The organism is Niabella aquatica (genome assembly GCF_054779315.1).
This window is the reverse complement of the sequence record NZ_BAAGYM010000038.1, coordinates 175319-232989: the sequence shown is the minus strand read 5'-3', so window position 1 is coordinate 232989 and position 57671 is coordinate 175319. Positions and strand designations below refer to the sequence as shown.

Genomic DNA, 57671 nt, shown 5'->3' with positions numbered 1-57671 from the left:
ATGCAGCTCAATTCATACATTGACCATACCATTTTGAAGCCTACTGCTTTAGTAAGCGACATTGAAAAAGTTTGTGCGGAAGCCCGGCAATATGGCTTTGCATCTGCGTGTGTGCCGCCTCCATTTGTGAAGAAAACAAAAGAATTATTACAGGGCAGCCCGGTGAAAACATGTACCGTTATCGGCTTTCCGTTTGGTTACTCCGCTATAGAGGCCAAGCTGGCTGAAGTGTTGCTGGCCATTGTAGATGGGGCCGATGAGCTGGATATTGTTATTAACCTGATCGCTCTGAAAAACAACGACTGGCAATACCTGGCTAACGAGGTCAACCATTTAATTCCCCTGATAAAAGAAAAAGGAAAAACCGTTAAAATCATTATTGAAAGCGGTGTGCTTACCGATGATGAGATTATCAAATGCTGTGAGCTGTATGGTGCCGCAGGCATCGACTACCTGAAAACTTCCACCGGGTACGCAGAAAAAGGAGCCAGCGTGCATGCTGTTGAATTGTTTAAGAAACATCTGCCGCAAGGCACCGGCATTAAGGCCAGCGGCGGTATACGCGACTATACATTTGCGAGGCAACTGGTAGAAGCCGGCGCTACCCGTCTGGGATGCAGCGCCAGCGTGGCTATAGTAGAAGGTGGCAAAGGAGAAGGAAATTATTAAACTGCCGGTAAGTTATTCTTCATGAAATTGAATGCTAAAAAAATAATCAATATTCATCAAAGTAGCATTGAGCATTAACTTATTGAACATTGCGTATTGAGTATTTGTTTTTTTACTCATAACAACACAGCTACCTCCCGCTGTTCACGACATAGCCTTTCAGCTCTTCATTAAAATCTTTCTCCTTCAGCAACTGCTCCAGGGTAAGGTGCATACGGTATCGCCAGTAGTGTTGCGGATTAGCGGGGATGTTGATGCGTTCATCTTCCGGATTTTCGCGGCGTAATGTAGCACTCATGCCTAAAAGATCCTGCAGCTGGAAAATGCTCCACATAGCAGGCGAATATAAATGCTGCAGCACAATAGCCCTGTTGATCCAGGGCTCGCAGAAATAGGGTGCTGCACCGCTTTGGCCCAATTCGGTATTATAAAATTGCTGCGTAATATTCCGGTCTTCCTGCCACCAGCCGCGTATGGTACTCATATCATGTGTAGAAGGTGTTACTACCGACAGATAAGGTGCCCGGGCAGGATTAAAAAATGCAGCGCCCTGCTGTTTGGGCATTCTTTGTATTTCGAGGCTTAAAATGCCCAGTTGCTTCATCACTCCCGGCACGCTGTCCGGAACCATTCCAAGGTCTTCCCCGCATACGAGCATATTGGTTACAGCTTTCAGCCGGGGCAGTTTTTTGAGCGATTCATTTTTCCAGAAGTCATTTTGCCTGCGGTAGAAATAATCAATATAAAGATGCCACAGCTTCTCCCTGATCTGTGGTGGCAAATGATGAAAGGAGCTGGTTTGATCGAGCGCTATCCTGAAATGGAAAGCCGTTTGAGCAGATCCTTCCTGTTCAAATAAAATTACATTGCTGATCAGATCGTATAAGCCGTTACGCAGTTGTATGCTTTCTGCATCTGTTCGTTCTTTAAAATAAGCCTCTACTTTCTTTTGCGTGTCGAACCGGGAAAGCAATATATACTGATGGGGGCCATGCTTCTGCAAAAACTGCTGCTTCACCTCTTCTGCTTTTTCACGGAATAGCTCCCATAAGATCTCATCGGTAATATAAGGCATACAAAACCGCTCATAATCAAACCATATCCCCTGCTCTCCCAATTCGCTGATATGTACCGGTATGCAGGGATCAAATCTTCCCATGATTCCCTGCACTGCATGAAGGGGGATACTCCATATTCTAAAAAATCCGAGTATATGATCAATCCGGAATGCATCAAAATAGCAGCTCATTTGCTTAAAGCGCTCACGCCACCACGAAAAACCGTCCTGCTGCATTTGCTCCCAATTATATGTAGGGAATCCCCAGTTCTGCCCTTTAACAGCAAAATCGTCTGGTGGTGCACCAGCCTGCCATTGCATATTGTATAATTCCGGAGCCACCCAGGCATCGCACCCGTAACGATATACACCAATAGGTATATCGCCTTTCATCACAATGCCCTTTTTATGAGCATAGCTCACTGCATCGCTTAATTGCAGATGCAGCTGATACTGAATATAACAATAGAACTGAACCTGCTGAAGCGCAATACGCTCTTTTTTAAAGAACGCATCTACCTGATGCGCTTCATAAATAGCTTCTGTACCCCAGTCGGCAGGATTAGGAGAGGCAAACTTATCACGCAGGTAACAGAATGCGGCATAAGGCTTTAACCAATTCCGGTTTCTTTCAAAAAAGTCTTTATAATCCTGCGATTCCATACAATCGCTGCCGTTCTCATCAAACAACTCCTGTAAAGCGGTCATTTTACATTCCATAACAGCTTCGTAGTCTATATGAGCCAGTTCATTCAACTGTTTACGCCTGTTCTTTAAAGAGGCGGTCCATTCTTTACTTTTCTTGCCATCAATAGCTTCCAGGTTTATATAAACCGGGTGCAAAGCAAAGGCAGATATGGCAGCATAAGGGTACGAGTCTACCCAGGTATGCGTTGCCGTGGTATCGTTAACAGGAAGGATCTGTATCAGCTTCAACCCTGTTTTAACCGCCCAGTCGACCAGCAGTTTAAGGTCGGTAAACTCTCCTACACCCAATCCGTTCTTACTTCTTAAACTAAATACAGGAATAGCAATACCACAGCCGCGCCATGTGTCATCAGGCAGGTTTACAAATCCATCCTGTAGTATAGTCCTTTCATTTATGAATGCCGGCTCAAAGCATACCCGGTTACCTCCATCCTCAAATCTTACAAATTCATTCTTTTCTTTATTATATATACCATATTTATACGCCAGCGGGAACCTGGCATTTGTAAGGTTAAGCCCTGCACACCATTGCTCACCATCATATTCCAAAAGAACAGGACGGTTCACATCCCAGCTGTTCAACCCCTCTTCATCGCCTAAAATACAGATCACTTCGTTCGTGCCTATTAAGGGTGCTTTTACCTTAAAAAGATGGGTAACCTCGTTGAGAAGTGCGGTTTCAACAACCTTATGCCTGGGGAGCAATACCTCCTGAAAAGGCGAAGTATAGAAAGTATTTGCTATAGCCCCCGCATAATTCCAGGTATCATAAATCTTCAGAATATCAACCTCCCCGTCAATAACCAACCGGCGCGGCTGCTGAAACTCATCTATTACCACTCCTTCTGCAGTTTTGAAAGTATATCTGTAGGTCAGCGTTTTCTGAGGAATAAGCGCGCTGTCAATATCTATTTCAAATTTCCAGTACTCATCATTAAAATACTGCATCTCCATGTATCCGGGCCCTGAAAAATCAGCAGTTATAGCCAAACGCTCTCCAAACCGGGTATGATATTTTAAATAAAAAACAAATTTCATCGCTTCAACCGTTATGTCATTATTGTGTACAATATACACAAAACGAAAATAATCATTATCACTATATTTCAAAAATAAAGTTTATAACCGGCATTAATTTACCAGTTGCATACATTTTTGCTGTTGTTTATAATACCGCTTAGACATTACAACCTGTTCAATAAGCATATCGGGCTCTAATTGTATATTCCTCATAAATTTTAACCCCACCTTGTTTGTTATACCCTGCTTAAAAAAATTTTATGCTTCAATGTTCATCTCTTAAATTTGCAGCAAAACAATAAATATGTCATCTGGTACAAAAAATAAAGGTTTAATGTGGGTTTTATTTTTGGTGTCTGCTTTTGCATTCATCTTTGCCTGCTTTACGCACTGGCCCTGGCTTACGCTCATCCTGCCTTTTGTGACTACTTTTTTTGTAAAGGCTATGGACATTATTTAACGCTATTACAGATATTCTATATTCCGGCATCTCCGCATTGAATGCGGAGATTTTTTTTGACACCCTGGCCGTTGTTCTAAAAGCATTTAGGCCCGCTACAGGCAGTATAGAAAATGCACCTATTTTATATTACGACTACAATGGTAAAAATGAGCTGCCCTTTGTGATGGAATCAAAATGGTACATTTGGAGCGGCCACCCACAGGGTGTTGTATTAGGTGCAGATGAAAGCTTTCGGCAAACGGGCGCTGTAGCCGAAAGAAAAGAAAATTTCAAAAGAATAGAAGCCGGCTGGAAGCTGTTTATTGAAGAGCTTGAAAAAGAAGGGAAATATATTGATAAATAATTGAGTCTAGGAAAGTGTTTCGCAAAATCCTCAATGGAGAAAATAGTAGCAACCCCGGCATATATTTCTATATACCGGGGTTGTTTTATAATAATGAATTTCTAACCCAGGAATGTACCCTTTGGCTGCCCAGTTAGCACTCTGTATATACTTCCACCATTGTAACGGATCGGTCAGCGAAGCAAGTTTTTCCGGCGGAGAAAATACGGCAGCGCCAGACACTACCAGATCTTCGGAAACATTGGGAAAATCCCCGGAGTTAAGCGCTTGTTTGGCCACAGTAATATAGCCAGTAGCATTTACAAAAGCCGCAAACTGTACATTGGCAACCTCATGCATCCATATAAAAATCAGATACAGATACTTTATGTACCGGTGCAGCATTATGATTTTTAGGGTCATCAGATCCTATGGAAAAGAGCCCCTTTGACCAGCACCATTTTAGCCATGTCGGTACTGGCATCTGTAATCCGCCCTACATCAAACCTTCGTGTCAACAATGCTTTTCTACCTGACGGCTTTTTGCAGAACAGGTGATTGTCCTCATCCTCTCTCCGGAGTTTGCAGGAGAAAAGGAGAAGAAACACTGCCACCAAACCAGCAGAATTAAAAATAGCTTTCCCATATTTACCATAAGATATCTTAAACCTCTTAATGGTAATCTATAATTACCTTGTTCAATTTTCCGCTAAAAGTAAACGGCGCTGCATACTTATCGGAAACCGGCGAATTTCTATCGGCGCCTACATCTATTCCATCCTTATATATACCGATAAGCCCCTCTTCAAAAGTTATGTTTCGTTCCGCCACTTTTGTGTCGTTAATATAAAGCACTTCCGTACCGGCTGGTGTTCCTTTACGGGCATTTTGAGGTTTCTCAAAATTAAATTGAAACTTCAGCTTAACCTTCCCTAAAGGCACATTAATATCAGATTCAAGATGCTTTACTATACCACCTGTATTATGCGCAGCATAAAATTTGTTATCTTTTACGAAAAGGCTTAGCCCGTCAAACTCAGAGCCCGTTGAAAATAACACACCCTGATCATTTGCAGACCTCAGGTCAATATCTGCTGTGATCGAGAATGCCTCGTTTTGAAACTGGGGACCTGTTAACGTTAAAAACTGTTCGATACCCGGATATAAAACAATTCGCTTCTCTTCTCCCCAGGGGCTGCGTTTACGGCCACCGATCAGGCTTCCAAAAGAAGAAGCGAACAACCTGTCATGCAAAGGATATACGTTATACTTTTTTGCTTCCCCATCAAAAACTGCCTGTAATTCTTTCAATTTTGCAGGAAACTTTTTAGCTAAATCAATACGCTCATTAAAATCTTCATTCAGATTGTATAATTCCCATACATCATCGTTAAAAGATGTTCCCGGCTTATGAAAAACAGAAGCTTTCCAACCATCTTTAACAATAGCTCTTTTACCAAACAATTCATAGTATTGAATGGTATGCCTGTTGGCTGCATTTGCCTCGTTTAAAGAATAAGCTAAGCTGGTGCCTTCAATTGGCGCCTGCTTTACGCCTTTAATTACTTCCGGAACCTGTGCATTTACTATTTCGTAAAGAGTAGGTGCTATATCAATTACATGACCATACTGGTTGCGAATACCGCCTTTCTCCAAATTACCATTCGGATAATGAACAATCAATGGCTGATGTGTTCCCCCTTCACTATTGGGGTCCGCTTTCCATAGCCTGAATGGCGTATTAGTAGCCTGGGTCCATCCTGCAGGAGCATCTGAAAAAGAATGCGCTGTTCCCATCTTATCAATATTTTTATATAGTTCCTCAATTTGTTCTTCTTCATTCAAAGAGCTAATATATCCATTGAAACTGCCGTTTTGCGGTCCATGACTTGACCCATTATCACCAATTATAGCAAGTACCAGTGTATTTTTATCCTGTCCGATTTCTTTTAGATAATTGAGTATTCTTCCAAATTCATAATCAGCATGAGTGAGGAAGCCGGCATACACTTCCATAAATCTTGCATATACTTTTTTTTGTTTTGGCGTAAGGCTTTCCCAGGCTTTAACTGTAGGATCCCTATCAGGCAATACAGCGCTGGCAGGTATAACCCCTAACTTTTTTTGCCTGGCAAAAACTTCCTCCCTGTACCAGTCCCAGCCTTTATCAAACTTTCCTTTATATAAATCACTCCATTCTTTGTCTACCTGGTGAGGAGAATGAATGGCGCCTGTTGCAAAATACAGGAAGAATGGCTTTTCAGGCGCTATAGATTTTTGATTAGCGATATAGTTGATTGCTTTATTTGCTAATAATGTAGTGAGGTGCGTTTTATTAGGTTCTACATCTATAGCTCTGGTATCTTCATACAGGTTAGGATGATACTGATCTGTATGTCCTAACTGAAAACCGTAAAAGTGATCGAAGCCTCTGCCTACAGCCCATCTATCATAAGGCCCTATGGCCGTTATTTCATCAATCGGTGCCACATGGTATTTGCCTACAGCAAAATTGCTATAATTATTTTCGCGTAATACCTCGGCTATTGTAGCCTTATTAGCCGGCATCCTGGCATCATAGCCCGGGAAACCTAATGATGAGTAGTTTAATGTGCCCATATGAACAGAATGATGGTTTCGCCCGGTTAACAGCGCTGCTCTGGTAGGAGAACAAACTCCTGTTGAATGAAAATTGGTATAGCGTAATCCATTGTTTGCAAGGCTATCCAACACAGGAGTCTCCATTAGGCCGCCAAAAGCACTGGATGTACCATAGCCCGCATCATCTATCAAAAAGACAATTATGTTGGGCGCTCCCTTAGGAGCTTTTTTCTTTTCGGGAAAATATTCTTTGGACTCTGCCAGTGTTTTTCCTATAACGCCTTTAAATGCTTCAGCATCGTTATTGGACTGCGCAATTGCTGCCATTGCATTAAACAGGATGACAGCAAACAGTACAAGCGGTATCATCTTTTTCATTTCAATATTTATTTAGGATGTTTAAAATTTTATTCCCACCCGGGGTTCTGCTTTAATTTGGGATTCCTGTCAATTTCGCTTTGTGGTATAGGATAGAGATAATGTCTCGCCTTTACGTTGGTCTTACCCACCAGGTTCAGGCATTTTAATAATATTCCCTTTCCTTCGGGGCCAACGCCTGTAGTTTCTGCACCGGTTTCTCTTATCAAATCAAAATACCGGTGGTACTCTGCTATCAGTTCTAACCTTCGCTCGAGGTAAACAGAATCCCGGAACTGGTCTTTGGTTAAGCCTGCCGGAAGATTGCCAATACCCGCTCTTTGACGAACACGGTTTATTGCAACATACGCCTTTTGAGTAGGCCCGTTAAGCTCATTTTCTGCTTCGGCATGTATCAACAATATTTCGGCAAAACGAAGGATGTTTGCATTAGCATCAGAATTACCGGTAGCAGAATAATTGGGATCCCAACTTTTATTAACGTAAGGGACCGAGTCCCCAGGCGCATTAAGCGTAAAATATTTTTGCCCGTTGGTTGGACTTACATAATAAGTAACAAACGAAACTCTTTTTCTTTTATCTCTTTCCGAGTATACCTTATACAAGGTAAAAAAGTTGTCGTTGCCGTTCTTGTAAGTAGTAAGTTGTGTTCCATACGAACCTCTTAACCCCGGAACACCAGCCCTTATATCGGTTGGTGTAACTAAATGCCCCGTACTTATTGAACTTCCCTTTATCTGGGCTGAAAAAATATGTTCTTTCCCGTTCTTATATGCCGGTAAAAAAACATGCGTGTAGTCCTCAAATAAATCATAGCCAAAAGGGCCATTAATAACCGCTTCTGCATATTTAATGGCATTAGACCAATCTCTCCTGGTAAGATAAACCTTCGAAAGCAGCGCCACAGACGATCCCTGAGTTGGACGTCCTGCTTCGCCGGCAGTTCCATTGGTAAAGTAGTTGCCCGCAGCTTCCAGATCTTTAATAATTTGCGCGTACACTTCATCAACAGGGGTTCTGGGAACTTTAAGCTCCTGTACGGAAAGCATAGTTTGGTCGGTCAACAAAAGTGGAACTGCTCCATAAAAACGAACCAGATTAAAATAGTAAAAGGCTCTTAAAAAAGAAGCTTCTCCTAACAGCCGGTTTTTCAAACCTGCATCCATTTCAATACCGGGGATTTTTTCCAAAGCCACATTTGCCCTGTTAATGCCTTCGTAGTGTTGTGTCCATATTTGTAGTACGCGCAGGTTGGTTGATGCATGAGTTAAATTAGCAAGCGCCCTTACTTCTGCATTGGGAGAACCCGGGCCGGCATCCAGATCATCTGTCATATAATCCATACCCGTATTCAGTAACCTGTTATAAATAGGTTGCGCACCTGTGGTGTTATCTACCATTGGATAGTAAATGGAATTTACTGCGGAAACAGCATCACCGGCAGTTTTGTAAAACTGGTCCGGAGAAATAAAAGATCGCGGCACTTCATCCAACTTAACACAGGATGAAAAAGCAGTTATAAGAACTAAAATCTTTGTATATATTAATTTCATGATCGTTTAAAATTTAATATTTAGGCCTGCTACAAATGATTGGGCATTGGGATATGCCGACCTGTCAATGCCTGTACTAAGTGAATTTTGTTCATTCGTATTTACTTCGGGGTCGTAACCGGTATATTTTGTCCATGTAGTAAGGTTATTAGCCTGAACGAAAACTCTTGTTGATTTAAATCTTATTTTAGACAAAACGCTTTGAGGGATACTATAGCCCAACGTTATGTTCTTTACACGCAGGAAAGAGGCATCTTCTAAAAACCTGTCAGAAATAGTTACAGAAGGGTTTTCGATAGCTTTATGCATGTTCGTGATAGTATTTATGGGAGTCCATCTGTCCAGCAATGTTGCAACAGCCCCGGTATAACCTGTTCCTAACTCCAGGTTAGCCCGGGTCCAGTTAAATACCCTGTTTCCATACGAAGCGTTTAAGAATATGGAAAGATCAAAGCCTTTGTAGCTGAAGGTGTTCAGAAGGCTTGCAAGAAATTTGGGCTGCGAGCTTCCTGCAATCACCCTGTCATAGTCTGCCGTTATGTTGCCATCATCATTTTGATCTTTATACTTTTGTAAGCCTGTTTCGGGGTTAACCCCATCTGCCTGGTACATATAAAAAGCACCCACAGACTCTCCTACCTTGATAATTTGTGTGGGCAATAACGTTGGCGCTCCGGGATCGGTTATAAAAAAGTAGTCGGCATCACCACCAAGGCTCAAAATCTTATTCCTGTTTAATGAAAAAAGAATGTTTGACGCCCACTTAAAGGCACCATTTGTATTTATGGTTCTGGCATTTATCTCAAGCCCTTTGTTCCTGACAATTCCCAGGTTTTGAAAAGCGCTTACAAGGCTGGACGAGTAAGGCACAGGTACTTCTAACAATAGGTCGGAAGTTCTTTTATAGTATAAGTCTGTAGTTAACTGGATCCTGCCGGAAAAAAATTCAACATCAATACCCAGGTTATATTGGGACGTTTTTTCCCAGGTAAGATCGGGGTTGGCGAAACTGCTTGTAGCCAATCCATTCACTACAGTATTTGCAAAAGAATACTGATAATTGGATAATCTTGCTAATGAACGATACGCTTCTATTTCCTGGTTCCCGGTTACTCCTGCACTAGCCCTCAGCTTAAGGGCGCTGATTGAATTTATATCCTCAAAGAATTTTTCGTTACCTATATTCCAGGCAAATGCGGCAGACGGGAATGTGCCCCACTTATTATTTTTTCCAAACCTGGATGATCCGTCGGCCCTGGCTGTAAGCGTAAGCAGGTACCTGTTATCATATCCATAATTTGCCCTTGCCAGGTACGATTTCAACGCCCATTCTATCTTATTGGAAGCCGGGGCTAAAAATACGGATGCTGCGCCAAGGTTATTGTATGTATATGCATCTGTCACAAAATTGGAAGCATTTGCAGCAAAGATTTCTGTTGCCGACTTTTGCTGGGTATTACCCACCAGCACTTCAAGGTTATGAGCCCTATTAAAGGTTGTTTTATAATTTAATGTGTTCTCATTGATCCAGTTTATAGTAGATAAAGAGCCGACAGAAGCCCTGCCTCCTACTGCGCTTTCATACAACTCGGATGGCAGATAATAATTTTGCTTATTATTAATAATATCCGTTCCAAAGGAAGACCTTATTGTAAGACCCTTAAACAACGAATACTCAGCAAAAGTATTTGTCAGCAACCTACCTGTGTTTGTTGAATTTGTTTGAAGCGTTAATGTTGCAATAGGATTTGATATTGTAGAGCCGAATGCACTGCTTTCTGTAAAATTTCCTTCGCCATCCCTCACAGGCACAACGGGCACCATTGCCAGTGTGTTATAAACAATATTGCCAGGTGCTAATACTGCTTTGGTATATCCATAACTCACATTTGCTCCTACTTTAAATTTTTCGCTCAAATTATAATCAGTATTCAACCTCAAAGAATATCTTTCAAATCCTGTATTGATAATAATACCATCCTGATTCAGATAACTGCCGGACAATAATATTCTTGAGCGTTCGTTCCCTGCAGATAACGAAACACTATGGTTTTGAATAGAGGCCTTTCTAAAAACCGCCGCCTGCCAGTCAGTTCCTACTCCTAAGCTATCCAATTGTGCCCTTGTGTATAGTGGCGACTTACCGGCACCCTGCAATGCATCGTTCTTAAGTTCGCCCCATTGCCGGCCATTTAGCATATCAATAGTTTTAGATACCTGCTGCACGCCATAGGAGCCGTTATACTCAATTTGGTATCCCCCACGTGATCCATTTTTGGTAGTAATAATCACTACACCATTAGCCCCACGCGAGCCATAAATAGCCGTTGCTGAAGCGTCCTTTAAAACATCAATTGACTCTATATCCGATGGATTGATCAACGCAAGCGGATTTATTGATGTACCATTACTTACACCAGCATTAACGGTTTCATCGCTGTTGTAAACAGGAAGACCGTCAATTACATACAACGGCTCATTACCTGCGTTTATAGAAGTTCCTCCTCTGATCCTTATAGAAACACTTGCCCCGGGTTGCCCGTTTGCCTGGGTTACCTGAACTCCTGTTACAGATCCCTGCAACAGTCGTTCCGGAGACGACGTTAATTGCTCTTTAAGGGTAGAAGGTACTGAAGCCAGGGAACCTGTAAAATCCTTTCTCTTCTGCGTTCCATATCCCACCACAACCACATCATCTAAGTTACTTCCTGTAGGCTTTAATCTAACTGCTACCGGGGAGCCATTGGCTACTACTACCTGCTTTTCATATCCAACAAAAGTTATAATAATATTGTAGGGAAACTTTTGCCCCGTACGCAGTATAAACTGCCCTTTGGCATTGGTGGTGGTTTGGTTGGTAACACCTTCAATAATAATATTGGCTCCTTCTAAAGGAAGGCCGGTGGTTTCGTCCGTGACCGTGCCTTCCAAAACTGAATTAATGGTTGCCGGATTTTGAGCATATAACACGCCATGAAGCAGAGATACGAATAAACACAGCAGTCCTGTATTTAGTATTTTATTAGTTTTTATAAACATTTCAGTAATATTTTGTGGCCACCCTATTACAGAAAGGACATAGCTTCCCCATAAGCGACTCACGTCAGTTGTCAGTTAGAAAATAATAACCGATGTAGAAAAAAACACTCCTTTCCCACACCGCATAATCAACCAATGATTATTACAGGCAGGTAATAAAGATGCCTTTTGCTAACATCAAAAGATCAAGATCCGATATATAATAAGATGTAAAACAGGTTGTTTACCTATTACAGATGCAACAACAGTGCGAGATGGAATTTCCGGAAACCGGCAATTCAAATGCAATTTCCACCTGGTGCTTAACAGCACATTCCTGCAATAAAATTGCAGCGTGTCTTAAACGTTTCATGTTGATTTTATAGTTAAAATTGACACTGCCGGTGGTTGACAGAATTAGTCTACTTATTTAGTAGACAAAAATAGTGCATTTATTTTTCCCGTCAAAAAATCTGTACCTATTTTGTATTCTTTTTTTCGGAAGAAAATTGAATCTTAAAGCAAAGACAAAGAACCAAAATATTAAATCTAAAAAACTGAACACATAACCGTGTTAGCCAGCTTCCCTCCGGACAGGACACACATGAATATTTTTTGGACTTTTGCTTAAGTAGCAAGCGTTTCCCTGAAAGTGTAAAACCCAGACTGGTATTAAACTTCAGGAAAGTTCAAGGGTTACAAAATGAGCTTTTTCTCAGGAAAATGATAATTTTCTCAATTAATTTTTGAATACGCAATCCTCAGCGACCCCGCATTTTCAGGAAAACCTATTCAAACCTGTTAAGCACTTCAACAACCCTGTAAATGTCCTGGGGAGAATGAGCGTAGGAGCAGGGCAGACTTAGAGTGGTCTTATGAATTTCTTCGGAAACAGGAAAACGTTGCCCCTTTAACACAGATCTCAATGCCTTTTGATAATGTGGCGGCTCGGGATAATGAATTTCTGTGCCGATGCCATTTGCTGCAAGAAAATCTTTTAACCGGTCCCTTTCCTTATGCCTGATATTAAATATGTGATACACATTAAAATAGTCTTCGTGCCTATAGGGTAATATATACCGGGAATCCAGGTTTTCAAAATAAATATCAGCCAGCTTTCGCTTATGCTCATTAATATCATTCAGATAATTAAGCTTGATATTCAGGAAAGCAGCCTGAATTTCATCGAGCCTTGAGTTATATCCAACTACTTCATTATAATATTTTACACCAGAACCATAGTTACGGAGCTTTTTCAGCTGCTCTGCATGACCGGGTGTTTTACATAGAATGGCACCTGCATCTCCCAGGGCGCCCAGATTTTTTGTAGGGTAAAAGCTAAAGGCGCCATATTGCCCGAAAGTACCTGCTAACTGACCTTTATACCGTGCTCCATGAGCCTGTGCACAATCTTCAATTACTAAAAGATCATATTTTTCCGACAGAGTGAGTAATGGGTTCATTTCACAACATTGCCCGTATAAATGCACTATCATTAAAGCAACCGTCTTCTTTGTAATATATTTTTCAACAATTTTTGAATCTATATTATACGTGAGTATATCCGGCTCCACCAGTACAGGAACTAATCCGCAATGAACAATAGAAAGTATGGTAGCGATATAGGTATTTGAGGGAACCAGCACCTCGCTGCCAGCAGGAAAATTATGATTTTTAAGCGGCAATATGAGTGCATCAAGTCCACTGGCAACACCTACAGCAAACGGAATATTATGCCAGGATGCAAAAGCATTTTCGAAGATTTGTACTTCCTGCCCTAAAATGTACCAGCCCCTGGAAATAAATTCATTGAATTTTATTCTGAAACTATCTTCAAAGCTTTGATTAAGAACTTTTAGGTTCTCGTAAGGTATCGTTATTGTAGGGCTCATAAATATAATCTGATGGATCAAAAGCAGTAGAGGCCAGCACAAGCAGGATCGCGTCAGGAGTAAAATCGTGCATCACATGCCAATCTTCCGGCTCCAGTATCAGGCATTTTTCGGGATCATTCAATTCAAAAACTTCCCTGGTGTTACCATTGTGGTTTGTAATGATACAACTCCCCTGAATACAAATGGCAGCCTGCCGGGTAGTATGATGCCTGTGTCCGCCTCTATCGGAGCTGTCAACACCATAAATGTAGAAAAGCCTTTTTATATCAAAAGGCACCACAGAATCCAGAACCGTTAATATTCCGCGCGAATCCTTAAATGTTTTTATTTGTAATAGTTTAGCCATGCTTGATCATATTGTCAATAACATCTAAAATTCGCGTATCAGCATTACAATCAAATTTTCTCCCAAACAGCATTGGAGTTGATTGCAGCTTTTCTGCATCTTCTATACCCAGTATTTTAGGATGGCTGCCACCTCCTGACCAATCAATATACCTGTAGTTGTTATTAATAATTTTGTTCCGATATTCAGAATTGAGCAACACTGTCTGAAATGCAAACTCGTCCGATCCCCAGGTGTATTTAAAATAAGTATTCAGCTTCTTATCGGTCATTATTTTATCAGTAACATACATGGCGCATTCAGGGCTTAACATCCAAAACATGGAATTCCCATACGGATGATAGTTATAGGGCAAAGACCTGCAAGGCAATATACTGTTTATCAATTTTTCCAGTTTATACATTCCGCGAAAGCGAAAATTTACCAATGAATATTTTTTCACCCTCTTTAATCCTTCCGGCCACTCATGTACATAGTCTTTATAGGAAAGAAACTCTTTTCCTATATTTTTCTTAAAAAACTCAAAAATAAAATTCGCTGATTTAAGCGGATAATCCTGGCCACTTAAAAAATTAATATACTGATACTTCTTACCTGTACTGCAAATTTCCCGGATACATTTAAAAGTTGCCAAAATGGTATTATATCCTGCCCATCTTACATCTTCCCGATTTTTAATAAGAAAAACATTAGGTAAACCTGCCAGATATAAATAAGGTCTGATATCTTTCTTTTTATCCACATGAATAAAAAAATCAAACCCCGGATGGCTCAGATTTCTAATCAATCGTTCCGTCAAATGAGGGAGCGTGTATGTCATTATAAGGTGAGCAATATTCATGCAAGAACAAAAAGGAGCAAATGCTTCAATTAAATTTTGAAATATTATTTCTTCTTCGCTGCTTTAGGAGCAATCATAGCCAGCATCCGGCGGCCTTCGAGCTTTGGCATATTTTCTAATGAACCAAATTCTGCCAGCCTTTCAGCAAATTTTAAAAGCAACAGCTGCCCCCTGTCCTGAAACTGTATGGCACGGCCTTTAAACTGGACATAGGCTTTTACTTTATTTCCTTCTTTCAAAAAGCCTTCGGCATGTTTGGCTTTAAAATCAAAGTCATGATCATCTGTATTAGGCGTAAAGCGGATCTCTTTGATCTCGGTAGCTTTACTTTTCGCCTTCATCTCTTTTTCCTTCTTCTTCTTATCGTAAAGAAATTTATTATAATCAACAATCTTACACACGGGAGGGTCTGCAGTGGGAGAAATTTCCACCAGGTCCAGCTCCTGCTGCTGGGCGATCTTTAAAGCTTCCTGCGTAGCATATACGCCCACTTCTACATTATCGCCCACAAGTCTTACCTGTGGTACCCTGATGTGATGATTAATCCGGTGTTCAGCTTCTTTTTGTGGTAAGCGCCCTCTAAAGTTTCCTTTTGGTTTGTTGCCTCCCGGCCTGTAAGGGCCACCCGCCCCAGGCGGACGGTTAAAAGTAGGTTTTTGTGGTACTGCCATCTAAAAATAATTCGTTATGCTTCTTCCCGCACAGAAGCACTATTGGTTTCTTTTTATAATGCCATACGGGGAGGGCATGTTAAAAAATTTTCACAAAGATGGGGATTAAACTCAGTATTTCAATTTTATTTTTAACAGATTTCTTCAAGCACCTTTTTCGTAACCCGGCTGCTGCACTGATCAAAACACCTGTCAGCCTGTAAAAATAGCCCGAACCCGGACAGTCCGGCTATTCATATTCCAGGGAACTATATTTTAATGCTTTTCTATTTTAACTTTTTTACGATAACTGATCTTTGTTATGAGAACATACAATACAGGAACTACAAATATAGCGAGTGAGGTAGCAGCCAGCATTCCGCCAAAAACTGTCCAGCCGATAGTATTACGGCTTACCGATGCAGCTCCCGTAGCCATCATTAATGGCACCACTCCTAATATAAACGCGAGCGATGTCATGATAATCGGCCGTAAACGCAGCCGTACCGCTTTTAATGTAGCAGGTATAATATCAGTGCCGCTGTCTACCCTTTCTTTGGCAAATTCCACAATCAAAATGGCATTTTTTGCAGCCAGGCCTATTAATGTGATCAATCCAATCTGAGCATATACATTATTAGATAGCTTGGGTAAAAGAATTAATGTAAGAATAGAGCCAAACGCCCCGATCGGCACGGCCAATAATACGGAGAAGGGTATGCTCCAGCTTTCATACAGGGCTGCCAGGAACAGGAACACAAATATAATAGAAATGGCAAAAATGGTGGTTTGCTGCCCTCCCGCAGCAATTTCCTCACGGCTCATTCCCGAAAACTCAAAACCGTAACCCGCAGGCAGGGTTTTAGCCACTTCTCTCAATGCTTCAATGGCCTGGCCACTGCTATAACCGTCTTTAGGCGTACCATTTATTTCCACAGACCGGTACCCGTTGTAATGCGAGATCACCGCAGGAGCTTCGATCACTTTGGTAGTGATCAAATTGCTCAAGGGCACCATACCCCCCAGGCTGTTACGTACATAAAAACCACTCAGGCTTTCCAGGGAACCTCTGTAAACACTTTCCGCCTGCGTCATTACACGGAAATTGCGTCCGTAAAGATTAAAATCATTTACATAGCTGCTGCCTAAAAAGTTAGAAAGTGTTGTATAGGCCTCAGCTACATTCACACCCATTTTCTTGGCCTGCTCTTTATTTACATCTACCTGGTAACTGGGCGTGCGCGCATTGAAAAAGGTATAAGCCCTGCCAATAGCAGGTTGTGCATTTAGCTGCTGCAGGAATTTATTTGCCACTGCTTCAAACTGCTTAATATTATCGGTAGTTCCTTTTTGCTGTAACTGGAAAGAGAAACCGGCCGTAGCGCCGAGCCCCGGAATGGCAGGGGGCGCAATAGGGAGTACCCTCGCCTCTCTTATATCGCTGGTTGCGCCCATAATTTTACCGATCACAGCCTGCACATCCTTTCCTTTCCCTTTTCTTTCGGCCCAGGGTTTCAGACGTACAAACATAGTACCTACATTCGACTTGGTACTAAAGCTGATGATATTTAAGCCGGCAATACCACCCACAGTTTCTACTTCGGGAATTTTTTGTACCCTTCCCATGATGTCCTTCATCATAGCGATATTGCGGGTGGTGCTGGTAGCCTCTGGCATTTCGTAAGTTACAAACATTCTACCTTCATCTTCAGTTGGTATAAAGCCGGTAGGTTTAACTTTAAATAAAAATACCAGCCCTATCACCAGCACAATCATCATCACCAGCACATAAGGTGTGCGGCGGATCCAGGTTCCTACAGCCCTGGTATATCCCCTGGATACTTTATTAAACCACCTGTTAAAGCGATAAAAGAACCGCTCCAGCCAGTTCATTTTTTCAGGATTGGTTTTGGCCGGTTTTAACATCAGCATACATAAAGCAGGTGTAAGCGATAAGGCTACAAATGCAGACAATAACACCGAAATAGCTATAGTGATAGCGAATTGCTGGTATAACCGCCCTACAATACCGGGAATAAATCCTACCGGCACAAACACTGCCGCCAGTATCAATGCAATGGCAATTACCGGCGCTGATATTTCTTTCATGGCCTTAATCGTAGCAGCTTTTGGCGTCATCCCGTGGTCTATATGATGCTGGATGGCCTCAACCACCACAATAGCATCGTCTACCACAATTCCAATAGCCAATACAAAAGCGAATAAGGTCAACGTGTTGACCGTAAAACCCAACAGGTTAAAAAAGATAAAAGTTCCTATTAGCGATACCGGAATAGCCAATACCGGTATTAAAGTTGCCCTCCAGCTTTGCAGGAATAAGAAAACTACCAGTACTACCAGTATAAGCGCTTCTACCAGTGTATGCAAAACTTCGTTGATAGATACTTTTACTACCGTTGCAGATTCGTTAGGAATAGAGAAGTCAATATCTTTTGGAAATGCGGGGCGCATTTGTTCCAGCGTTTTCATGATGCCTTCATAAGTACTCAGGGTATTAGCGCCCGGCGCCTGGTATATCAACAAGAATGCTGAAGGACTGCCGTTCACAAAAGCATTGCCACTGTAATCAAACTTACCCAGCTCTACTTTAGCCACGTCTTTCAGGTACACCAGGCTGCCATCGGCCGGCCTGGTACGTACTACTATGTTCTCAAACTGCGCAGGGGTATTGATACGGCTGTTGGTTAGCACACTGTATTCAAATGTTTGCTGGTCCTGCTGCGGGTTGCCCCCTACGGTTCCTGCAGCTACCTGCAGGTTCTGCTCCTGCAAAGCGGCGTTTACTTCCGCGGGTGTAATACCAAGGGCAGCCATCTTTTCGGGGTTAAGCCATACCCTCATACTAAAGTCATCAGCGCGGGAAAAGATATCGCCTACACCTTTTACACGCAACAGGGCATCTTTTACATAAAGATTTACATAATTGCCTATAAAAGTAGCATCGTGTGAACCTTTAGGAGAATAAAACGCCAGCACCATCATAATGCTTGGATTACGCTTACGAACCGTAAGACCCAGCCTTTTCAGGGCATCCGGCAAGGTAGGCTCCGCCACACTGGTACGGTTTTGCACATCAAGGGTAGCAATATTAATATCGGTACCTACTTCAAAGTTTACGGTGATGCTGCTTTGCCCGCTGCTGGTACTATTGCTCGTCATGTAGGTCATGCCGGGCGTACCGTTGATCTGGGTTTCAATAGCAGTTGTAGTAGTTTGCTCTACCGTTTGCGCATCGGCGCCGGTATAGTTGCCTGATACAGAAACAGTGGGCGGAGAAATATCCGGATACTGGGCCACAGGCAGGTTGATCAAACTAATAACACCTACCAATACAATAACAATTGAAATAACGATTGCTGTTACCGGCCTTTTTATAAATACGTCTGCGATCATGAAGTGTATTTTAGATGACAGCTGGCAGTTAACAAATAACGGTTCCCGTCATATACATGGTACCTGCAATACCAGCTGCTTATTTTTTGTATCAGAGAATGATTGAGCATTGCCAGTTCTCCATACTCTATCAACTTATTTCTTAACATTTGATGTGTCGGCGGTAACAACAGCCCCTTCCCTAAGATTCTGCACTCCTTCTACGACGATGGTTTCACCAGGCTGCAGCCCTTCCCTGATTAAAACATTGGAACCTATTTGCGTGCTTAAAGAAACCCTGCGCTGGGAAACCTTGCTGCTATCGCCCACCACGTATACAAAGAATTCACCCAACTGCTCGGTAACGGCTTTATAAGGGATCATTGTAGAACGGGAAGATGCGGCATTCAACACCCTTACCGTTCCGCTCATCCCGGCTTTAAGCAGGTGATTATTATTAGGAAAAACCAGCCTTACCTTAATAGCGCCTGTTTGAGGATCAACCGCCCTGTCGATGATCTGAATTTTACCATACTGAGGATATACTTCTTCGCCAAAGGCCAGCGAAAAAGTGGAGTCAATCATATTCCGGCTGTTCTGTAGCTTAGAGAACCTGTAAATCTCTTTTTGATCTACTACAAAATCTGCCGCCATCGGGTTATCGGTAGATACCGTATTTAATATAGTTTGACCGGCAACAACCGAAGTTCCCAGGCGCACCTGTGAAATACCAATAGTTCCGCTAAAAGGTGCATATATAGTTGCAAAACTCACATTAGCCCGTACTGCATTGGCCTGGGCTTTGGCAGCAGCCAGCTGCTTTTGTGCCGCAGCTAGTGCAGCATCTGCATAATCCACCTGCTGCCTGGCTATCGCATCCTGCTTATCCAAAGCATGATAACGCTCGGCATCTTTCTGGGCCTTGATTACATTGGTTTCCTGCACCGCTACCTGTGCCAGGGCCGCCTGGTAATTGGCCTGGTAGGTTTGCTGGTCAATAGTGTATAGTTTCTGGCCTTTAGCTACTTTATCCCCGTCCTTGAAATGGATGCCGGTAATATAACCCGTAACCTGCGGCCTGATCTCAGACTGATTCAGCGGCACCAGTGTGGCCGGGTACTCATCATAATAAGTGGCATTACCGCTTTCGGACACCTTCACTACTTTAACCGGAATGGCCATATTGAGTGCGGCCGCGGGGGCCTGCTCCTTGCTTTTACAGGCGAATAGTGACAATAATAAAAGTGAGCATATTGAAAACCTTGTAGTGATCATCTGTATATATTTTCGTTTGCTTTATTATTTTACGTAAATGGTTCCTTCTGCTTTTTGCACATCTATCTTACTGCTGAGCAGGCCGTACACTGCATTGAAATAATTGATCTGTGCAGCCTGAAGATCTGTTTGCGCCGTAATTAGTTCCAGATAAGTTTTTATACCCTCCCGGTATTGCAGTTCGATAATGCGGTGTACTTCGGCGGCCAGCTCCATATTTTCTTTTAACGCCCGGTAATTAGCCATACTGGCCCGGTACCGGGACATAGCGGTCTTATACTCGCTGCCTGCCTGGTTTACAAAATTGGTCAGCTCAAGCCTGGTCTGGTCCACCTGCCTTTCTGCAATCACAACGTTATTTTTACGCTTGCCGCCCTGGAAAATAGGAAAGCCCAATGTTAGCACCGCATAGGAATTCGGAAAGCTCTGATTATAAAGCTTTGCAAAATTATCATTCAAAAAGTTTCGTATATAAGCGCCGTTAGCGGAAACAGTAGGTAAATAGCTCCATTTATTATAACGCACATTGGCTTCCTGCAGCCGGAGCTGAGCCTGCAGTTGCTGATATTCTACCCTTTTGGTATAGCTGGCAGGCTGTAAGGTATCCAGGTAAATTTCCTGTTCCAGCATAGCACTGTCGTATTGCAGGGATAATTCTTTTTCTTCCGGATAGTTGATCAGGAACTTTAAATTAGCGATCTTGGCATTCAGCGCCTCTTCAATTTCTTTCTTGGAAGCCATGACATTGTTCAGGGCTATCGTAGCACGCTGATAGTCGGTTTTATCAGCAACACCGGCATCGTAACGGGCACGGGCATCTTTCAGGCCACGCGAGAGCATTATAATATTGGCTTCGGTTATTTTTCTCTGTTGCTCTGTGGCTAATAAATCATAAAAATTTTTAGAAACATTCGCTACCAGGTTGATCTTTGCATTTTCTGTTTGAGTGGCTGCCACAAGCCTTACGTCCTGTTGTGTCCGGCTGGCCAGCAGGGCATCGCGATTGAAAATATTTTGTGTTGCGGTAAGCTGAAGAGCAGAAGTATTGAACACACCAAAGCGCACCTGGTTTCCTCCAATAATATTCACCGGCAATTCAAAATTCCGTTGATAATTATAATTAAAATTAAGCTGCGGGTACCAGTCGGCCAGTCTGTTTTTTATTTGCAGATCGGTAATATCCTGATTGATCTCCGCCTGTTTTACGCCGGGCTGGTTAGCCAGCGCATAATCAATAATGCCCGGTAATGTAGCGTTATACAATGATAACGTATCGCTGGTTTGCGCATATACCACCGTTGTATAGAACAAAGAACCTATAATACTAACGACAGTTAGCATGAATTTATACCTTAATTTTTTCAAAAAGAAAGCCATAGAACAAAATTTACCTGATAGATCAGCAACATTGGTCCACATTCAAAATATTCAAACAAAAACAATAAAGATGTTAGTTTGTTTAAACAAATCTATTCATTGAAATTTCAGAAGGTGGGCATTTTTTTAGATAAGTAATGCCATTTTTGACGATGTTTTAAAGAAAAGATTGCGGGTGTGTATAAGTTTTAACCGCGAAAGCGGAAATGAAAAGCCTTTAGCCCTGAAACAAGAAGCCGGACTAAAGGCTGAAAGCAGAAAGCCGAAAACTGAACAGCATTAGCTATTTAGCTTCCAGCCTTCTGCATGAAGCTCAAGGCTTTTAGCCTTCATGAGCGTTGTCTGCTTTTTCTTCAATCTCTTTTAATACTTCGTCCATAAACTCATCCACAAGCTTAGTACCTGCATCGCCTTTGCCCTGCCTGCGTATGGATACTTTGTTTTCATTCATCTCTTTTTCGCCTACCACCAGCATATAAGGTATTTTCATTAACTCCGTATCACGTATTTTTTTTCCGATTTTTTCGTTCCTGTCATCTACCTCTATTCTTACACCGGCACGCTTCAGTTTTTTCTGAACTTCGCGGGCGTAAGGCAAAAACTTGTCGCTGATGGGTAACACTTTAACCTGTACAGGTGCCAACCATACCGGGAACTTACCGGCATAGTGTTCTAACAGGAAGCCGATGAAACGCTCATGAGTACCCAATGGCGCACGGTGAATGATCAAAGGTACTTCAGGTTCATTATTTTGATTGGTATAGCTTAATTTAAAACGACGCCCCTGTGCAAAATCTACCTGGTTGGTAGCCAGGGTAAATTCCCGGCCAATAGCACTCCAGATCTGTACATCTATCTTCGGGCCATAGAATGCCCCCTCTCCTTTCACTTCTACATAAGGGATATTGCTTTCAATTAATACATTACGTACAAGCTCTTCTGTTTCAAGCCAAAGTTCGGGCTCGTCAATATATTTCTGGCCCAGCTTCGCCGGATCGTGCAGGCTTAAACGCATGATGTACTTTTCAATCCCAAATATTTTGAAATATTTGAGGTACATTTCATTTACGGCACGAAATTCATCTGCAAACTGCTCCTTGGTGCAATAAATATGAGCATCATTCATATGCAGGCAGCGTACGCGCATCAATCCAAACAACTCGCCGCTTTGCTCATAACGATAGCAGGTTCCGTATTCGGCAATACGATAAGGCAGGTCGCGGTAGCTTTTGGGTTCGGCATCAAATATTTTATGGTGGTGTGGGCAGTTCATTGCTTTCAGGTAATATTTCTCCCCGTCCAGCTCCATTGCAGGGTACATACTATCGGCATAATATGGCAAATGCCCACTGGTAAGGTACATGCTTTCCTTGGCAATATGCGGCGTAACCACTCTCTTGTAGCCTGCATCCTGCTCGGTTTCTTTAGCCAGCTTTTCCAGTTCTTCTATAATAACGGTTCCATTAGGCAACCATAGCGCTAAACCCTGGCCCACCATGTCGTCCATAGTGAAAATGCCTAATTCTTTGCCCAGCTTACGGTGATCGCGTTTTTTAGCTTCTTCCAGCATGGCAAGGTATTCGTCTAATTCTTTCTGCGAAGGAAAAGTGATGCCATAAACACGTGTCAGCTGTTTGTTTTTCTCATCCCCTTTCCAGTAAGCGCCTGCCACGCTGGTAAGCTTTATGGCCTTAATAAGGCCTGTACCCGGGATATGCGGGCCCCGGCAGAGATCGGTAAAATTGCCCTGGGTATAAAAAGTAATCTCCCCATCGTTCAGGTTACTCAGCAGGTCCAGCTTATATTCATCACCTTTTTCTGTAAAATAGGCAACCGCTTCGGCCTTGGGCACCTCTTTTCTTATATAAGTGTTATTGGCTTTGGCCAGCTCGTTCATTCTCTTTTCCAGCGCAGCCAGGTCATCTTCGGACAGCTTTCTTTCGCCCAGGTCCATATCATAATAAAATCCACCCGAGTCCAATGCCGGGCCTACCCAGAACTTCACACCCGGAAAAGCTGCTTCTACTGCCTCCGCCATCAGGTGCGCCGAAGAGTGCCAGAATGTTTTCTTGCCATCCGTATCGTTCCACGTCAGTAAAAAAAGTTCCGTATCGTTGTTGATAGGGCGCGTAGCATCCCACACCTCGCCATTTACTTTAGCTGCAATAACCTTACGGGCCAGACCCTCGGAAATAGATTTCGCCACATCCAACGCTGTAACGCCAGCTTCAAACTCTTTTTTAGCACCATCCGGAAAAGTAATAGTAATCATACCAGGTAATTCTTTTAAAGATTGCAAAATTAACGAAGTAAGAGGAGAATGACAGGAAGTAAAAAAGATTAGCTATCAAAATTTTATCATACCAATCCGATAATAAGCTGTAGCAGGCTTACCTGACATTGATAACGGGTTTGGCATGATTTTGTTAACACATGCAATAAACCTTTTATTATGAAAAGAATATTGTACATAGCAGGATTTTTATTACTTCCCACTATTTCGGGCTTTGCCCAGCAAAAAGGATTCGCCATAAGCGATAAAGTAATGATCGGTCATAGCTGGACAGTAGGCAATCGTAGCAGCGATGATCTTAAATATGCATTTCACCCAACTGTACAATTCGGACGTACTGCCCTGTACAATTTTAGCGACAATGTGGGTATAGGCTTAGGAACTTTTTTCAGCACTGAAGGCGTTACCTTTAAAATTAATAATAATACGGGAGCCAGGAAAACAGAACAGCGTATGAACTATATACGCATCCCGCTGGGCGCCATGTTTACTTTTGGAGATCCTATAAGTAAGGTAAGGCCCCGCCTGGGTATTGGCGGATCTGTTGGATTTTTGGTGGGAGGCAAAACCTACCTGTTAGGAGATAATGATCTTTTCACAGGCGCAAAGACCATCAAAGCTATGAGCACCAAAGTAGATGCCGGGGCCACCGGATCGTTAGGATTAAGTGTAAGAGTGGCTGACGGCTTTTTAATTAACCATGATATCAATTATTACCACGGCCTGGTGGAAAATAAGTATGAAAGCAATTTGCCTTCCTTCACCCACCGGAACATAGGCTTAAGTATGGGCTTTACGCTTACCGGCGATGCAATGAAGAGCTGGAAAAACAAAATGAAAGGCCGTCATTATAAATAATCTGAAATACCTATTAAATAACTCATCCATGAAAACTTAAAAGCCGCTCCATATTCAATGAGCGGCTTTTATTATAAGATCAGCGGTACGGGTTCAAAGGCATTCATAGTGGATAAATTCTATACCTTTAAAAGAACCTTTCTGCCTATGAGGCAGGCTTACAACTGCGTTATTATACTCCTCATCATAGCGATCAATCGCTATTATACTTATCCTGCAGCAGCAAGACTCCTGAAATCAACGCTTACCAGCTTGCTTACGCCGGGCTCCTGCATGGTTACACCATAAATAACATCCACAGTACTCATGGTAGTTTTATTGTGCGTAACAATAATGAACTGGGAGTTATCGCTAAACTCGCGGATCATATTGGTGAACTTACCCACATTGGCATCATCCAAAGGCGCGTCTACCTCGTCCAGGATACAAAACGGTGCCGGCTTGATAAGGTATATCGCAAACAGCAAAGCGGTTGCTGTTAAGGTTCTCTCTCCCCCGCTTAGCTGTGTTAAAGAAGTAGGCCTTTTACCTTTAGGCCTTGCCATTACATCAATACCGGTCTCTGCAAGATTTTCAGGATTTTCAAGCACGAGGTCGCACTGGTCATCTTCTGTAAATAAAGATTTAAATACTTTCCTGAAGTTCTCCCGCACCTGGTTAAAAGTATCCAGGAATTTCTGGTTGGCAGTAGATTCTACTTCTTCGATTGTTTTTAATAAGCTTTCCTTGGCATTTACCAGATCGTTCTTTTGCTCTACGATGAACTCATAACGCTTCTTCATTTCTGTGAATGCCTCGATAGCAGTGGGGTTTACTTCTCCCAGGTTTTCCAAACGCTTTTTCAAGCGGTCTGCTTTTTCCTGCAGTTCCTCTGTAGTAGTTTCAGAAGTACGCTCTTCATCCAGTATATCTTCCAGCTGAATTTTGAACTCTACATTCAGGCGCTCTTTGGTTCCGGCCAGCTGCAGCTTTAGCTCATTCAGTTTGTCTTTTATAGCAGCCAGTAAGTGCTCTGCCTGCTCTTTTTCCTTCGCCTTGTGGCGCAATTCGCTTTCTTTTTCACTCAGCTGGTTACGCAGGTTATAGTAAGCCTGGTCTGCTTCGTCCAGTACTTTTTTATCTTCCTCACGTGCGTGCATCAATTGCAATAATTCTTCTTCCACTGCTACCAGCGCCGCTTCATTTTGCGCAATGTCTTCATTAGTGCCCGCCAGTTGCTGTGTGCTCTGCTCCACCTGCTTTTGCAGCTCTTCCAGCTGGTTGCTTTTAAACGTCAGCTCCTGCTTTAAAGCATTTATCTTGCTTTGCTGGCGCATTACATTCAGGTTAAACTCATTAAAATAGCCTAAAGATTCTTCATGGGCTCCCTGCGCCACTTTAAAGGCTTCTTCGGCCTCAGCTAACCGGTTAGCATTGAGCTGCAGCACTTCATTCAACTCCTGCAATTCCCTGCGCACCCCTTCCACAGCAGACTGGGTTTGCAGCAATTGCTCGTTCAGGTCTTCGAGCCTGTTACGGGCAACGCTTTGCTGGCCCTGTATATTTTCCAGTTTATTCTGCAAAGAGAACACCTGGTTGGAAAGCTCCTGGATGGCTTTCTCGGTTTCTTTGATCGCATTTTCCCTTAAATCCTCGTTAAAAGCAATCACTTCGTTATGTCTCGACTGTATCTGTGCCCGCAGGTTCTGCACTACCGTATCCTGTGCGGCGATATCTTCCTGCAGTTTTTCCAAATTCTTGGCACGTCCAATTTTTTTGCCTTCAATCAACCCTACACTTCCGCCGGTTAACGTATGTTTTCCTTTTACATAGCGTCCGGTTTTTTCAATAACGGTAAAGCCGTTGGAGTTATTCAGCGCTTCCTCTCCTTCTGCAATAAAAACATTGCCCAGCAGGTGTTTAGCAAGATTACTATATTTTTCATCCACTTCTACCACACTTAAAGCAGGCGTTGCATTTTCTAAAGTATGACCCGATGACGCACCAACCGCTTCGCCGATCTTATCCAGCAGAAAGAAATTCGCTTTTCCTTTTTTATTATGATCTAAGAGATGTACCGCCTCTAACCCCTGCTGCAAACTGTTTACCACGTAATAGTTCAGATAAGGCTCCAGCACATTTTCCAATGCCGTGCGGTATTCTTCCTTTACATAAATAATATCCGACAGGATAGGTGCATGGTAATTCCAGTCTTTATTCCGGTGCAGGAACTTGACACTGTCAGGATAGCCTTCCATAGAGTCGATCATACTTTTCAGCAGGTCATGCTCGTTCTTTTTAGCATCCAGCTTACGGCTTTCCTCTGCCATTTCGTTGCGCAGGCTATCTAAGATCTGCTGCGTATGTAAGATCTGCTCTTTTGTATGCTCGTTATGCGCCTGCAATTGTTCTAAAGACTGCTTTTGCTCTGCCAGCAATTGTTCCTTCTGTACCCTTTCTGCATCCAGTGTTTCAAAAGTAGCGCCACGTTGTTCTGTTTCCTGTTCTATCTGCTGAATGGCGCGTTGCAGGTTCTGAATAGAAGTATCAGCTACCGCCACTTTCTTTTCTGCTTCAAACTGGCTGCGTTGTACCTGCTGGTTTTCGAGACGCATTTCATCCAGTGCGTTACGTCTTGAATCTAAAATGCCACGCTTTTCATCTGCTTCGGCTTTCAGGCTTTCCAGTTGTTCGGTCAACCCTTCGTAAGCCTTTTCTTCTTCCGTTACCTGCTGCCCGGTGAACGCGATACTTTCCTCGATACCTTTTAACTGCGCCCCTGATTTATCCAAAAACTCCTGTAGTCCGCCCTCCTTTTCTTTGAGATACTGCAAACGCTGCACCGCAAGATTTTTATCGCCTTCTTTGGTACGCACTTTTTGCTGCAACTCGTTAAAAGCGTGCTGCATACTTTGCAGCGAACGCTCTTTTTCGATAAAGCCTGCTTTTTCCTGCTCCAAAGCAGCTTCTTCGGCCGCTACCGCAGCTTCCAGCTTCAGCACTTTATCGGTTTCCGTTTCCTGCTGTTCTGTAAGATCTTTATAGGTAAGATTAAACCCTTCCAGTGCGGCTTTGGCTAATTCTATGCTTATTTCGCGGTAGTCTTTCTTTATTTCATGATATTTTTCTGCCTTTTTTGCCTGGCTTTCCAGCGCTTTTAACTGGTTATTAATTTCAAACAGCAGGTCTTCAATACGGTTCAGGTCCAGCTCTGTAGCATCTAACTTCTGTTTTGCTTCTTTTTTTCTTGTTTTATAAATAGAAATACCGGCGGCCTGCTCCAGCATTTTCCTGCGGCTGTTGTCTTTATCGCGGATGAGATCGTCCACCATGTCCAGCGCAATAATGGCATAGGAATCGGTACTGATACCGGTGTCCATAAAAAGATTCTGGATATCTTTCAGGCGGCATTGCACATCATTTAGGCGATACTCACTTTCCCCGCTTTTATAAAATTTACGGGTGATGCGAACAGTATTGAATTCAGTGGGCAACAGGTTTTTAGTATTTTCAAAAGTAAGGCTTACCTCGGCCAAACCACTGGCTGAACGGGTTTTGGAACCGTTAAATACTAGGCTGTCAAGGTTTTCGCTACGCAATGCGCTGATTTTTTGTTCACCAATTACCCAGCGGATACTGTCCACAATATTAGACTTACCACACCCGTTCGGCCCTACAATACCGGTAATATTGTCATCAAAATTCACAATGGTTTTGTCAGCAAAGCTTTTAAAACCTTTTATTTCCAGACTCTTTAATCTCACGATGAAAAACTTTTATTGCAACGGCGAATATATACCATGAAACGGTAGCGGCTACTGTGTTTTATACACAGATTTTAACGGCAGGGTGTGGAAAAAAAATTGGGGTTCCCTCTTTTGGGCAACGGGTACTGATATTCATTTAAAAGGGTGTATATATTTTCTATACTATTTCGGAAGCAAGAGCTTACGGCTACGGATAGTGTAGTGGTTGAACCTCAGCCCCGAGAGGCTGTCTCCTAAGTCAATTTGGTAGTCTTCGACAAGCTCGGCCTGACACACTTTTTGAGACAATCACAGGCTGACCGGGGAAATTATACTCAGCAATAATTACCGAGCAAATATACTCTTGCCTTTAACGCTCTATACATACCGGCAAGCTTTTTACATGCAAAAAGTTTTATGTATCCTCCGCTATTATTCTGTTTAAAATAAGGAGTTTTGTGCAATGACAAGAGATGAAAGAATGAAACAGGCGGAAACACATGTTTTTAAAACGGTATTTCCTGATACCACAAATCATCATAACACCATGTTTGGCGGACAGATAATGATGATGATGACGGAAACGGCTTTTATGACGGCTACCAGGTTTTGCAGGAAAAGTTTCGTTATCGTGGGCGCTGATAAGATTAAGTTTACAAAGCCAATCCCTGCTGCATCGCTTGTGGAGTTCATTGGCAGTGTGGAAGATACCGGGAATACGAGCATTAAAATAAAAGTGAACGTTTATCTTGAAAAGATGGAAGAGGAATTCAGAGAACAGGCTGTTAGCGGCCTGTTTACTTTGGTGGCTATTGATGAGGATCATAAACCGGTTAAAATAGAGCCCTGACCTTTTACATTCCCGGATATTGCGCTTGCTTAATAGGCCTGTATCAATACTTCGGAAGGAATACGCAATGTGGCGCTTAACTTCCTGATCATATCCAGCGAGAGTTTTCGCTTCCTGTTTAATATCTCACTGGCCCTGCTTTTCTGACCGATCAGATCTGCCAGATCGTTCTGATTGTAATCCAGTTGCTCCATCCTGAACTTAATAGCTTCAATGGGATCCGGCATATCAATAGGGAAATGCTCTTCTTCATATTTTTCAATCAGGATACCGAGAGTTTCCAGCATCTCCTTCTTTTGTTCCCTTTTTTGCATCAAATATCTTCTCAAGCCGTTCCAGGGCCTGCATATAATCTTTTTCGTTTTTATGGGTTTTAGTTTCATGTGTTTATTTTTTATTTTTTTAATGGCTATATGGAATTCGCTGGATGATTATCCCTTTAGGCATGCAAAGTCCCTACAATTCTATATTTTTCCACTTTTTTCTTGACAAAAAAGTGGAGCAAAAAGTCAAGGCTGTGATGCCTGAGCTAAAAATGAATTCCGTTCCGCTAAAATGCCTGAACTCACCCCTTGATTCAAAAAAGTTAAACAGATCCCACGGGCTCAGACAGCAGGCATTTTTTTACGCTTCACTCCATTCATTTTCTTAACGCTCATGCATCAAGGCCACTCCCATTCATTGCAATAAACTCTCTCCATTAAATGCCCTTGTATCGTTGATTTTGCACCACAAAACAAGTGTGTCCCGCATTACGGGATAAACTGTGCAATTTAGATGATAACAGCACTGCCGATGACCTAATAAAAAATCACTCCGCCGCTTTTTTGCTACGCATCGCTATATAATAAATGGGCACGCCTATTAGCACGATCAGCAGGCCAAGCAGGGAAGTAGCAGGCTTGTAAAACAATAAACCAAGAGCCATTGTACCAGCCATTAAAATGTAAATAACAGGGATAACCGGATAACCGAATGCTTTGTAGGGTCTTTCTGCATCGGGGCGCTTTTTACGCAGCCTGAAAACACCGATGATGGTGAGTATATAAAATACCAGTGTAATAAATACCACGTAATCGAGCAGCAACCCGTATTTACCGCTTAAGCAAAGCATGGCTGCCCATGTGCATTGCGCCCATAAAGCCCATTGCGGCACGGCGTTCTTGTTGAGCGAAGCTGCCTGCGGGAGAAAAAGCCTGTCCTGCGCCATAGTATAAAAAACCCGGGCGCCCGTAAGCACCAGTCCATTATTACACCCGAATGTGGATACCATGATCATTACTGCTATAATGGCCGTACCATAAGCACCGAAAATATTAGAGGCAGCGGCGGTGGCCACCCGGTCCTGCAAAGGAAACGCTACATTGGGTGAGGCCACTTCGGTAGCAAAAGCAGCGGCACCTTCAGATGCCTGCGGAAATAAAGGCAATACCGCTATGTACATAATGTTGGTAAGCACATAAATAGTGGTTACAATGAGGGTGCCCAGGAAAAGACTGAGACCTACATTTTTTTTAGGGTTCCTGATCTCGCCGGCAATAAAGGTTACATTTTCCCAGGCAACGCTGCTAAACACGGAGCCTACCATTGCGGAGCTGATCAAACCGATCATCAGGAAAACAGATGAAGGCTCTTTGAACAATGACCAGCCTGCCTGGCTGCCGCTTTCATCTTTTACCACTTCTGTAAACCTGAAATCAAAGCCGGTGGCCCAGTTGGCGTTCCATACATCGGCTTTAGCGGCAATGAGCAGGCCAAATATGATCAATGCAAATAATGAGAAAAGTTTGGCTACGGTAAATACCGACTGTATAAGTTTCCCTTCTTTTATACCTCTGGTATTGACATACGTGAGAAAAACAATAAGCGCAATGGATACCAGTTGCGCGGGGTACAGCTTAAACCAGTCCCCTATTCGAAAAATAATGTTTTCATCTGCCATGGTAAGCGCCGGAACAAAATAACCCGCAAATTTGCTGAACGCCACACCCACAGCAGCGATGGTGCCGGTTTGTATTACAGCGAAAAAGCTCCACCCATATAAAAACCCCGTAAAGGGGTTATATGCTTCTTTTAAATACACGTATTGTCCGCCGGCCTTGGGGAACATGGAAGAAAGCTCTCCGTAGGTAACAGCAGCAAAAACCGTCATTAAGCCGGTGATCACCCACAACGCGATGAGCCAGCCTGCGCTGCCTACGTTGCGCGTCATGTCTGCGCTTACAATGAAAATACCGGAACCGATCATGGAGCCGGCAACGATCATGGTACCATCAAATAAGCTAAGGGACTGTTTAAATTTCTCTCCAGACATAGTGAGGTTGTTGTAATGGACAAGATAGGAATTAATTTTTAAAAAATGTCCATAGGCTATGGACTATCGCATCCACATCGGCTTTAGCTTTACTATTTTTTTATAAGCGGGACAGTTTTCCCGATGGCATCCGGGCAGGTAACCCGTGCTCATTAAAAATTCATTTACAATTTCCCCTCCTGTGAACCTGAACGTTTTTTTAAACAGCTTCACCCACTCTTCTTTTGTTTTGGGATGATGCTGATCGAGCCAGTTTTTAAATGAACCAAACTCTTTTTGCAGCGCTTTAATGGTTTTGGCATTTTCGATGGCCGCATTTATTTTAAGCCGGTTGCGGATGATACCAGCATCCTGCATAAGGGTATCAAATTTTTTCTGCGTATAACGACTTACCTTGTCAATATTAAAATTGTCAAAGGCCTTATAGAAATGCTCTTTCTTTTTAAGAATGGTTTCCCAGCTCAGCCCTGCCTGGTTGATTTCGAGCACCAGCCTGGCAAATAATTCGTTGTCTGACTCCAGGGGAAAGCCATATTCATGGTCATGATAATGCTGGTGTACAGAACCTTTTCCTTTACCCTCTATAAAATCGCAATAGTAATTTGACATAGCTGCAATATCAATAAAATTTTTTTATAGTTTATTTGGAATATTTAAAGTGGTTCCCTTATTTTTGCACTCCCTTTACAAACAAGGGTTTTTGAAATTAAGGGAGTTTAGCTCAGTTGGTTCAGAGCATCTGCCTTACAAGCAGAGGGTCGGCGGTTCGAGCCCGTCAACTCCCACCAGAAAATCAAGCAGTTATGAAGTTTATATCATAGCTGCTTTTTTATTTGAGACATAATTTGAGACATTTTCATGAGCATATAAAGGATCAAGCCCAAAAGTTGTGGAGTAGAATTAAAAATTTAGTTTTGAGTCCTGATGAATAAGAAGATACAGGACAGTCACATTGGTTTGTTAGAGTTACTACTCCCCGATTATATTTTAGCTTATTTTGATTTAAAGGGAGTTCGTAAAGAGCAGGATGTATATCATTTGGATCTGGAAGAGATTAATACTTCTCCTTTAGACAGCAATACAGGCAAGCTACTATCCAAAGGATTTTTTCCATCAATAACAGTTCAGGATTTTCCTATTCGCGGCCATAATGTTTTTTTACACATCAAGCGACGACGGTGGTTGGATCAGCAATCGGGTGTTATCTCCAGAGATTGGCCTATGGTAGCTACGGGAACACGCATAACCGGCAAATTTGCCGCTTTTTTTAAAAGAAATCAGTCGATACGGCCTCTATTATAGGGGCTGTCGGAACTTTTATCATTTTATATAAAAAATGCATCTCAATAAGCAAATTTTATTCCCTACATACTTTTAGCTTTATCGGTAAAATTCGATTTACATGGAAATAAAATCAACGTTTGTTTCGATAATAGCGGTGTGCTTATTACACTCAAATGTAGCCCATTCTGAAGATGGAATCATACACGACAAAACTAAAAATACAGTGTCCATCACCGCGCAACGTGGCCATGCAAAGGTAATCATTGATTATTCCAAAGGCTGCTATATCAAGGAGCTATTAATTAAAGGCGATAATAAATTATCCGCTTCAGGAGTATATACAGGCATCACTGTTGGTTCAGATACATATACTTCCCAAATACTTCTTAAAAAACCAACTATTACTATTCATAAAAATAAGGTAGCAATTACAAAAATAACTTACGGCAGTAAGAGCAGGCCAATTGAAGAAAGCTGGACGTTCGTGCTACAAAATAATTCAATTGACTGGTTGTTAAGCCGGAACTACCCTGAGAACATGCAATTGGAAGACATGTCTTTTCCAAAATGGAATTTCGCTAATATTAAAACGTGGAAAGGAGGCATTATAGACAACGGAGGCATGGTTTGGTGTAAATACCTGAACGCTGTTAACGACACATACGGAGTTCATACAGGCGGTACAACATTCTGGGATGAACAAAGCGGCAATGCCCTGTCTATCCAGGCCAGGCCAGCAAAAGGAAGTCACATTGCTACAAAATACTCTCATAGCCCGCAGGGTGAGTTTACCAGCACACAACTTGTAACAAACAGAGCGTTAAAACAACGATATAATCTAAGCAGATTTGTAGGTGGGAAAGCAGATGTATTTGCTCCTGCCTCAGTTAATAAAGGAACAGCTAAAGCACAATTTAGCATCAGCTATGTTGACTATTTTAAAACATATAGCAGAGGAGATTTACGAAATATAAATGCCCCTGCGGTAAGAGAGCTGCTAAACACAACAGCAAGATATGGCGTAGTTGATAATAATATTGTAGGTGGCAACGGATGGACAACTAACTGGAAGTGCCTGCACGAGCCATTTTTTGCACAAATGGCCTTAGCAGTTGCTGACAGCAATTACACAAACAACCTTGCGTCTACCTTAGATCAGGAACGAGACCTGGCTATGTTACCTGATGGCCGTGTACTATCCCGCTGGCACAATGCAAGGGGCGACGAAATCGCGGGTACTTTTAATGATTCAACAGGATATTATGAAGCTATGTGGGGTTATACCATCGATTCCCAAACAGGCTATGTAATTAATGTAAGCGAATTATTCAATCTTACAGGAGATCTAAAATGGTTGAAAGATCATCAGAATAGCTGCCGGAAGGCCTTAGACTGGCTAATTAGACGTGACAGTAATAATAACGGCATTTTTGAAATGAAGAATAATAATATTAGTGAAGCTAAATGTAGCGACTGGATAGATATTGTATGGGCATCTTTCGAAAACGCTTTTGTAAACGCGCAGATGTATGATGCCATGATGAAGTGGGCGAATTGTGAGCGTATTTTAGACAATACTGAAGCTGCAGCAAAATACGAAAGTATTGCCCAGCGATTAAAAGAAAGCTTTAATAAATCAATTGAAAATGGCGGGTTTTGGTCAGAAGAAAAAAAACAGTTCGTGTACTGGAGAGATGATGATGGTTCTGTACATGGCGATAATTTGGTAACCCCTGTTCAGTTTATGGCGATTGCAACAGGCTTGTGTGATGATGCAGGCAGAATTAAAACAATCATTCATCAGATTGAGCAACGTATGGTTGCAGAAAATCTTTTTCACTGGCCATTATGCTTTGACTCTTATAAAAGAGAAGAGGTATCGGGAGGTAACTGGCCTTTCCCGCAATATGAAAATGGAGATATATTTCCTACATGGGGTTATATTGGTGTGCGCTCTTACATTCATTATAATAAAGAGCTTGCTCTAAAGTATATTAATAATCTTTTAGCGCAGTACGAGAAGGACGGACTCTCATCGCAACGTTACAGCAGAACTACACAATCAGGATTAGGCAATGATATTTTATCTGGAATAGCTACAGGAATTACGGCATTGTACTCAGATATATATGGTGTACAACCCAAATGGAACCGCCTGGTAATTGCACCAAATTTGACGCCTGCTCTTTATGGAACAAGGTTTAACTATCCTTTGCGAGGACAAGAATATACTATTGAATTAAAAGAAGAATGGTATAAGGTAAGTACACCATCTTACGATGTAAAAACCCGCATAACCTTTGGGGTGTCTGGCAAAAAAGGACAGTTAACATTTTATCCTGACGATCAGGATAAAACATCATTGTCCATTACCAGACCACTCAATAAAAAAATCAGCCTTCAGGTTTATGTATTCACACCAAAAGAAGTCAGCTTCTCCTTACCTGGAAAAGGCAACTACGAAATTGCTTTAAAAGGGCTGGTACCAAATGCCGAATGTGATATAGTGATAAATGGCAAAAGCAAATCAATTACTTCCTCGAAACAAGGTACCGTTACAATAAAACATGTGCAATAACGGGATCTAAATAATATGGAATTAAAAGTACTTTGTCCGCAATGGGGTTTGGAAGAACTGGATTTGGAAGATTTTATCCTCAAAGTAAAAGAGGCCGGTTACGATGGTATTGATACATGGATACCTGAAGATAAAAATGAACGAAGCAGGCTTACCAGTTTATTAAACAGATATGATTTACAAATGGTAAGCCACCAACACCAGGCAACAGGAAGCGATATTAAAATGTTTTGTAAATCATTTGAAAATTATCTGAACCTGTCAGCTGAAACCAATCCCCTGTTGATCAACTCCCATTCGGGTAAAGATTATTTTTCGACAGATGACCAATGCCGTATTATAGACGTAGCTGAAAATTTTTCTTCCAGATACAATATCCCGATTGCGCACGAAACACATAGAGGTAGAATGCTTTATTGTCCTCAACACGCCCGACAATTATTTCAACTGCGGCCATCTATAAATATAACTGCAGATTTCTCGCATTGGGTTTGCGTTACGGAAAGCTACCTTGAAAATTTTGAATCTATTGTTAATGATGCCATAAACAAAACCATTCATGTACATGCAAGAGTTGGTTTTCCGGAAGGGCCTCAAATTCCTGATCCAGGATCACCATATTGGCAGGAGCCATTGAATATATTTTTAGAATGGTGGCAGCGCATTATGATCAGCAGTAAAAACAGAGGTGCTGAAATATTAACTATAACCTGTGAGTTTGGTCCGGCACCTTATTTGTGGACACATCCTTCCAATAATAAACCAATTGTCTCACAATGGGAAATCAATCTTTTTATGCAACAGTTATTGCGTAAAAACTTTCAGGAGCTTATATAATTACCAAGTTTTTCCTACGACAGGGATAGTAGCACAAAAGTTGAAGTGTGCGACGCAACGATGCTCAATAGTGGTACAAAAGAAGATCTAAAAAATAAAAAAGATAATGCTGTTGTAAGCATTATCTTTTTAGAACATCACAGTAGATTTAAAGGGCTAATGCCGGTTTTTATAAATTAAAGGGGTTTGTGCATCATCATTTAAGCTGTCGCCCACTTTTAATGCAGCAACCTGTTCATTACTCAAAATATTTTGTGTACCATTAAAGGTAGCGCCATCAGGCATATAAGCGCAAGTCATAGCACGACGAAAACCACTAGTCATATTCGGTCCCGCACCATGAATTGTTAAACCATTATGAAAAGAACAACTTCCTGCTTTCATAGGGGCTGCCACTGCATTAACTTTTCTAAAATCAGGATACATATCAAAAACCGCATCCATATTTTTTCCGATACCTAAATTATCAAACGTAGTTTTTTGGAAGGAACCCGGAATAAAATATAAGCAGCCATTCTCTAATGTGGCATCATCTAGCGCAACCCAAATAGACAGTGCCCTGCGATCGCTAAACGACCAGAAAGGAGTATCTAAATGCCATGCTGTAGGATTTGCCCAAGGCTTTTTAATCAATGCCTGATCATGCCAGATTCTTGTACCCTCCCATCCAGCAAGCTTTGCAGCCATTTCTCCAATTCGCTCATCCAGCATAATTTGTTTTACTTTTTCATTGGTTTGCCAGAGATTCAACAACTGATCGAATACTTTTCCAAAATAATCGCTGTCATCATTAATGCCGTCTTCCTCTCCTACTTTGGCTTCGCGGGACGGCATTTTCCTACCGTTCCTGTTTTCTACGGCTTCAGTTACTGCTTCGCGCCAAAACTCAAGCTCTTCATTATTCAAAAAATCATCTATTACCAAAAAGCCGTCTTGCTGGTACTTTTCAATTTGAGCGGGGGTTAAGTTTGTGTTCATATACTACCTTTTTTATTGAGAATAATACAGATGCATTGCAAGCATGTTTCACATCAAATGTATTATATGCAACCTGCGGGGAAAAGAATGAAATGTATTATTATTTATACATTTTGACATTTTTAGCAATCAGACTGGATACATAATATTTTTAAAAAACCACAGCGTTGAAAGAGTTATTCACTGAATACTTCGGTATCTCCATGCAGTCTGGGAGCAATAAATGTTATCTATCTGATTAAATGTTTCGCACAGAAATACTTCCGTGTAGTTTGTGAGAGATAAGATATTGGAGTTGTCCTGAATGTCGCTCACTGAAGTCACAAATTGATACAGAAATTTTTTCAGTCAGGTATAACCCCTCAGCGCTGTATACTTCCCTGCTTTCTGTGGTAAAATATACATCCTCAAAAAATGTTATGCGACCATCAGATTTATTGATACCAGTGTTGAATAATCACCTATTTCACTTCGGCTTTTAAAAAATTTATTCTGTAATTTTTAGGAGAAACGCCAATCTTCTGTTTGAAAAGCCTTGAAAAATAATAGGCTGACTCAAAACCGGTTTGTTCTGCTATTTCATCAACATTAAGGATGGTAGATTCCAGCAATTCTTTTGCCCTTCCAAGGCGTAATTCAAGATGATATTGATGCGGAGAATGGCCGGTAATATTTTTGAAACTTTTCCTGAAAGCTGAATAGCTCATATTTAGCTCATAGGCAATACTTTGTACATTTATAGGTTTGTCAAACGATTCCTGCAAAAGAAATATGGCTTTTGATATAAGCTTTGCAGTTGGATTACCTTCATATTGTTTGTTAAGCAAGGCATTTTTTACAATACCCAAAAGTTGAAGTGCAAGACCGGCAAGCTGTTGCGGATACCCCACAAAAGATGCCTTTGAATAATCTGTTACTTTATTAAAAAGCACAAGCAATTCTTTGCTTAGGCCAACATTTATAAATGGATTTTTTGCATCCGGAAAATTATTCTGCATTAATAAGTTCGCATATTCGCCATGAAATCCAAGCCAGTATTCTTCCCAACCGGATTTACTATCAGGCTTATAACGATGCCAAACCCCGGGAAACAGAAAGAAACAGGTGCCTTCTGTTATTTCTTTAGGATCAGTATGTGCCGAGCAAAAAACACCGCTTCCTCTGGATATAAAAACTAAATAATAATCGTTCAAGGTTCTGCCCCTGTCCCAGGTAAGCTGATGACTTTGCGGGTGTTGCTGATTAGGATAAGGATCATGTGGTTCAACCTTTGAGTATCCCATAGCTGTAACATAAAAACCCCATTTTTCTTCTATATTCCCTATTTTTAAATACTTAAAAAAACTATTATTCATTATGGCAATCCTATTGTTCACAAGTTAGCTAAACATTTTTTATAATTCACTCTATAACGCTTTTAAAAAAGCAGCTCTATTTTCTTTTACCAGAAACTCATAGTTACCGAAGGCGCCTACATAATCAGATAGATTTATACACCGGGGGGCCGGGTTACCATTTGGATTATATAAATGCATTGTTTTTTGTAACAGGCATTTTTTGCGTTATTCCTTTCAAAATAGTTTATTTACCACAGCTAAATTTATAAGAAAGGTTGCAGGTGTTTTATCAGACACACCTGCAACTCGCCAGGATATTCTCTTACCTTTTCCGGGGTTGTTGCCGGACCCTGTCCAACTATTTCCCGAATCTCAATGTGTTTAGCTGTTTTACCAGCCCGGGTTTTGTTTCAATTTATCGTTAAGAGAAATCTGTTTAGTTGGCAACGGTAATAGATAGTTTTTTTGCACGTCAAACGAACGCTGGGAACCCGGTTGCAATAATTTATACCCATTTTCTAACTGGTTGGCCGGTGCATTATAAAACTTACTCGCATAAGTACTCCCAGCTACTGTTATTGTTTCTGAGCTCCATTCTGTGCCGGTAACTTTAATGCTCAACACAGACTTTGGAAGTTCTTGTTCTGCAATCTTCCACCTACGTAAATCGTCCCATCTAAAACCTTCAAAGGCAAGTTCTACCGACCTTTCTCTTCTGATTTCTGTTTTCATATCCAGCCCATTTGCCTGTATCAATGCATTCGTTAAATGCGGCATGCCCACCCTGTCTCTCAGTTCATTAACAGATAAATTTAAATCTGTATCAGAGATAGCGTTATTTTTTTCGAATACGGCTTCTGCATAAATAAGCAATACTTCAGCATATCTTAAAACATTCCAATCGAAAGGACCTGTAGCATTGGGTCCCGGAGTTGCCACTTCAGAAATAAACTTATACAACATGTAACCTGAGTTTATGTTCCGGTTATTATCAACTCCTGGCCATTGCGGGCGAAAAGCATCATATTGCGGACGAACAATGCTCTTGGCCGGAAGTATCAGGGATTGCGTCATCCGGGAATCCCTGTTATAAAATTCGGTACGGCATGAGTCATATCCTCTGAATAAAGGTGATTTATTAATAGGCAATCCATCAGTACATAAATACATATCAGCTATCTTTTTTGTGGGATTCAGATTCCCCCAGGATACACCATACACCCATCCATGAGGATTAATATTTAACCGATATTTTTTTGCAATAACAGATTCCGGATTGTCTTCGCTGGTTTTATCAATAAATAAATACCTGTAGCTTTCCGCTGCTTTGCCTTTATACAGGGAATATGCCTTGCTGTCAATAACACTTTTAGCTTCTGTTGCAGCCTGCTCTAACAAAGTGTTGGCGTCACCGCTTGCATGATATTTACGCCAGGTACCTTCAAACAAACAAACTCTTGCTTTAAATGCCCGCGCAGCCTCTTTAGTAATCCTTCCTGTTTTAGCATCTGCTTTAGCAGGCAAATATGATATCGCCTTATTTAAATCAGACAAGATTGAATCTACCAGTACTTCCCGCGTAGCCCGTGCATCATACACTTCAGGATCTGTTTGCAGAAGAACCTTATTTATAATAGGAACACCGCCGAACAATTTCATCAATTTAAAATAATCATACGCGCGAAAAAAATATCCTTCGCCCAGATAAGCTAGAACATCATTTTTTATTGCCGAATTCTCCCCCTCTACAATTAGTTTATTAGCATTTCTGATGTGCGCATAACCGTTATTCCAATTACCGTCTTCCTCTGGCGCTACATTAGTTCCCGAGCTCACAACATCTATTCCGGTTCCAAAAGTGATATCGGACATGTTATCATTGTAACCCGGATCATCTAATGTATTTGCATAAAACCAGTTGGCCGCCAGTTGAAAATCGTTACTGGTTTTCCAATATGCAGGATCTGTTATTTCTGATTGAGGTTTAAGATCAAGAAATTTTTTACAGCCTGTAATTAATATAAACAGCAAAAGCACTATCGCCAGCCATGAGTTATATTGTATAATAGAGTCAACTTTTTTCATTTTCATTATTTTTAAAAGTTAATCGTAGCACCAAATGAAAAGGTTCTGTACATAGGATAATTGTTCTCATAAAATGTATAATTATTAGGATCTGGATTGGATTCTTCCGGATCATACATATGGTCCCAGGTACCTTTGGCCCATTCAAAAATATCCTGGCCACTAACGTAAATTCTGAAATCCCTTAACTTGAGCTTGCTCAGCTGTATGGTTTTAAACGTATACCCTATGGATAAGTTTTTCATTCTTAAATACCTTGTATTTTCAAGCCACAAACTGGAGAATTGATAATTATTTCCTTTTACAGTTCCGTTATTAGATAACCGGGGATATTGGGCGGATGTATTATCCTCATTAAAAGTTCTGCCATAAAAATAATCAAGCGGCTGGAACCAGGAGTAGCTGAATGGCACACCAAAGTTTCCATTTCCTCTCCATACATACTTATTACCTGTTCCTTGCAAAATGAAAGAAAGATCAAAGTTCTTATAGTTCAAACCTCCTGTAATGCTGTAAGTGAACTTAGGAATTTGCGAGCCCAGGAAAACCGCATCGCCATTGAATCCTTTTGACTTATCACCATAAGCAGTAATTTGTCCATCACCATCCAAATCCTCATACATCACATCGCCGATACCTAATCCGCCATAACCATTAGGACGCAAAGCAGGAACAATTCCTTTGCCTGCATATTTAGCTGCATAGGCATCCAGCTCAGCCTGTGTTCTGATTACGGATCCCTTGTAACCGAAATAAGAATAAAGCGGGTATCCCTGCCGTGCTGATGTTAAACCAACATTGTAAGCATCCTGTCCCTGCAAATCTGTTATTACATTGGTATTATAGTTCAAAATAGTGCCCAAATTAAATTTCACGTTCCCTATCATACTATTCCAGGAAGCGTTAATTTCCCAGCCTTTGTCCAACAAGCGGCCTGCATTTAAACTTGGCGCTGCCGCTCCAAGCGTTGCCGGATAGGTAACACTTACCAGCATGTTCTTATTATCCTTGCGATAAATATCAAAAGAAAGGAACAGCTTTGATTTGAACATGGAAAGGTCTATTCCAAGATTTTTTGTCTCAATGGTTTCCCAGGTTCTTTCTGGTGAAGCAATACCATTTAAGGAAGCCATTTTTGAAATAGATGTGCCATCAATTGGATATTGTCCGGCAATTCTGATTAATTGAATATAATCGAATAAACCAAGAGAAGGAATATCCTGGTTACCTGTTTTACCCCAGGACACCCGGGCTTTAAGCATGTTTACGATATCGCGGTTGATAAGGTTTTTAAAAAATTTCTCTTCAGATATTTTCCAGGCAGCAGAAATGCTGGGATAAATATCACTCCAACGCTTATCAGAAGAGAATTTTGAGCTTCCGTCTTTTCTTAATGTACCTTGTATATAATATTTCCCATCAAATGAGTAGCTACCGCGACCAAAATAAGATAACAATGCCCATGGATTATTATCCCAATAATCCCCGGCGCTTAGATTTTTAGGATCTGATAATGGCAATGTAAATATTTCATTACTTGTAAAATCAGCTCCCTGCATATAACGGGACTCACGGGTAAACTTTTCACCTGAAGTACCAAGCATCAACTTAATTTCATGCTTATTGATTATTTTATCATAGTTGACATAAGTACTTAGATTTTTGTACATGGAGTTCCAGTTATAATACCTTGCAGAATTGGGCTTATTACGAATAAGTGAATTAACGCTATTATCCCAGTTAAATTCTTCAACAGTGGCTAAATTAGATTTCTCATCATAGCGCTCCTGGTTAATACCTAGCTGGCCGGTCCACACAAGGCCCTTAACTGGCTCCCAATCTAACTTAACATTATTTCTCCATCTTGCATTTCTTACAGTTCTCAGGCCTCCCATTTCCAATTCCTGGATGTTATTTCCGTAACCCTGATAAGCATAGTAATTACCAGCTGGATTTCGTAATGGTACATAAGAGAATATTTTTAAACCAATATTAATTCCATCATTAAGCATTGAAGGCTCCTTAACTGTAAGATCGTCATAAGACGTATTTACGTTAAGTTTCAGATTCTGAAGAAGATTAACCTGTAAATCGGCTCTTAAATTATCTCTTACAGAACTGTTTTTACCGGAAACAATATTTCCATTATCGCGGCTATCGCCAAAAGAGACCATATAGGTGGCCGTTTTGCTGCCACCAGAAACACTTACGTTATGCGTAGGCCTTGAAGATGTTTTAAAAAGCGATCCATACCAATCTCTTGATTGATAGAACATAGGATAAGACTGTAAACTCCAATTTTCTCCAGGCCCAAACCCGGGATCATTTGCTGCTATTTTTGCTAACGTTTCATCCGAAAATGTTTGCGGATCTCCGTCATTTTTATTGGCTTCATTAAACATTTTTACAAGATGCTCTGTAGTAGCAGGCTTTTTTAAAATGGCCGGATCTTTAAATGCCATATTAAATGAGTAAGAAATATTGGGCTTATCAGAAGCTTTCCCCCTTTTGGTTGTAACCAGTATCACACCATCACCAGCACGGGCTCCGTATATAGCGGCGGTGGCATCTTTCAAAACGGTAATATCTTCTATATCCTCAGGGTTTATTAAGTTCAGGTCACCGGGTATTCCATCTATTAAAACCAGGGGTACATTTCCATTTATTGATGATACTCCCCGGATGGACATTTGGTAGCCCTGGCCACCAGGCTTACCACTGTTTCTTGTAACAGATACGCCCGGGATCAACCCTTGCAACGCATCCATAGTACCGGCAACCGGCCTCGATTTCAGCTTATCACCCGATAACCTAACAACAGAGCCTGTTAAATCTCCTTCTTTCAGTTTAGTTCCATAACCAATAATAATAACTTCATTTAAATCAGTAGTTGCTTCTTTTAAAACAATGTTGATCGTTGATTCCCCTGTTATACGAATCTCCCGGGTGACATACCCTACTCTGCTCACTTCAATAGTTGCATCGTCAGGAGCATCTATTTCAAATGCGCCCTTCTCATCTGTTAAAGTCCCCTGCCTGCTTCCTTTAACAACAATGCTCACACCTTGCAATGGCGCCCCTAAACTATCTGTTACAATACCGCGTATAGGAACTACGCGCATCATTTGTTGTAATGATGTCACTGCAATTACTTTATCATTGATTATTCTATAGATTAATGCATTAGAATTAATTAACTTTTCAAGCACCTTGCTTAGCGGCATATCTTTCGTTTGCAGATTGACCCGAATATTATCAGGAATAGCATTGGCATTATATACAAACCTGTATGCAGTTTTTTTTTCAATCGCTTCAAAAGCCTTGTGCAAGCTTACATTGTTCAGGTTTAAATTAAGCTTAAGCTCTTGTGAATATGTTGTGGCAGAAACGTGCAAGCAACACAGCAAAATAAAAACAATAGTCATTTTCATATAGAAAATTGTTTTTTCAGGCATCCTATTCAATGAATAGAGCACCCATAATTTTTTTTTCATACTTTTACATTTATCGGTTTATTTGGTAAAAAGCTCCCCTGCTTCAATTCTGGAAAGAAGGTTGAGCTACTGAATGAGCAATGGGGAATGTGTCAGCATTTCCCATTTTTTTAATCTCTTTGATATATAAGGCTATACCTGCAAGTTCATCTCATATGACATTTTGTTTTAAGGGTGAATAAATAGATTACCGTTCTATAGAAACGTAATCTTTATGTCTGTTATAATGAAAGGGAGCAATCGCTTGTAGCACTTGTAAAGCTTCTTCCAGCGTTTCGTCTTCAAATCTTCCCGTAAATCTGTACTCCTCAATTTCGGCTTTGTTAAAAGTTATTTTAACACTGTAGCGCCTTTGCATTTGTAAGGCCAGATCATAAAATGTAATATCCTTAAAGATCATTTTTTTCGCCATCCATGCAGTATCCGGCATTATGTTGGTTTGTGGATCAGGCAAAATCGATGCTTTTACCAGCAATTGTTTATCGTCTGAATTTGGTTTTATCTTCGGGTTATTCTGAACAATTATTTTTTGATTGGGGACTAATACTATTTTCTCTCTTTGCTTTTCCTTAAACATTACTTCTACAGAACCACTTATCAGGGAAGCAACCGCAGTAGCATCCTCCGGGTAAGATTTTATATTAAATACAGTACCCATATCAATTGCATCAAAATTTTTAGTATGCACAATAAAAGGATGCAATGAATCATGCTTTACGTCAAAAAGCGCCTCACCAACAAGTGTCACCTCCCGTTTACCATCATTAAAACCTGTGTTGTAAGTTATGGTTGAATACGAGTTGAGCCAAACCTTGCTCCCATCGGGTAAGATCAGATTAGTTGTAGACTCTGCCTGTGTAGATATTTGTGTAATATTTAATGTTCCAGAGTTCCTAAAATATCCATTTACAAAAAAGAAATAAACAGAACTGCTTATTAACAGCAGAATAGCTATTGAAGCAGCAATTTTCCGGGAAAAAAATATGCTTTTTTCCGGCTTATGGATCATTTTCCCTGATTCAATAATATCCCCGAGTTTGTTAACCTGAATATCTGAAAATACTTCCGTGCCAAGAGAGGCAAAAATCTCTTTTAAGGCTGATTTTATTTCCTGCTCATGCTCTTTCTTATTCAAAAGCTGCATAAGCTCATCAAACTCCTTACGAGAGCAGGTACCCAAAGCAAATTTTCTGAGAAGCTGATGAATATGCGGCATAACTATATATAAGACGTATGCCAGAAGAGAATGTACTACTATCCCTTAAAAAAAATAAAAATCACTTCGAATGCTTTTTTACATAAGAGGCAATTTGCTCCATTGCTTTGGCAAGCTGGTTTCTTACTGTATGGGGCGAAACCTCCATTATTGCAGCAATTTTATTGCGTTGCAGTCCCTCAGATTTACTTAATAGGTAAACCGATTTTCGCTGTGGAGAAAGATGCTCAATAGCCAGCTGAATAATTGCATGATACTCCTTGTCCTGTAAATAATTTTCAGGATTTGAGGTGTTAATATCATCCAGCCTTTTCCATAATTCTGCTTTTCTTTTTTGATCCGATGCTGCAGATCTTAAATAATCAATTACTCTGTTTTCTGCAATCTGATACAAAAACGCTGAAATATTACTTATCTCCGGTATACGGCTGCGAATCGTCCATAATTTTAAAAAAACATCTTGCAATATATCCTTTGCCTGTGCATCGGATTTTACCATTTTGAATAAAAAGGTATATAACTGAGATTCGTACTCCCGAAACAATTCAATAAAAATCTGTTCTAATACATCATCAGAATACTTTGCTTCATTATTAAATTCATCTTCATACATATGAATTTATGTTTTCAAGTTATAGAGAATACTTTTGCAAAAAAACAGGTAAAATAAAGATAGTGTAAGTTTTAAAGATAAATATAAAATTAAAATAAGCCCTCTGATTACGCTGTCAAACTGTATTATTATAAACAGATGATTATCCGGGAATTTTACTGAATTTAAATTGCTAATTAAAGATATTCCTGATTAAATTAACGTCTAATGAAACAGAAGGATTAAATTGAGGCTTATCCATATAAGTCTTCAAGCTATACATTAATTGTCTTGCTTCAAGCCGGTTTTCCATATCTGCAAGTAAATCGATACCTGAAACCAACAGCGATCCATTTCCAATTTTACACTCGAAAATTAAACCTAAAGGACGCGCGGTATACCAATCATCAATAATGCGCACAATAGGCTTAAGGTCTTTGGAAATATGGTCGAGCCTTATAGCATTACAATGAAGCATCGCATCCTGCCACTGCCAATTGCTATGGTATTGTGTAGGAAACTCAGAGAAAGCCGGGTGTTTGGGATTGCATAATATTCCTAAAGTATGCGGAGGCTGATTATTTGACCAATAAAGATTCCAGAATATGGGAGAAAAACCTACCATCACATTACCGCCATCTTCATTTTTAACAGCACCCTTCCTGACAGTTAGCAAAACCTTACCGCCGCTATTTAAGGTTTGCAAAGCCTTTTCATCTAAAACCTGGGTTACTAAAATATCTTTCCCCACTTCTTTATGCTGCGCAGGATACACAAATATCTCCCATGAATTCTGATAACCGGCTACATTAATTTCCAGAGATAATTTTTCGGGCCGGCTAATTGCAGACAGCGATTGTTTGATAGTACCAAGCACAATATTATTACCAATCGCCACATCAGTTGTATTCAGGCTACCCTGAAAAAGCACCCGGCCTGCCTGATTTTTAACTTTCCATTTTGGTGTAACAGATTTTAGAGATGAGCGCCCGAAGTTGGCAATCTCTACCATTCCATCCAGCGGCTCATCATTCCTGTAAATCAATTTTTTACTTCTGAACAAAGGCACTACGGCATTACAGAAGCTGCTATACTCTGCTGCCGTCACATATCTTTTGCTATTCCAGAAAGGATCTAAAACACCCACCAGCGCTGTTCCCTGCCCTGGAAAATCGTGGAGATCCAATAATTGAAAGCCGCCAAAATCATATGTTCTTAGCGCTGCTTCAATTTCATTTTTGTAGCACAGGACCTGGAGCTTTCCTGATGCCAGAAAAAAACTATCTGCCAGCGTCTCAAGGTTATTTTCTTTTAGGCGGTCATAAAATATATCGAAATTTTTAGGCTTAAGTACTCCATCGTATTTTTTGATCTCTTTAAAATCGGGATACACACACCATTGGCCTATTTCGTGGCTGATAGTAGGTTGTGGCCATTTGCTAACTATTGATGACCAGTCATAATCTGTTCTTGGCGTGCCATTATTGAAGATGCTGTTGAAGCCCGTGCCCCAGGTTCCCATCCTGGGATCATAAGCGCTATTATAATCACTCTCAGGAATAAGAGGCCAGCCGGAACCGGATGTATATAGCCTGCGGCGGTCTTTTTGTTTCCAATAATTTACAAATCCGGTGAGGAATTCCTTTGATTTTACGCCCGCCGGCTCATTGCCATAAGCCATCATACAAAAAGACGGATGATTGCCGAATGCAGCAACAATGCGCTCACTTTCATCGTAGATAAATTTATCAATAGGTTTGCCATCTCCAATAGCTGCCCATGCCGAACTCTCTACAGCCAGATAGAAACCTTCCTCGTCGGCAGCATCAAAGGCCGCCTCCGGCGGGCACCAGGAGTGGAACCTAAGATGATTAAGCCCGTAAGACCTGCATATTTTATAAATCCGCGCCCAGGCTGCCTTGTCAGTAGGAGGGAACCCTGTTTTCGGAAAGATGGCACATTCTAAAGTTCCTCTCATGAAAACGGGTCTGTCATTGATGCGAAACTGCCGGCCTTTGGTTTCAAACTTGCGCATTCCAAAAGTCACCTCTTTTGCATCAATAGCTTTCTGGTTTTTTAATGAGATTTTCATTGTATAAAGATCAGGAGCAAACTCATCCCACAAAGCGGGGTCAGGTCCCATGCTGTAAACAAGCGTTACCTGCGTAGTATCTTTACCAGGCCTGATAGTCTTGGTTAATGCGGGCAAAGATTTCATTTTCGCATTCCTGCTTTGCGCTGCCATAGTCAGCGTGAACTGATCATTATTACCCGAAGTATTATTTATGCTGACTTCTGCTACCACAACTTTCTTATCGACATCCGGATAAAGTTGAACAGATGAGATATAGGTTTCGGGACGGGCTGTCAATTCTAATTTTCCTATTATACCGTTCCAGTTCGTTTGTGTGTGATCACTTACGCTGTGAGCATCTCTTCCGGGATTAATATCTTTAATACGGTTGTCAACCCTCACCACAATGCTATGTTTGCCCGGAGTTAATAATTCACTCAATGAATAAAAGTGCGGAGCGCCAAGTGCATTTTGCATACCAGCCGGTTTTCCGTCTATCCATAACATAGTTTCCCAATGGCATCTTTCTAAAAACATTTCAATATGTTTACCCGACCAGTCCTCAGGTACAGTTATTTCTTTTTGATACCATGCCGGTCCTACATACACCTTATCAGGCTGTAACCAGAAAGGCACTTTTATATTTCCCGGCTGTCTGTACCGGGCATAGCTGTCGTCTTTCCAATATGCACCGCCCTGTCGTGTGTCACCCGTCCAATCTGTGTTCAATGTTATATCATTTCCTTTACCATTTGTAGTCATAGAACCAGGTAAGCGAACCTTATCACTAAATTTTTTATTATACCATTTTTCTTTTATACCCTGATCCAAAGAGTCTGTAGTAAACGACCAAGCACCTGAAAGATCGATACGTTTAGGCTGAATGTTCTGCGCATAGCTAAACGTGCTGCAAAAGATAAGCATCCAAGCCAGGATTCCGGTTAATTTTTTTTTAATCATTAATCTAATGTTAGGTTATTATTTGTGCAATTTGTCAGGAATTCTGATACATTCCTTTTATAAAATATTTGTCAATTCGTTATGATTCGTGAAAGTAAAATTCACAAATTGCGCCCATTAATTAAATAGTTGATTTTATGATAACCATGGATTATATTATGCTATGCGTTTATCCTACTTTTTTATTTCCTTCCTTTGTTCCATAGTCATTCGGCGTGCGGGACAGTAACGTAAGCAGGTTTATTTACCGCCCTTGTACTAACCATTTTGCATACATAAGATGAGTGTGAATACGACACACTGTTCAATAGGAGAATGTGGCAAACAGTTCCTGTCTTACTCATAATGAAAGATTGAGTTAGTGAATCGTAAAAGGTCAGATTACCCATTAATAATTTTGAGAAGTTTTACGACAATGCCTCTCTCATCGTTTTTTTAATAATCGCTCTTGCGATGTTTGTTAAGAGAAACATCATTGCTCTTCAGGCAATGAATTATTATAAAAAGCTCATGTTATAAAAGGAACTATTCAAACAAAAAGTCACGCTTGTTGCCAAATTCAAACCTAAAACGCGTTTTAATCAGTTTAATACGTACGCCAAAAAACATTCATTCATGGACTCATTCAGCAACATTAAAAAAAAAGACGGATTCAAAGGACAAATGGCTGTTGTCTTACCAAAGCAGGTATTAAAGATCTATCAAAAAAGTCAGCTGCTATCGAATCTATATATTACTGATATAGGCTTTTATCCTAAAGCAGAATTTCATTACAGGGAGCGGAAAAGCGGCTGTATCCAGCACATTTTAATTTATTGTACAGGCGGAAAAGGATGGGCGATCATTGGTAACAAAAAAGTTTTTATAAAAGAAGGCGAATACCTGGTAATACCTAAGAATTTAAAACATGCATACGGTGCGGACGAGCAATTTCCCTGGTCTATTTACTGGGCACATTTTAATGGAAATACTTCTGATGACTATATTGAATTATTATTAAAAAAATGTTCAGATTATGTAGGAAGCACCTCCTATAGCGAAAATCGCATGGCATTATTTAATGACATTTACCGCACGCTCGAATCCGGGTATAGCATAGAACATTTATATTACATTAATATTCTCTTTGCCAGTTACCTGGGAGGTTTTTGCTTTTTACAGTTCCTGAATCCCCCTCACAAAAAGGAAAAGGATAAAATTGATACAGCAATTGAATACATGCAGCAAAATATAATGGCAGTAGTAAGCGTAAAAGCACTGGCCTCATTAATACATTTGTCAGCTTCACACTTCTCTGTAATATTTAAAAGTAAAACAGGCTATCCCCCTTTAGAGTACTTTAATCATTTAAAAATACAAAGGGCATGTCAGTACCTGGAGTTTACAGATATATCTGTAAAAGAACTTACTCATGCATTAGGATTGGAAGATCCTTTTTACTTTTCCAGGTTGTTTAAAAAGTATATGGGGGAATCTCCTATACAGTTCAGGAAACGCAAACGATTTAACTAATACCTATATGTTACGATATATTATCTCCTAAATGCAAATGCTGATTTTGGGAAAAGGTTTTTCTGCCTGCGTACCCGGGATTTTGCGTTTCCGGGCTTCATTAATTCAATCATAATACCTTACCTGTCAGTACATCTAATGAATTAAAGTACGTTTACTTTTTATTCAAAGGAATGCTTTCTGCTTTAAGGGTATCAGAATAAGAAACCCAAAAAGTATCAATTGCGTTTTTGACCGGCAAATAGGCGGACTGAACCAGAATGTTTTCTCCTTCTTTCCAGTTTGGAATGACGATACGGGTGGAATCGGGATGAGCAAATACAGTGTTCATCGAATTTCCCGTGGTTTTATAAGTAAATTTTGTAGAAACATTAATCGTATCTAATGGCAGCGACAAATTAATTATTAAATTTTCTGAGCCATCAAATCCGCCGGCTTCTGCCTGCCTGTTACGCAATGTACTTTGATATAAAGGACCAAAAACCTTAACGGCTGTTAAAACCTGACCAACAGACCTGTTTCCTAAATGATCAAAAGTATAAAGGGTGAAATCCTGAACATACTCACGTAACCCCGGAACAATTGCTTTTATAGTATCTGAGGTGGTCTCTCCGTTCGCGTGTACAATTAATGAATCCCGGTTACTGTTATAGTAAATAACATAACGCACAATTGAGCGATCCGAGCTGGGGTTCCAGGCAAGCTGAACACGCAGATCACCGGGATCAGCATACAGGTTGGTTACCTTTCCGGGATAAATGATTTCATTGCCATTTAAATATTTATCATAATTGTATCCCTCTTTTTCGCACCCGGACAATAAAATGAAAATTATTAAAAGAGTAAATATTCTGTTTGTCATTTTTTTGGTTTTAAGTTAGTGATGCCAGTTCCTTTTAACGAATCCTTTGATCACCGAAAAATTTTATATCACTAATTCCGGCAAAGTTGGTATTGCCCCATGTTGATTCAACTGAAACCCGTATAAATTTAACAGGAGGCGCTTCACTTGGTATTAAAAAATCAACCCCAGCATTTAAAAATGCAATATCCGCTGCAGTTACCGTGGATGTGCTGGCAATATTGCCTGAAGGCGGGTCCGGATAACGGAAATTACCAAGATTGACCCAGTCTCCAATAACGGTACCTTCGGGCTGACCCAACGTAAGCCTCACATCGGCAGGACGATCTTTATCCGATCCCCAGATAGAAAACTCTTTTGCATTCATTGACCCCCAGGCAGCGGCAGGTCGTTCCCATAATGTAAACCTGCTTAACTTGGATTTGAGCCCTAAGCCAAATGAACAGTAATAAGGATATGCGGCATCCGGACCGGCAAGAATGGCAGTATGCCATAGATCTTCACCAATCAGGCCATTGTAAATATGCTCTACCGAGTAGTTTCCCGTGTAAGGAGGTTTATCAGTCGGCAACGTATAAGCAAAATACTTACTCTTATCGAGCGCTATTTCATAAAGCGGCTCTATTTCTTCATATAAAGTATCCGATACGTTCCCAAATTCGTCTATTATATAGGCACCCATCTTTTTGGGTAATGTATCAAACCCTCTAGTACTATAGCTTATTTTTTCAAAGTCGCTGTAGTTTTGCTCTCTTATTACATATCGTCCGTAATCAGGATCGTCATAAAGCATCACTACGCCAATTTTCTTTCTTAATGGATTTGCAGCAGAAGCCGTAATTCCTGAAAAGTCGGGGTTTAACGTCAGCGTTTGTCTTACCAATTGATAGGGTGGCGTATCGGGATGCACCTTAACTGTTACCGGTTCAGAAGCGATTCCAGCTCTGGATACAGCTTTCAGCTCAATGCTATATTCTTTCGCTTCTGCGAATCCTTCTACAATGGTAGTATCGCTGTAATAACTTGACTTACTTTGCCGTTTTATTCCTTTCGCTTCATTGATAATATAATCGGCCTGTACATATAGTAAATTAGATGCCTGTGGAAGCGAATAGGTGATGATAGCTGCACCGTTTAAATTTTTCACTTTTACATTGCTTATAGGATCTGGTTTAGTGAGGTCTTTTGAAACCACCGGATTTTCCTGCCCGACTTTGGTACAGGAGAAAAAAAGTAAATTCAATACACTATATAAAAATAAAATGATTCTGTACTTCATATTAATCAGTTTTATAAGTTACCAAAGCGGGTTTTGGACGTTCTTTTTATTGTAGAGCATTGCGGCATCAGATAGTGGCCACAAATATTCCCTGGTGGTAAAAGACGGGATGATTTGTGTTACCTGCCGATAAAAGGATTGCGGTGTATTCTGCCTGATGCTCCAGCCCTGCAACGGGGTTGACAAAAGCTCTGCCATTTCTCTCCATCTTCTTAAATCCCACCCCGCCTGTCCTTCAAAACACAATTCTATTCTCCTTTCACGGTGTATAGCTTTTCTTAATCCATCTTTTGTACTTATTGCTGATGGGTTTTTTGCATAATTATTCCAAGACTCAACAATTCCTTTAAGCCCTGCTCTTGTTCTTACTTTATCTATGTATTCGTACACCTGTGCTGTAGGTCCTCCTGTTTCATTTAAGCACTCTGCATATAACAGAAACAAGCCCGATAGCCGTATACGGGGCAACCTGTATGGTTCTTCGCTGTAGGGATTATCCCTGATATAAGAGCTAAGATAATGTACCATCTTTTTGGGCCAAATGGCAGTAATGTTTGTCCGGTTGATATCCATTGGCCCGGCAATGCTTCCCTGGCCCTGGGCTTTCACACTCAGCATTGCATCCTGATTGGTAACTCCTCCGCCAAACCAATATCCCCCATCAAACCCAATGCTGGCGTAATAGCGGGGTTCCCTCCTGAAATTGGATTTTATTGTAGGATAATTAGGCACAACATAAAAGGAATGGGAGGGATCGCTGGTTTGCAGGTTATATCTTCCGGCATAATCCCAGGTCTTATCTTCTTCAATAGGCACCCCATTTGCAGAATAAAACATTTCGGTAGTTGATATGGGAACCGCAAAAGCACCAGGAGCCCCTTTTGAGTTCTCAGACCCTGAATTTTCAACATATAACCTTGGCAAACATTGTCCCTGGTAGGGGAATGTCTGGTTTAATGCCCATATGAGCTCGGGATTAATATCCCATTTTTCTGTAACAGCATTTTGAATCGTTAATAGCCTCTTTAAAGAATCGGAGATATTAGGAATGACGGCATTGGGAACAAATTCATATAATTTTTTATCCAAAAGCGCTGCCTCATCAATTGCAATTTTACAGGCTTCGGCAGCTCTTTGCCATTTTTGGGGATCTGCGGTAATGGAAAAAAGCTGAGTTCCATCGTGATCCTTAAAATCACTATAATCCGGGTTCCCATTAAATAACGGGCTCGCTGCCGTAGCCAGCACTTCGGCTTTAACAGCCAGCCCAACCAACTTGGTAATTCTTCCCATTTCCTGTACCGGGTTTAATATTCTCTGCGGTAAATCAGCAATTGATTCATCCAGCAACTGAACTACGTAACTAAATACCGAATCAACAGGTTCTCTTCTTACCTGCAGGGTCTCTGATGGCGCATCAATGGGAAAATTGGTTTTATACAAGGGTATCGGCCCATACAATCTTGCTATATAATAGGTATAATAGGCCTTCAGAAACTTTACCTCTGCTATCCAGCGAGCCTTCTCATTTTGAGTCAAATCGACCGGCCTGTCAATATTTTCTAACATAATATTACATCTTCGTATAGCTAAAAAAAGATTAACGCCGCCGTTGCTGCCACCCCAATTGTCCCAGAAGTTTAATATGGGATTGGAAAGATTCTGAACATTGCCTCTTATAAGCTGAAAGCGGGTGGCGATGCCGCCAATCTCCGGCGGACAAATAATTTCACCGGAGGTGATAAAGCCCGGATCATTCCCCGGTCCCAATTGCTGCAAAGCAGAGTAGCAGGTAAACAGATAATTTTCCGCTTCGTTACGGTTTCTAAAGGCATAGTCGAGCGTGCCTACATTGGGTGGAGTAACATCAAGAAATTTTTTGCAGGAGATCACTCCTGTTACCATAAAAAATAAAAGAATGAATATCTGGCCTTGTAAATAATTATTTTTAAACATATGCTAAGCTTTGATATGGTTTAATGAAATCTTATAATCCTAAATTGATACCCAGGTTATATTGCCGCTGTAACGGATAGTTAAATGCGTTTCCGCCTAACTCAACATCCCACAATTTGAAGCCGGTAAAATTGACAAGGTTGGTACCACTGATATAAATACGGCATTTAGACAGATGTATTTTTTGTAACAACCCTGCAGGCATTGAGTACCCGACCTCTGCCATTTTTAAACGCAGGTAACTCCCATCCCTTATCCACCAGGTGCTTTGCTGCAGATTATTTTCTATGAGTGCAGCATTTGTTGCCATCCTGGGATACAATGCGTAGCTATTTTGATTATTAACAGACCAGTGATCATCAGCAAAGGCCTGAAGCAGCGAAGTTTGACCCGAAATGCCTCCCCCTGGCACAATAAAAGGGCTAACATCCCGGGGGCTTATAAAAAATGAAGTTCTTGCAGAGCCCTGAAATCTTGAACTCAGGTCGAACCCCTTATAACTAAGACTAAAACCAAAGCCATACGCGATTTGCGGCGTAAGAGGAAAGCCAATAGGCGCCTGGTCTGCAACGGTAATTTTTCCGTCATGATTTAAATCCCTGTATTTTATGTCTCCGCCCAGTACCGAGCCGCTACCAAATTTCTGTTCGGGCGAGGATGCGGCTTCCTTATCGTCTATAAAAAGCCGCTCTGCAATATAGCCAAACGGCTGGCCCAGTATCGTTCCGTTTTTATATCTGTAAGATTCTAAATAATTAGGTTCTTCATAAGTGGTATACCTTCCTTGCGAAAAGGTAAAGTTAGACATGAACTGAGCTAGCAGGCCATTTGAAAAAGATTGGGTATAATTTCCTGTCAAATCTAATCCCGATGACCGGGCAGCGCCGAGATTCGCTACAATATCTGCTTCGAGGCCTGTTGATTGCGGTACAATACGCGTGAGCAGGATATTTTTTTTCTTCATCGTCCAATACTCTGCGATAAAATCGAATTTCCGGGCGAAAGTCATATCTAACCTGTAATTCAATCCGGTTGCACGCTCCCAGGTTATATCAGGATTGGGATAATTATTAATCGCTACCCCAGGCTTAGAGTAACCATTGTTGGTTCCAAAAACTGCTGAAGCTCCGCCCTGAAGGTTAACATTGGACAGGTAAAAAAAACGCTGAGAGCCTATATTATCATTTCCTGACGATCCAAAAGTGGCACTCAACTTCAGCGAGCTTATGATTTCCGATAAATTATCGGTCCAGAAGCGCTCCCTAGAAACAAGCCAGGCCGCGCCAAACGTAGGGAAATATCCGAAACGGTTTTCTTTTGCAAATCTTTCAGTTCCGTTATACCCAAAACCATGCTCCAGAATATATTTGTTGCGATACGTATAATTTACTTTGCCGGCAAAATTTAAATTCCTGTAAGGCAATGCGTAAGGCAGGCTGGGCTGTCCCGTACTGGGATCTCTGCCGTTTGCATTCAGCGTTTGCATGCGAATACCTACCAGGTCAGCATCAATTTTATGGTCTCCAAAGATTCGGGAATAATTAAGACTGCCTTGAAAATGAACGCGGGCAGACGCCTCTTTATTGCCGGGATAGTAAGTAAGATATTCGGTAGCCTGGCCGGGAGCCGAATTCAGCCACGTGAGCGAATAAGAATTTGTTTCTTTGTCATAGCCAGCCGGTAACAATACTGTATAATAAAAAGGATTGTAAGCCATCTGATAATCAAAATAGGAATACCGGTTTGCGTTAAAAAAGCCGCTAAAAGACAATCCTTTGGTGATAAAATCAAGTTTCTGGTTCAATTGTAAAGTAGCCTGCATTGTAGACGTCGAAAAAGTTTTAAATCCCCTTAGCATTTGTGCATAGGGATTAGAATATTGTAACCCTCCGCCTGCATCATTAGACCCGTTCCCGAATAAAATATGCTTTTGAAGCTTATTGGCCTCATCTGGATCGTATACAGGGGCAAATAGTACAGGGCTTGTATGGGTGGCCTGTGCATACAGATCGGTTGCGAAACTTGCATTATTGGTAATAGGTCCGCTATACTCATTAAAATTCGCCCAAAGATCGAGCGAAAGTATAGTGCTCTTAGTCAGATTCACATCTGTATTGCCTCTCAATTGATAGGTTTTAAAACTCACATTGTTATTAAATTCGTTGAGAGGACTCTTTTTTAAATTTCCATTATCAACATTATAGGTTCCTGAAACAAAGTACCGGGCATTACTTCCGCCGCCGCTTACGCTGGCTGTACCTTTAAAATTATTTGTCCTCTTTTTGAACATCAGATCCAACCAATCCACAGCAGGATAAATAAAAGCATTGCTACCGGGTGCCCCGTCCAAGGTTCGCTGAGTATTGTAGATCTTATCCGCGGTAAAAAAATCAGGCTTAAAAGGAGGCCGGGCATGTTCGGCTTCATTATACACATTCATGTAGGTGATCGGATCGGTCAGTTTAATCATCTGAGTGGCTTCAGATACTACATTATCAATCCTTAAATCAACCCGCGCCTTTCCTTCCTTCCCCCTTTTAGTTGTTACCAGTATGATACCGTTGGCGCCTCTTGCCCCATATAAGGCAGTGGAACTGGCATCCTTCAATATGGAAAAGCTGGCAATATCGTCTACCTGTAAGCGGGCTAAATCATCCATAGACAATTCTATATTGTCGATTAAAATAATGGGGTTTTGTCTGTATCCAAAAGAAGTAGCGCCTCTGACAAAAAAATTTGAATTATCCAATCCCGGCTGCCCGCTCTGCTGAAAACCTATTATACCCGCCACCTGTCCCACTAAAGCATTTGTTAAATTACTGGCAGGCGTAACCAGCTTACCCGGTTCAATAGTAGATACAGACCCAACAACAGCTTCTTTCATTTGTTTCTTTCCAAAAGCAGTTACTACAATCTGCTCCATTTGGCTTCGGGATACCATAAGCTTTATCAGTAATTCTTTCGTTTGTGAAGTAGTTTCAATTACCTGTGATTCATAACCAATCATCGAAATGGTAATTG

At 41.1% G+C, this 57671-nt stretch carries 37 protein-coding genes and 1 tRNA gene (2 of these 38 running past the window's edge); 10 read left to right on the top strand and 28 right to left on the bottom strand.

Annotated features, from left to right (window positions below; translation table 11 throughout):
* On the top strand, window positions 1-669 hold the 3' portion of the coding sequence (gene deoC, locus ACYVBM_RS20665) for a deoxyribose-phosphate aldolase (RefSeq protein ID WP_460687601.1). It extends 75 nt beyond the left edge of the window; only the last 669 of its 744 coding nucleotides appear in the window; its start codon lies off the left edge, out of view; it ends in the stop codon at window positions 667-669.
* 130 nt (window positions 670-799) lie between these two features.
* Here the strand turns inward: deoC and ACYVBM_RS20660 are convergent, their stop codons facing one another.
* Complete coding sequence (locus tag ACYVBM_RS20660; protein WP_460687600.1) at window positions 800-3544, bottom strand: 4-alpha-glucanotransferase; 2745 nt, start codon at window positions 3542-3544, stop codon at window positions 800-802.
* Between the two features lie 244 nt (window positions 3545-3788).
* Here ACYVBM_RS20660 and ACYVBM_RS20655 point away from each other — a divergent pair, with 244 nt between their 5' ends.
* Window positions 3789-3914 carry a hypothetical protein gene (locus tag ACYVBM_RS20655; RefSeq protein WP_460687599.1) on the top strand — a complete coding sequence of 42 codons (126 nt, stop codon included), beginning with the start codon at window positions 3789-3791 and terminating at the stop codon, window positions 3912-3914.
* Between the two features lie 37 nt (window positions 3915-3951).
* A complete protein-coding gene (locus ACYVBM_RS20650) occupies window positions 3952-4260 on the top strand; it encodes a hypothetical protein (RefSeq protein ID WP_460687598.1) in 309 nt (102 codons plus the stop codon).
* A 30-nt stretch (window positions 4261-4290) separates the two neighbouring features.
* Here the strand turns inward: ACYVBM_RS20650 and ACYVBM_RS20645 are convergent, their stop codons facing one another.
* The 12 genes from ACYVBM_RS20645 to thrS all read right to left on the bottom strand — a co-directional run bounded on the left by ACYVBM_RS20645 (window position 4291) and on the right by thrS (window position 23838).
* Window positions 4291-4662 (bottom strand): hypothetical protein, encoded by a 372-nt coding sequence (locus ACYVBM_RS20645; protein WP_460687597.1) that lies wholly within the window; start codon window positions 4660-4662, stop codon window positions 4291-4293.
* A 249-nt stretch (window positions 4663-4911) separates the two neighbouring features.
* On the bottom strand, window positions 4912-7218 hold the full coding sequence (locus ACYVBM_RS20640) for an arylsulfatase (RefSeq protein WP_460687596.1): 2307 nt from the start codon (window positions 7216-7218) through the stop codon (window positions 4912-4914).
* 29 nt (window positions 7219-7247) lie between these two features.
* Window positions 7248-8771, bottom strand: a complete 1524-nt coding sequence (locus tag ACYVBM_RS20635; RefSeq protein ID WP_460687595.1) for a RagB/SusD family nutrient uptake outer membrane protein — start codon at window positions 8769-8771, stop codon at window positions 7248-7250.
* A gap of 6 nt (window positions 8772-8777) precedes the next feature.
* Entirely contained in the window at window positions 8778-11810 is a 3033-nt protein-coding gene (locus tag ACYVBM_RS20630; protein WP_460687594.1) for a SusC/RagA family TonB-linked outer membrane protein, read from the bottom strand.
* Between the two features lie 767 nt (window positions 11811-12577).
* Complete coding sequence (locus ACYVBM_RS20625) at window positions 12578-13681, bottom strand: DegT/DnrJ/EryC1/StrS family aminotransferase (RefSeq protein WP_460687593.1); 1104 nt, start codon at window positions 13679-13681, stop codon at window positions 12578-12580.
* Window positions 13635-14030, bottom strand: a complete 396-nt coding sequence (locus ACYVBM_RS20620) for a sugar 3,4-ketoisomerase (RefSeq protein WP_460687592.1) — start codon at window positions 14028-14030, stop codon at window positions 13635-13637. The genes ACYVBM_RS20625 and ACYVBM_RS20620 overlap by 47 nt, the downstream gene beginning before the upstream one ends.
* Entirely contained in the window at window positions 14023-14871 is an 849-nt protein-coding gene (locus ACYVBM_RS20615; RefSeq protein WP_460687591.1) for a beta-1,6-N-acetylglucosaminyltransferase, read from the bottom strand. Before ACYVBM_RS20615 ends, ACYVBM_RS20620 begins: the two co-directional genes overlap by 8 nt.
* 44 nt (window positions 14872-14915) lie before the next feature.
* On the bottom strand, window positions 14916-15542 hold the full coding sequence (gene infC / locus ACYVBM_RS20610) for a translation initiation factor IF-3 (RefSeq protein ID WP_460687590.1): 627 nt from the start codon (window positions 15540-15542) through the stop codon (window positions 14916-14918).
* A 255-nt stretch (window positions 15543-15797) separates the two neighbouring features.
* On the bottom strand, window positions 15798-18935 hold the full coding sequence (locus ACYVBM_RS20605) for an efflux RND transporter permease subunit (protein ID WP_460687589.1): 3138 nt from the start codon (window positions 18933-18935) through the stop codon (window positions 15798-15800).
* A gap of 135 nt (window positions 18936-19070) precedes the next feature.
* Window positions 19071-20189: an efflux RND transporter periplasmic adaptor subunit gene (locus tag ACYVBM_RS20600; RefSeq protein ID WP_460687588.1), complete on the bottom strand. Its 1119-nt coding sequence runs from the start codon at window positions 20187-20189 to the stop codon at window positions 19071-19073.
* A gap of 24 nt (window positions 20190-20213) precedes the next feature.
* Window positions 20214-21566: a TolC family protein gene (locus tag ACYVBM_RS20595; RefSeq protein WP_460687587.1), complete on the bottom strand. Its 1353-nt coding sequence runs from the start codon at window positions 21564-21566 to the stop codon at window positions 20214-20216.
* 322 nt (window positions 21567-21888) lie between these two features.
* Window positions 21889-23838 carry a threonine--tRNA ligase gene (gene thrS, locus ACYVBM_RS20590; RefSeq protein ID WP_460687586.1) on the bottom strand — a complete coding sequence of 650 codons (1950 nt, stop codon included), beginning with the start codon at window positions 23836-23838 and terminating at the stop codon, window positions 21889-21891.
* A gap of 180 nt (window positions 23839-24018) precedes the next feature.
* On the opposite strand from thrS, the gene ACYVBM_RS20585 reads away from it, so the two are divergent.
* The gene (locus ACYVBM_RS20585; RefSeq protein WP_460687585.1) at window positions 24019-24717 is read left to right on the top strand and encodes a porin family protein; all 699 of its coding nucleotides are present in this window, start codon (window positions 24019-24021) and stop codon (window positions 24715-24717) included.
* Between the two features lie 209 nt (window positions 24718-24926).
* Here ACYVBM_RS20585 and smc read toward each other — a convergent pair whose 3' ends face one another.
* On the bottom strand, window positions 24927-28460 hold the full coding sequence (gene smc / locus ACYVBM_RS20580) for a chromosome segregation protein SMC (protein WP_460687584.1): 3534 nt from the start codon (window positions 28458-28460) through the stop codon (window positions 24927-24929).
* A 445-nt stretch (window positions 28461-28905) separates the two neighbouring features.
* On the opposite strand from smc, the gene ACYVBM_RS20575 reads away from it, so the two are divergent.
* Window positions 28906-29292 carry an acyl-CoA thioesterase gene (locus ACYVBM_RS20575; RefSeq protein ID WP_460687583.1) on the top strand — a complete coding sequence of 129 codons (387 nt, stop codon included), beginning with the start codon at window positions 28906-28908 and terminating at the stop codon, window positions 29290-29292.
* A gap of 29 nt (window positions 29293-29321) precedes the next feature.
* Here the strand turns inward: ACYVBM_RS20575 and ACYVBM_RS20570 are convergent, their stop codons facing one another.
* The 3 genes from ACYVBM_RS20570 to ACYVBM_RS20560 all read right to left on the bottom strand — a co-directional run bounded on the left by ACYVBM_RS20570 (window position 29322) and on the right by ACYVBM_RS20560 (window position 32215).
* Window positions 29322-29675, bottom strand: a complete 354-nt coding sequence (locus ACYVBM_RS20570) for a helix-turn-helix domain-containing protein (protein WP_460687582.1) — start codon at window positions 29673-29675, stop codon at window positions 29322-29324.
* A gap of 428 nt (window positions 29676-30103) precedes the next feature.
* On the bottom strand, window positions 30104-31606 hold the full coding sequence (locus ACYVBM_RS20565) for an APC family permease (protein WP_460687581.1): 1503 nt from the start codon (window positions 31604-31606) through the stop codon (window positions 30104-30106).
* Window positions 31607-31669: 63 nt separating this feature from the next.
* Window positions 31670-32215: a DNA-3-methyladenine glycosylase I gene (locus ACYVBM_RS20560; RefSeq protein ID WP_460687580.1), complete on the bottom strand. Its 546-nt coding sequence runs from the start codon at window positions 32213-32215 to the stop codon at window positions 31670-31672.
* Between the two features lie 101 nt (window positions 32216-32316).
* On the opposite strand from ACYVBM_RS20560, the gene ACYVBM_RS20555 reads away from it, so the two are divergent.
* The 4 genes from ACYVBM_RS20555 to ACYVBM_RS20540 all read left to right on the top strand — a co-directional run bounded on the left by ACYVBM_RS20555 (window position 32317) and on the right by ACYVBM_RS20540 (window position 36305).
* Window positions 32317-32394: transfer RNA gene (locus ACYVBM_RS20555), tRNA-Val, on the top strand.
* Between the two features lie 136 nt (window positions 32395-32530).
* Window positions 32531-32908: an ISAon1 family transposase N-terminal region protein gene (locus tag ACYVBM_RS20550; protein WP_460687579.1), complete on the top strand. Its 378-nt coding sequence runs from the start codon at window positions 32531-32533 to the stop codon at window positions 32906-32908.
* A 100-nt stretch (window positions 32909-33008) separates the two neighbouring features.
* Window positions 33009-35468: an alpha-L-rhamnosidase-related protein gene (locus ACYVBM_RS20545; RefSeq protein WP_460687578.1), complete on the top strand. Its 2460-nt coding sequence runs from the start codon at window positions 33009-33011 to the stop codon at window positions 35466-35468.
* A gap of 15 nt (window positions 35469-35483) precedes the next feature.
* Window positions 35484-36305: a sugar phosphate isomerase/epimerase family protein gene (locus tag ACYVBM_RS20540; RefSeq protein WP_460687577.1), complete on the top strand. Its 822-nt coding sequence runs from the start codon at window positions 35484-35486 to the stop codon at window positions 36303-36305.
* 156 nt (window positions 36306-36461) lie between these two features.
* On the opposite strand, the gene ACYVBM_RS20535 is transcribed toward ACYVBM_RS20540, so the two are convergent.
* The 7 genes from ACYVBM_RS20535 to ACYVBM_RS20505 form a co-directional block, all read right to left on the bottom strand.
* Window positions 36462-37283, bottom strand: coding sequence for a phytanoyl-CoA dioxygenase family protein (locus ACYVBM_RS20535; protein WP_460687576.1), 822 nt, complete (start codon window positions 37281-37283; stop codon window positions 36462-36464).
* Between the two features lie 461 nt (window positions 37284-37744).
* A complete protein-coding gene (locus ACYVBM_RS20530; RefSeq protein ID WP_460687575.1) occupies window positions 37745-38659 on the bottom strand; it encodes an AraC family transcriptional regulator in 915 nt (304 codons plus the stop codon).
* A gap of 351 nt (window positions 38660-39010) precedes the next feature.
* On the bottom strand, window positions 39011-40705 hold the full coding sequence (locus ACYVBM_RS20525; RefSeq protein ID WP_460687574.1) for a RagB/SusD family nutrient uptake outer membrane protein: 1695 nt from the start codon (window positions 40703-40705) through the stop codon (window positions 39011-39013).
* Window positions 40706-40716: 11 nt separating this feature from the next.
* Window positions 40717-44199, bottom strand: a complete 3483-nt coding sequence (locus ACYVBM_RS20520; protein ID WP_460687573.1) for a SusC/RagA family TonB-linked outer membrane protein — start codon at window positions 44197-44199, stop codon at window positions 40717-40719.
* Window positions 44200-44386: 187 nt separating this feature from the next.
* Window positions 44387-45415, bottom strand: coding sequence for a FecR family protein (locus ACYVBM_RS20515; protein ID WP_460687572.1), 1029 nt, complete (start codon window positions 45413-45415; stop codon window positions 44387-44389).
* Window positions 45416-45476: 61 nt separating this feature from the next.
* A complete protein-coding gene (locus ACYVBM_RS20510; protein ID WP_460687571.1) occupies window positions 45477-46028 on the bottom strand; it encodes an RNA polymerase sigma factor in 552 nt (183 codons plus the stop codon).
* A gap of 172 nt (window positions 46029-46200) precedes the next feature.
* The gene (locus ACYVBM_RS20505) at window positions 46201-49041 is read right to left on the bottom strand and encodes a sugar-binding domain-containing protein (protein ID WP_460687570.1); all 2841 of its coding nucleotides are present in this window, start codon (window positions 49039-49041) and stop codon (window positions 46201-46203) included.
* Between the two features lie 615 nt (window positions 49042-49656).
* On the opposite strand from ACYVBM_RS20505, the gene ACYVBM_RS20500 reads away from it, so the two are divergent.
* The gene (locus ACYVBM_RS20500; protein ID WP_460687569.1) at window positions 49657-50553 is read left to right on the top strand and encodes an AraC family transcriptional regulator; all 897 of its coding nucleotides are present in this window, start codon (window positions 49657-49659) and stop codon (window positions 50551-50553) included.
* 154 nt (window positions 50554-50707) lie between these two features.
* On the opposite strand, the gene ACYVBM_RS20495 is transcribed toward ACYVBM_RS20500, so the two are convergent.
* The 4 genes in view from ACYVBM_RS20495 to ACYVBM_RS20480 are tightly spaced (at most 34 nt apart) and all read right to left on the bottom strand, a layout consistent with a single transcriptional unit that may run on beyond the window.
* Window positions 50708-51415 carry a DUF4998 domain-containing protein gene (locus tag ACYVBM_RS20495; protein ID WP_460687568.1) on the bottom strand — a complete coding sequence of 236 codons (708 nt, stop codon included), beginning with the start codon at window positions 51413-51415 and terminating at the stop codon, window positions 50708-50710.
* 34 nt (window positions 51416-51449) lie between these two features.
* The gene (locus ACYVBM_RS20490; protein ID WP_460687567.1) at window positions 51450-52694 is read right to left on the bottom strand and encodes a DUF4959 domain-containing protein; all 1245 of its coding nucleotides are present in this window, start codon (window positions 52692-52694) and stop codon (window positions 51450-51452) included.
* 18 nt (window positions 52695-52712) lie between these two features.
* Entirely contained in the window at window positions 52713-54650 is a 1938-nt protein-coding gene (locus tag ACYVBM_RS20485; protein ID WP_460687566.1) for a RagB/SusD family nutrient uptake outer membrane protein, read from the bottom strand.
* A 31-nt stretch (window positions 54651-54681) separates the two neighbouring features.
* Window positions 54682-57671, bottom strand: partial view of a SusC/RagA family TonB-linked outer membrane protein gene (locus ACYVBM_RS20480; protein ID WP_460687565.1) — the 3' portion only. It continues 226 nt past the right edge of the window; only the last 2990 of its 3216 coding nucleotides appear in the window; its start codon lies beyond the right edge, outside the window; its stop codon occupies window positions 54682-54684.

What these genes read in the sequence shown, in the direction of transcription:
- ACYVBM_RS20655 (WP_460687599.1), top strand. Translation starts at nt 3,789, where the DNA reads ATGTGGGTTTTATTTTTGGTGTCTGCTTTTGCATTCATCTTTGCCTGC.
- ACYVBM_RS20645 (WP_460687597.1), bottom strand. Translation starts at nt 4,662, where the DNA reads ATGACCCTAAAAATCATAATGCTGCACCGGTACATAAAGTATCTGTAT.
- ACYVBM_RS20640 (WP_460687596.1), bottom strand. Translation starts at nt 7,218, where the DNA reads ATGAAAAAGATGATACCGCTTGTACTGTTTGCTGTCATCCTGTTTAAT.
- ACYVBM_RS20635 (WP_460687595.1), bottom strand. Translation starts at nt 8,771, where the DNA reads ATGAAATTAATATATACAAAGATTTTAGTTCTTATAACTGCTTTTTCA.
- ACYVBM_RS20630 (WP_460687594.1), bottom strand. Translation starts at nt 11,810, where the DNA reads ATGTTTATAAAAACTAATAAAATACTAAATACAGGACTGCTGTGTTTA.
- ACYVBM_RS20625 (WP_460687593.1), bottom strand. Translation starts at nt 13,681, where the DNA reads ATGAGCCCTACAATAACGATACCTTACGAGAACCTAAAAGTTCTTAAT.
- ACYVBM_RS20620 (WP_460687592.1), bottom strand. Translation starts at nt 14,030, where the DNA reads ATGGCTAAACTATTACAAATAAAAACATTTAAGGATTCGCGCGGAATA.
- ACYVBM_RS20615 (WP_460687591.1), bottom strand. Translation starts at nt 14,871, where the DNA reads ATGAATATTGCTCACCTTATAATGACATACACGCTCCCTCATTTGACG.
- infC (WP_460687590.1), bottom strand. Translation starts at nt 15,542, where the DNA reads ATGGCAGTACCACAAAAACCTACTTTTAACCGTCCGCCTGGGGCGGGT.
- ACYVBM_RS20605 (WP_460687589.1), bottom strand. Translation starts at nt 18,935, where the DNA reads ATGATCGCAGACGTATTTATAAAAAGGCCGGTAACAGCAATCGTTATT.
- ACYVBM_RS20600 (WP_460687588.1), bottom strand. Translation starts at nt 20,189, where the DNA reads ATGATCACTACAAGGTTTTCAATATGCTCACTTTTATTATTGTCACTA.
- ACYVBM_RS20595 (WP_460687587.1), bottom strand. Translation starts at nt 21,566, where the DNA reads ATGGCTTTCTTTTTGAAAAAATTAAGGTATAAATTCATGCTAACTGTC.
- thrS (WP_460687586.1), bottom strand. Translation starts at nt 23,838, where the DNA reads ATGATTACTATTACTTTTCCGGATGGTGCTAAAAAAGAGTTTGAAGCT.
- ACYVBM_RS20585 (WP_460687585.1), top strand. Translation starts at nt 24,019, where the DNA reads ATGAAAAGAATATTGTACATAGCAGGATTTTTATTACTTCCCACTATT.
- ACYVBM_RS20575 (WP_460687583.1), top strand. Translation starts at nt 28,906, where the DNA reads ATGACAAGAGATGAAAGAATGAAACAGGCGGAAACACATGTTTTTAAA.
- ACYVBM_RS20570 (WP_460687582.1), bottom strand. Translation starts at nt 29,675, where the DNA reads ATGAAACTAAAACCCATAAAAACGAAAAAGATTATATGCAGGCCCTGG.
- ACYVBM_RS20565 (WP_460687581.1), bottom strand. Translation starts at nt 31,606, where the DNA reads ATGTCTGGAGAGAAATTTAAACAGTCCCTTAGCTTATTTGATGGTACC.
- ACYVBM_RS20560 (WP_460687580.1), bottom strand. Translation starts at nt 32,215, where the DNA reads ATGTCAAATTACTATTGCGATTTTATAGAGGGTAAAGGAAAAGGTTCT.
- ACYVBM_RS20550 (WP_460687579.1), top strand. Translation starts at nt 32,531, where the DNA reads ATGAATAAGAAGATACAGGACAGTCACATTGGTTTGTTAGAGTTACTA.
- ACYVBM_RS20545 (WP_460687578.1), top strand. Translation starts at nt 33,009, where the DNA reads ATGGAAATAAAATCAACGTTTGTTTCGATAATAGCGGTGTGCTTATTA.
- ACYVBM_RS20540 (WP_460687577.1), top strand. Translation starts at nt 35,484, where the DNA reads ATGGAATTAAAAGTACTTTGTCCGCAATGGGGTTTGGAAGAACTGGAT.
- ACYVBM_RS20535 (WP_460687576.1), bottom strand. Translation starts at nt 37,283, where the DNA reads ATGAACACAAACTTAACCCCCGCTCAAATTGAAAAGTACCAGCAAGAC.
- ACYVBM_RS20525 (WP_460687574.1), bottom strand. Translation starts at nt 40,705, where the DNA reads ATGAAAAAAGTTGACTCTATTATACAATATAACTCATGGCTGGCGATA.
- ACYVBM_RS20520 (WP_460687573.1), bottom strand. Translation starts at nt 44,199, where the DNA reads ATGAAAAAAAAATTATGGGTGCTCTATTCATTGAATAGGATGCCTGAA.
- ACYVBM_RS20515 (WP_460687572.1), bottom strand. Translation starts at nt 45,415, where the DNA reads ATGCCGCATATTCATCAGCTTCTCAGAAAATTTGCTTTGGGTACCTGC.
- ACYVBM_RS20510 (WP_460687571.1), bottom strand. Translation starts at nt 46,028, where the DNA reads ATGTATGAAGATGAATTTAATAATGAAGCAAAGTATTCTGATGATGTA.
- ACYVBM_RS20505 (WP_460687570.1), bottom strand. Translation starts at nt 49,041, where the DNA reads ATGATTAAAAAAAAATTAACCGGAATCCTGGCTTGGATGCTTATCTTT.
- ACYVBM_RS20500 (WP_460687569.1), top strand. Translation starts at nt 49,657, where the DNA reads ATGGACTCATTCAGCAACATTAAAAAAAAAGACGGATTCAAAGGACAA.
- ACYVBM_RS20495 (WP_460687568.1), bottom strand. Translation starts at nt 51,415, where the DNA reads ATGACAAACAGAATATTTACTCTTTTAATAATTTTCATTTTATTGTCC.
- ACYVBM_RS20490 (WP_460687567.1), bottom strand. Translation starts at nt 52,694, where the DNA reads ATGAAGTACAGAATCATTTTATTTTTATATAGTGTATTGAATTTACTT.
- ACYVBM_RS20485 (WP_460687566.1), bottom strand. Translation starts at nt 54,650, where the DNA reads ATGTTTAAAAATAATTATTTACAAGGCCAGATATTCATTCTTTTATTT.